56 protein-coding genes and 1 tRNA gene (1 of these 57 running past the window's edge) are annotated in these 55,241 nt (G+C 71.7%); 16 read left to right on the top strand and 41 right to left on the bottom strand.

The window, feature by feature from the left end; translation table 11 throughout:
* The 4 genes in view from LQ940_RS19125 to LQ940_RS19140 are tightly spaced (at most 32 nt apart) and all read left to right on the top strand, a layout consistent with a single transcriptional unit that may run on beyond the window.
* Positions 1-330: the end of a hypothetical protein gene (locus LQ940_RS19125; protein ID WP_231241586.1), read on the top strand. 486 nt of this gene lie to the left of the window's left edge; only the last 330 of its 816 coding nucleotides appear in the window; its start codon lies off the left edge, out of view; it ends in the stop codon at positions 328-330.
* Positions 327-1,475, top strand: coding sequence for a fumarylacetoacetase (gene fahA / locus LQ940_RS19130; protein WP_231241587.1), 1,149 nt, complete (start codon positions 327-329; stop codon positions 1,473-1,475). Before LQ940_RS19125 ends, fahA begins: the two co-directional genes overlap by 4 nt.
* A gap of 32 nt (positions 1,476-1,507) precedes the next feature.
* The gene (locus tag LQ940_RS19135; protein ID WP_231241588.1) at positions 1,508-1,990 is read left to right on the top strand and encodes a nitroreductase family deazaflavin-dependent oxidoreductase; all 483 of its coding nucleotides are present in this window, start codon (positions 1,508-1,510) and stop codon (positions 1,988-1,990) included.
* A gap of 9 nt (positions 1,991-1,999) precedes the next feature.
* Entirely contained in the window at positions 2,000-2,938 is a 939-nt protein-coding gene (locus tag LQ940_RS19140; RefSeq protein ID WP_231241589.1) for a metallophosphoesterase, read from the top strand.
* 35 nt (positions 2,939-2,973) lie between these two features.
* Here LQ940_RS19140 and LQ940_RS19145 read toward each other — a convergent pair whose 3' ends face one another.
* Together LQ940_RS19145 and LQ940_RS19150 are read right to left on the bottom strand one after the other, a co-directional pair.
* On the bottom strand, positions 2,974-3,738 hold the full coding sequence (locus tag LQ940_RS19145) for an MOSC domain-containing protein (RefSeq protein WP_231241590.1): 765 nt from the start codon (positions 3,736-3,738) through the stop codon (positions 2,974-2,976).
* A 75-nt stretch (positions 3,739-3,813) separates the two neighbouring features.
* Positions 3,814-3,896: transfer RNA gene (locus LQ940_RS19150), tRNA-Tyr, on the bottom strand.
* A gap of 103 nt (positions 3,897-3,999) precedes the next feature.
* Here LQ940_RS19150 and LQ940_RS19155 point away from each other — a divergent pair.
* On the top strand, positions 4,000-4,491 hold the full coding sequence (locus tag LQ940_RS19155; protein ID WP_231241591.1) for a YajQ family cyclic di-GMP-binding protein: 492 nt from the start codon (positions 4,000-4,002) through the stop codon (positions 4,489-4,491).
* A gap of 41 nt (positions 4,492-4,532) precedes the next feature.
* On the opposite strand, the gene LQ940_RS19160 is transcribed toward LQ940_RS19155, so the two are convergent.
* From LQ940_RS19160 to LQ940_RS19175, 4 genes are read right to left on the bottom strand one after another with little or no spacing between them, the layout of a single operon-like run.
* Positions 4,533-5,504 carry a sulfate/molybdate ABC transporter ATP-binding protein gene (locus LQ940_RS19160; protein WP_231241592.1) on the bottom strand — a complete coding sequence of 324 codons (972 nt, stop codon included), beginning with the start codon at positions 5,502-5,504 and terminating at the stop codon, positions 4,533-4,535.
* A 25-nt stretch (positions 5,505-5,529) separates the two neighbouring features.
* Positions 5,530-6,339, bottom strand: a complete 810-nt coding sequence (locus tag LQ940_RS19165; RefSeq protein ID WP_231241593.1) for a sulfate ABC transporter permease — start codon at positions 6,337-6,339, stop codon at positions 5,530-5,532.
* Positions 6,332-7,210 carry a sulfate ABC transporter permease subunit CysT gene (gene cysT, locus LQ940_RS19170; protein ID WP_231241594.1) on the bottom strand — a complete coding sequence of 293 codons (879 nt, stop codon included), beginning with the start codon at positions 7,208-7,210 and terminating at the stop codon, positions 6,332-6,334. The genes LQ940_RS19165 and cysT overlap by 8 nt, the downstream gene beginning before the upstream one ends.
* Positions 7,207-8,247, bottom strand: coding sequence for a sulfate ABC transporter substrate-binding protein (locus LQ940_RS19175; protein ID WP_231241595.1), 1,041 nt, complete (start codon positions 8,245-8,247; stop codon positions 7,207-7,209). Before LQ940_RS19175 ends, cysT begins: the two co-directional genes overlap by 4 nt.
* A gap of 244 nt (positions 8,248-8,491) precedes the next feature.
* Here LQ940_RS19175 and LQ940_RS19180 point away from each other — a divergent pair, with 244 nt between their 5' ends.
* Positions 8,492-10,489 carry a 2-oxoacid:acceptor oxidoreductase subunit alpha gene (locus tag LQ940_RS19180; RefSeq protein WP_374229500.1) on the top strand — a complete coding sequence of 666 codons (1,998 nt, stop codon included), beginning with the start codon at positions 8,492-8,494 and terminating at the stop codon, positions 10,487-10,489.
* Positions 10,486-11,580 (top strand): 2-oxoacid:ferredoxin oxidoreductase subunit beta, encoded by a 1,095-nt coding sequence (locus tag LQ940_RS19185; RefSeq protein WP_374229489.1) that lies wholly within the window; start codon positions 10,486-10,488, stop codon positions 11,578-11,580. The genes LQ940_RS19180 and LQ940_RS19185 overlap by 4 nt, the downstream gene beginning before the upstream one ends.
* A 206-nt stretch (positions 11,581-11,786) precedes the next feature.
* On the opposite strand, the gene LQ940_RS19190 is transcribed toward LQ940_RS19185, so the two are convergent.
* Positions 11,787-12,179, bottom strand: a complete 393-nt coding sequence (locus LQ940_RS19190; protein ID WP_231241597.1) for a hypothetical protein — start codon at positions 12,177-12,179, stop codon at positions 11,787-11,789.
* Positions 12,180-12,250: 71 nt separating this feature from the next.
* On the bottom strand, positions 12,251-12,430 hold the full coding sequence (locus LQ940_RS19195) for a hypothetical protein (RefSeq protein ID WP_231241598.1): 180 nt from the start codon (positions 12,428-12,430) through the stop codon (positions 12,251-12,253).
* A gap of 23 nt (positions 12,431-12,453) precedes the next feature.
* On the opposite strand from LQ940_RS19195, the gene rarD reads away from it, so the two are divergent.
* The gene (gene rarD, locus LQ940_RS19200; RefSeq protein WP_231241599.1) at positions 12,454-13,365 is read left to right on the top strand and encodes an EamA family transporter RarD; all 912 of its coding nucleotides are present in this window, start codon (positions 12,454-12,456) and stop codon (positions 13,363-13,365) included.
* A gap of 5 nt (positions 13,366-13,370) precedes the next feature.
* Here the strand turns inward: rarD and LQ940_RS19205 are convergent, their stop codons facing one another.
* The 16 genes from LQ940_RS19205 to LQ940_RS19280 all read right to left on the bottom strand — a co-directional run bounded on the left by LQ940_RS19205 (position 13,371) and on the right by LQ940_RS19280 (position 30,951).
* Positions 13,371-14,303 (bottom strand): polyprenyl synthetase family protein, encoded by a 933-nt coding sequence (locus LQ940_RS19205; protein WP_231241772.1) that lies wholly within the window; start codon positions 14,301-14,303, stop codon positions 13,371-13,373.
* Positions 14,304-14,374: 71 nt separating this feature from the next.
* Positions 14,375-15,964 (bottom strand): NADH-quinone oxidoreductase subunit NuoN, encoded by a 1,590-nt coding sequence (gene nuoN / locus LQ940_RS19210; protein ID WP_231241600.1) that lies wholly within the window; start codon positions 15,962-15,964, stop codon positions 14,375-14,377.
* A complete protein-coding gene (locus LQ940_RS19215; RefSeq protein WP_231241601.1) occupies positions 15,964-17,484 on the bottom strand; it encodes an NADH-quinone oxidoreductase subunit M in 1,521 nt (506 codons plus the stop codon). Before LQ940_RS19215 ends, nuoN begins: the two co-directional genes overlap by 1 nt.
* Positions 17,481-19,412, bottom strand: coding sequence for an NADH-quinone oxidoreductase subunit L (nuoL, locus tag LQ940_RS19220; RefSeq protein WP_231241602.1), 1,932 nt, complete (start codon positions 19,410-19,412; stop codon positions 17,481-17,483). Before nuoL ends, LQ940_RS19215 begins: the two co-directional genes overlap by 4 nt.
* Positions 19,413-19,428: 16 nt before the next feature.
* On the bottom strand, positions 19,429-19,722 hold the full coding sequence (gene nuoK / locus LQ940_RS19225) for an NADH-quinone oxidoreductase subunit NuoK (RefSeq protein WP_231241603.1): 294 nt from the start codon (positions 19,720-19,722) through the stop codon (positions 19,429-19,431).
* Positions 19,719-20,516 (bottom strand): NADH-quinone oxidoreductase subunit J, encoded by a 798-nt coding sequence (locus LQ940_RS19230; RefSeq protein WP_231241773.1) that lies wholly within the window; start codon positions 20,514-20,516, stop codon positions 19,719-19,721. Before LQ940_RS19230 ends, nuoK begins: the two co-directional genes overlap by 4 nt.
* Before the next feature lie 26 nt (positions 20,517-20,542).
* Complete coding sequence (gene nuoI, locus LQ940_RS19235) at positions 20,543-21,103, bottom strand: NADH-quinone oxidoreductase subunit NuoI (protein ID WP_231241604.1); 561 nt, start codon at positions 21,101-21,103, stop codon at positions 20,543-20,545.
* On the bottom strand, positions 21,096-22,430 hold the full coding sequence (gene nuoH / locus LQ940_RS19240; RefSeq protein ID WP_231241605.1) for an NADH-quinone oxidoreductase subunit NuoH: 1,335 nt from the start codon (positions 22,428-22,430) through the stop codon (positions 21,096-21,098). The genes nuoI and nuoH overlap by 8 nt, the downstream gene beginning before the upstream one ends.
* A complete protein-coding gene (locus LQ940_RS19245) occupies positions 22,427-24,844 on the bottom strand; it encodes an NADH-quinone oxidoreductase subunit G (protein ID WP_231241606.1) in 2,418 nt (805 codons plus the stop codon). Before LQ940_RS19245 ends, nuoH begins: the two co-directional genes overlap by 4 nt.
* A complete protein-coding gene (gene nuoF, locus LQ940_RS19250; protein ID WP_231241607.1) occupies positions 24,841-26,160 on the bottom strand; it encodes an NADH-quinone oxidoreductase subunit NuoF in 1,320 nt (439 codons plus the stop codon). The genes LQ940_RS19245 and nuoF overlap by 4 nt, the downstream gene beginning before the upstream one ends.
* Positions 26,161-26,210: 50 nt before the next feature.
* Positions 26,211-26,972, bottom strand: coding sequence for an NADH-quinone oxidoreductase subunit NuoE (gene nuoE, locus LQ940_RS19255; RefSeq protein WP_231241608.1), 762 nt, complete (start codon positions 26,970-26,972; stop codon positions 26,211-26,213).
* On the bottom strand, positions 26,969-28,303 hold the full coding sequence (locus tag LQ940_RS19260) for an NADH-quinone oxidoreductase subunit D (RefSeq protein WP_231241609.1): 1,335 nt from the start codon (positions 28,301-28,303) through the stop codon (positions 26,969-26,971). Before LQ940_RS19260 ends, nuoE begins: the two co-directional genes overlap by 4 nt.
* A complete protein-coding gene (locus tag LQ940_RS19265; RefSeq protein ID WP_374229490.1) occupies positions 28,303-29,028 on the bottom strand; it encodes an NADH-quinone oxidoreductase subunit C in 726 nt (241 codons plus the stop codon). Before LQ940_RS19265 ends, LQ940_RS19260 begins: the two co-directional genes overlap by 1 nt.
* A complete protein-coding gene (locus LQ940_RS19270) occupies positions 29,025-29,579 on the bottom strand; it encodes a NuoB/complex I 20 kDa subunit family protein (RefSeq protein ID WP_231241610.1) in 555 nt (184 codons plus the stop codon). The genes LQ940_RS19265 and LQ940_RS19270 overlap by 4 nt, the downstream gene beginning before the upstream one ends.
* A gap of 55 nt (positions 29,580-29,634) precedes the next feature.
* On the bottom strand, positions 29,635-29,994 hold the full coding sequence (locus tag LQ940_RS19275; RefSeq protein WP_231241611.1) for an NADH-quinone oxidoreductase subunit A: 360 nt from the start codon (positions 29,992-29,994) through the stop codon (positions 29,635-29,637).
* A 267-nt stretch (positions 29,995-30,261) separates the two neighbouring features.
* Complete coding sequence (locus LQ940_RS19280) at positions 30,262-30,951, bottom strand: demethylmenaquinone methyltransferase (RefSeq protein ID WP_231241612.1); 690 nt, start codon at positions 30,949-30,951, stop codon at positions 30,262-30,264.
* A gap of 146 nt (positions 30,952-31,097) precedes the next feature.
* Between LQ940_RS19280 and LQ940_RS19285 the strand changes: the two genes are divergently transcribed.
* The gene (locus tag LQ940_RS19285; protein WP_231241613.1) at positions 31,098-31,973 is read left to right on the top strand and encodes a L,D-transpeptidase family protein; all 876 of its coding nucleotides are present in this window, start codon (positions 31,098-31,100) and stop codon (positions 31,971-31,973) included.
* An 8-nt stretch (positions 31,974-31,981) separates the two neighbouring features.
* Here the strand turns inward: LQ940_RS19285 and LQ940_RS19290 are convergent, their stop codons facing one another.
* The gene (locus LQ940_RS19290) at positions 31,982-32,596 is read right to left on the bottom strand and encodes a hypothetical protein (RefSeq protein WP_231241614.1); all 615 of its coding nucleotides are present in this window, start codon (positions 32,594-32,596) and stop codon (positions 31,982-31,984) included.
* Positions 32,597-32,654: 58 nt separating this feature from the next.
* Here LQ940_RS19290 and LQ940_RS19295 point away from each other — a divergent pair, with 58 nt between their 5' ends.
* Positions 32,655-33,926 carry an isochorismate synthase gene (locus tag LQ940_RS19295; protein WP_231241615.1) on the top strand — a complete coding sequence of 424 codons (1,272 nt, stop codon included), beginning with the start codon at positions 32,655-32,657 and terminating at the stop codon, positions 33,924-33,926.
* A 30-nt stretch (positions 33,927-33,956) separates the two neighbouring features.
* Here the strand turns inward: LQ940_RS19295 and LQ940_RS19300 are convergent, their stop codons facing one another.
* Positions 33,957-34,589 carry an MBL fold metallo-hydrolase gene (locus LQ940_RS19300; RefSeq protein WP_231241616.1) on the bottom strand — a complete coding sequence of 211 codons (633 nt, stop codon included), beginning with the start codon at positions 34,587-34,589 and terminating at the stop codon, positions 33,957-33,959.
* Between the two features lie 27 nt (positions 34,590-34,616).
* Between LQ940_RS19300 and LQ940_RS19305 the strand changes: the two genes are divergently transcribed.
* Positions 34,617-35,117, top strand: a complete 501-nt coding sequence (locus tag LQ940_RS19305) for a GNAT family N-acetyltransferase (RefSeq protein ID WP_231241617.1) — start codon at positions 34,617-34,619, stop codon at positions 35,115-35,117.
* A gap of 1 nt (position 35,118) precedes the next feature.
* Here the strand turns inward: LQ940_RS19305 and LQ940_RS19310 are convergent, their stop codons facing one another.
* The 6 genes from LQ940_RS19310 to LQ940_RS19335 form a co-directional block, all read right to left on the bottom strand.
* Complete coding sequence (locus tag LQ940_RS19310; protein ID WP_231241618.1) at positions 35,119-36,996, bottom strand: Na+/H+ antiporter; 1,878 nt, start codon at positions 36,994-36,996, stop codon at positions 35,119-35,121.
* A 2-nt stretch (positions 36,997-36,998) separates the two neighbouring features.
* Positions 36,999-38,879, bottom strand: a complete 1,881-nt coding sequence (nhaA, locus tag LQ940_RS19315; protein WP_231241619.1) for a Na+/H+ antiporter NhaA — start codon at positions 38,877-38,879, stop codon at positions 36,999-37,001.
* 39 nt (positions 38,880-38,918) lie between these two features.
* The gene (locus LQ940_RS19320) at positions 38,919-39,428 is read right to left on the bottom strand and encodes a hypothetical protein (protein WP_231241620.1); all 510 of its coding nucleotides are present in this window, start codon (positions 39,426-39,428) and stop codon (positions 38,919-38,921) included.
* Positions 39,429-39,537: 109 nt separating this feature from the next.
* Positions 39,538-41,109 (bottom strand): 2-succinyl-5-enolpyruvyl-6-hydroxy-3-cyclohexene-1-carboxylic-acid synthase, encoded by a 1,572-nt coding sequence (gene menD, locus LQ940_RS19325; RefSeq protein ID WP_231241621.1) that lies wholly within the window; start codon positions 41,107-41,109, stop codon positions 39,538-39,540.
* Positions 41,106-42,065 (bottom strand): o-succinylbenzoate synthase, encoded by a 960-nt coding sequence (locus tag LQ940_RS19330; protein ID WP_231241622.1) that lies wholly within the window; start codon positions 42,063-42,065, stop codon positions 41,106-41,108. The genes menD and LQ940_RS19330 overlap by 4 nt, the downstream gene beginning before the upstream one ends.
* Positions 42,062-43,039 carry an AMP-binding protein gene (locus tag LQ940_RS19335; RefSeq protein WP_231241623.1) on the bottom strand — a complete coding sequence of 326 codons (978 nt, stop codon included), beginning with the start codon at positions 43,037-43,039 and terminating at the stop codon, positions 42,062-42,064. The genes LQ940_RS19330 and LQ940_RS19335 overlap by 4 nt, the downstream gene beginning before the upstream one ends.
* 100 nt (positions 43,040-43,139) lie before the next feature.
* On the opposite strand from LQ940_RS19335, the gene LQ940_RS19340 reads away from it, so the two are divergent.
* Positions 43,140-44,015: a 1,4-dihydroxy-2-naphthoate polyprenyltransferase gene (locus tag LQ940_RS19340; RefSeq protein ID WP_231241624.1), complete on the top strand. Its 876-nt coding sequence runs from the start codon at positions 43,140-43,142 to the stop codon at positions 44,013-44,015.
* Between the two features lie 150 nt (positions 44,016-44,165).
* Positions 44,166-44,300, top strand: a complete 135-nt coding sequence (locus tag LQ940_RS21800) for a hypothetical protein (protein WP_269211149.1) — start codon at positions 44,166-44,168, stop codon at positions 44,298-44,300.
* Positions 44,301-44,313: 13 nt separating this feature from the next.
* Here LQ940_RS21800 and LQ940_RS19345 read toward each other — a convergent pair whose 3' ends face one another.
* Positions 44,314-44,598: a DUF4229 domain-containing protein gene (locus LQ940_RS19345; RefSeq protein WP_231241625.1), complete on the bottom strand. Its 285-nt coding sequence runs from the start codon at positions 44,596-44,598 to the stop codon at positions 44,314-44,316.
* A gap of 54 nt (positions 44,599-44,652) precedes the next feature.
* Here LQ940_RS19345 and LQ940_RS19350 point away from each other — a divergent pair, with 54 nt between their 5' ends.
* Complete coding sequence (locus LQ940_RS19350; protein WP_231241626.1) at positions 44,653-44,865, top strand: hypothetical protein; 213 nt, start codon at positions 44,653-44,655, stop codon at positions 44,863-44,865.
* A gap of 98 nt (positions 44,866-44,963) precedes the next feature.
* Here LQ940_RS19350 and ccsB read toward each other — a convergent pair whose 3' ends face one another.
* From ccsB to hemL, 6 genes are read right to left on the bottom strand one after another with little or no spacing between them, the layout of a single operon-like run.
* Positions 44,964-45,947, bottom strand: coding sequence for a c-type cytochrome biogenesis protein CcsB (ccsB, locus tag LQ940_RS19355; RefSeq protein ID WP_231241627.1), 984 nt, complete (start codon positions 45,945-45,947; stop codon positions 44,964-44,966).
* Positions 45,944-47,527 carry a cytochrome c biogenesis protein ResB gene (gene resB / locus LQ940_RS19360; protein ID WP_231241628.1) on the bottom strand — a complete coding sequence of 528 codons (1,584 nt, stop codon included), beginning with the start codon at positions 47,525-47,527 and terminating at the stop codon, positions 45,944-45,946. Before resB ends, ccsB begins: the two co-directional genes overlap by 4 nt.
* Entirely contained in the window at positions 47,524-48,285 is a 762-nt protein-coding gene (locus tag LQ940_RS19365; protein ID WP_231241629.1) for a cytochrome c biogenesis CcdA family protein, read from the bottom strand. The genes resB and LQ940_RS19365 overlap by 4 nt, the downstream gene beginning before the upstream one ends.
* Positions 48,278-48,859, bottom strand: a complete 582-nt coding sequence (locus LQ940_RS19370) for a TlpA family protein disulfide reductase (RefSeq protein ID WP_231241630.1) — start codon at positions 48,857-48,859, stop codon at positions 48,278-48,280. The genes LQ940_RS19365 and LQ940_RS19370 overlap by 8 nt, the downstream gene beginning before the upstream one ends.
* A gap of 1 nt (position 48,860) precedes the next feature.
* The gene (locus LQ940_RS19375) at positions 48,861-49,541 is read right to left on the bottom strand and encodes a histidine phosphatase family protein (RefSeq protein ID WP_231241631.1); all 681 of its coding nucleotides are present in this window, start codon (positions 49,539-49,541) and stop codon (positions 48,861-48,863) included.
* The gene (gene hemL, locus LQ940_RS19380; RefSeq protein ID WP_374229494.1) at positions 49,538-50,917 is read right to left on the bottom strand and encodes a glutamate-1-semialdehyde 2,1-aminomutase; all 1,380 of its coding nucleotides are present in this window, start codon (positions 50,915-50,917) and stop codon (positions 49,538-49,540) included. Before hemL ends, LQ940_RS19375 begins: the two co-directional genes overlap by 4 nt.
* 238 nt (positions 50,918-51,155) lie before the next feature.
* Between hemL and LQ940_RS21805 the strand changes: the two genes are divergently transcribed.
* Positions 51,156-52,367: a lytic transglycosylase domain-containing protein gene (locus LQ940_RS21805; RefSeq protein WP_269214359.1), complete on the top strand. Its 1,212-nt coding sequence runs from the start codon at positions 51,156-51,158 to the stop codon at positions 52,365-52,367.
* On the opposite strand, the gene LQ940_RS19395 is transcribed toward LQ940_RS21805, so the two are convergent.
* Complete coding sequence (locus LQ940_RS19395) at positions 52,355-52,915, bottom strand: GNAT family N-acetyltransferase (RefSeq protein WP_231241633.1); 561 nt, start codon at positions 52,913-52,915, stop codon at positions 52,355-52,357. The genes LQ940_RS21805 and LQ940_RS19395 overlap by 13 nt on opposite strands.
* Before the next feature lie 40 nt (positions 52,916-52,955).
* On the opposite strand from LQ940_RS19395, the gene LQ940_RS19400 reads away from it, so the two are divergent.
* The gene (locus LQ940_RS19400) at positions 52,956-53,627 is read left to right on the top strand and encodes a PaaI family thioesterase (protein ID WP_231241634.1); all 672 of its coding nucleotides are present in this window, start codon (positions 52,956-52,958) and stop codon (positions 53,625-53,627) included.
* Positions 53,628-53,642: 15 nt separating this feature from the next.
* On the opposite strand, the gene LQ940_RS19405 is transcribed toward LQ940_RS19400, so the two are convergent.
* Positions 53,643-55,133 carry an NAD(P)/FAD-dependent oxidoreductase gene (locus LQ940_RS19405; protein WP_231241635.1) on the bottom strand — a complete coding sequence of 497 codons (1,491 nt, stop codon included), beginning with the start codon at positions 55,131-55,133 and terminating at the stop codon, positions 53,643-53,645.
* Positions 55,134-55,241: the final 108 nt, after the last annotated feature.

The following is a 55,241-nucleotide window of genomic DNA, read 5'->3' on the forward strand; positions in this document are numbered from 1 at the left end:
GTCGAGGCCCACCACGTGCCGTCCTCCGCCACGCTCGCCGCGTGGATCGACGCGGCGCTCGACCGCGAGACGCCGTTCAAGTGCACGGCCGGGCTGCACCACGCCGTGCGCCACGATGCGGGTCACGGCTTCCTCAACGTGCTGGCCGCCACCCGGCTCGCGTTCGACGGCGGGTCGCGCGAGGAGGTGGTCGCCACGCTCGAGTCGCGCGACGCCGCCGCCCTGGCCGCGCGGGACCTGACCGGCGTACGGCGGTGGTTCACGTCCTTCGGGTCCTGCTCGGTCGCCGAGCCGTGGGCCGACCTGCGCGAGCTGGGGCTGGTCGCGTGAGCACCGCATCGCCCGGAAGGACGGAGTCCTTCCACCATCTTCCGTACGGCGTGTTCTCGCCCGCGGGTGAGGCTCCGCGGGTCGGGGTCCGGCTGGGCGACCGGGTGCTCGACCTGCACGCCGCGACCGGCCGGCCGGAGCTGGCGTCCGCCTCGCTCAACGCCTTCATGGCCCTCGGCCCGGACGTGTGGGCCGAGACCCGCGCGCAGGCCCGCACGGCGGCCGAGGCCGGCGGGCCGTCGTACCCGCTCGACGAGGTGACGCTGCACCTGCCGGTCGAGGTGGCCGACTATGTCGACTTCTACGCCTCGGAGCACCACGCCACCAACGTCGGGCGGATCTTCCGTCCCGACCAGGAGCCGCTGCTGCCCAACTGGCGACACCTACCGGTCGGCTACCACGGGCGCGCCGGCACGGTCGTGCCCAGCGGCACGCCGGTGGTGCGCCCGAGCGGTCAGCGGAAGGCGGCCGGCGAGGACGGGCCGACGTTCGGGCCGAGCCGGAGGCTGGACATCGAGGCGGAGCTCGGCTTCGTGGTCGGCGCCGGCTCGACGCTCGGCACCCCGGTGGCGCACGACGACTTCGCCCGCCACGTGTTCGGCGTGGTCGGCCTCAACGACTGGTCGGCGCGCGACATCCAGGCGTGGGAGTACGTGCCGCTGGGGCCGTTCCTCGGCAAGTCGTTCGCCACCTCGATCTCCCACTGGGTGACCCCGCTGGCGGCGTTGGACGCGGCCTGGGTCGACCTGCCCGGTCAAAACCCGCGCCCGCTCGACTACCTCGCGCCCGACCGCGCCCGCGGCCTGGACATCGACGTCGAGGTCGTGATCGGCGGCGAGGTCGTGAGCCGGCCGCCCTACTCGTCGATGTACTGGTCGCCCGCGCAGATGCTGGCCCACCTCACCGCCAACGGGGCCTCGCTGCGCACCGGCGACCTCTTCGCCTCGGGCACGATCAGCGGCCCGGAGGCCGCCCAGCGCGGCTCGCTCCTCGAGCTGAGCTGGGGCGGGCGCGAGCCGTGGGGTGACGGTCGCACCTTCTTGGAGGACGGCGACGAGGTCGTGCTCCGCTACTCGGCGCCCGGGACCGAGGGTGGGCGGATCGCCCTCGGCGACGTGCGCGGGCGGATCGAGCCGGCACACTAGAACCCGTTCTGGTCCCGGCCTACCCTTCGGCCATGGGCCTGCTGACACCGCTCGCCGTGCGCATCGGCGCCATCCCCTGGATGCCGCGACTGCTGCCTCAGGTGGTGTGGGTCGACACCCGCCTGCAGCGGCTCACCCGCGGGCGGGTCACGCTCCTCGACGTCGCGGGGCTGCCCAACCTCGCCCTGACCGTGCCCGGGCGCAAGAGCGGCATCCCGCGCACCACCTCCCTCCTGTGCGTGCCGCACCGAGACGGCTGGCTGGTCGCCGGGTCCTACTTCGGCGGGCCCCGCACGCCGCTGTGGGTCGCCAACCTCCGGGCCGCCACCACCGCGACGATCCGCTTCCGGGGCGTCGAGCACGCGGTGACCTGGCGCGAGGTCGAGGGCGAGGAGCGAGCCGAGCTCTGGCAGGCGATGCTGCGCACCTGGCCCAACTTCGCCAAGTACGAGCAGCGCACCACCCGGCGGATCCCGGTCTTCCTTCTGGAGCGGACGCGGTCGTCCAGGCCCTAGGGTCGCGGCATGTACGCGCAGTTCGGGCAGCACCCCGCGCCCTCCCACGTCCTCGCCCACCTCAGCGACCCGCACCTGCTCGCCGGCGGGCAGCGGCAGTACGGCCGGGTCGACACCGAGGCCGGCCTGCGGCGTGCTTTGGAGCGGCTCGCCCACGTGGACCCCGCCCCCCAGGCGCTGGTCTTCACCGGAGACCTCGCCGACAAGGCCGAGCCGGCGGCGTACGCGCGGCTGCGCGAGATCGTCGAGCCGGCGGCGGACGCGATGGGTGCGCAGGTGGTCTGGACGATGGGCAACCACGACGAGCGGGCGGAGTACGCCGCCGGGCTCTTCGGCGAGGAGGCCACCGGACCGCAGGACCGCGTCTACGACGTGGCCGGCCTACGGGTCGTGGCGCTGGACACCAGCGTGCCGGGCTACCACCACGGCGAGCTCGAGGAGTCGCAGCTGGCCTGGCTCTCCGACGTGCTCGCCACCCCGGCCGAGCACGGGACGATCCTGGCGATGCACCACCCGCCGATCCCGCTGCCGATGCTCCGGGCCGCGGAGATCATCGAGCTCCTCGACCAGCACCGGCTCGAGGAGGTCGTCCGCGGGACCGACGTACGCGAGATCGTGGGCGGGCACTTCCACTTCTCGACGTACTCGCAGTTCGCGGGCGTGCCGGTCAGCGTCGCCTCGGCCTCCTGCTACACCTCCGACCCGGCGCCGGTGAGGCGGTTCGTCTCCGGCGTCGACGGCCACACGTCGTTCACGATGATGCACGTCTACGCCGACCGGGTGGTGCACACGGTCGTGCCGCTAGCCGAGGCCCCGGAGATCAGCGGCTTCCCCTCCGACGTCCTCGCCCAGGTCGAGGCCCTCTCCCCCGAGGAGCGCCGCGAGGCCCTCTCCCGCAAGGACTCCCCCTTCAACACCGGCTTCGAGGACCACTCACCCCGCGACTGACCCGTCGCCTACTGCGCGAAATCACCGCCGACCCGTCAGAAAGTTTCTGACGGGTCAGCGGTGGGACGGACGGCGCCGGGTCGCACGACCTCAGCGTCGACGCCGAACCAGGGCTCACCGTCGGTGGCCGGCCGGTAGCGGGACAGGGCCTTGAGGAGGGAGCCGTCCTTCTCGCCGGTCGTGGGGTCGAGGTCGATGACGCCGCAGCGGCCGACCGGCCCCCGGATGCGAACGACCGCCTCACCCACTCGGAGCTCGCGGCCGGCCCAGTCGTCCTCGGCGTACGGCTCGTCGCCGGCGTCGACGACCATCGTCATCCGGAAGCGCGCGGCGGTGTCGAGCAGGTCGCTGCGGCCGGTGCGCTCCCCGAGCTCGCGCAGCGAGGCCGTGGTCAGCAGGCTCACGGGAGCGCCATACACGACGCCGCCGCGCGGCGACGCGGCCAGCCGCACCTCCTTGCCCAGGTACGACGTCAACAGCGCGGCGTGCGGCCCGTCGGTGAGCTCGTGGGTCACCGAGCGTCCCCAGTAGTCACACGTGACCTGCTCGCCGGTGAGGACCGGCGGCGCCGAGGCGCGCCGGCCGTCGGGCAGCTCCAGGTCGAGCACCGACCCGTCCCAGGCGGCGACCACCGCGAGCAGGGCACGGTGGGTGACGGTGCGCAGGACGGTGCGCCGCTCGACGTCGACGAGGCAGAAGGCGCGGTCCCCCACCGGCCCGTGGCGGTCCAGCACGACCTGGTCGTAGGACGTGTGGCGCATGCCCTTGACCGGCGCGAACCCGACGGAGACGACCTGCACGACCTCGATCCTCGCACGGTCGTGGGCACGGCGACATGCTGAAGCGCCCCGGTCCTGGGGGCCGGGGCGCTGCGGTGGCAGGTGCAGGATTCGAACCTGCGTAGGCATAAGCCGACGGATTTACAGTCCGTTCCCATTGGCCGCTCGGGCAACCTGCCGGGGTGTGGCGCGACCGGTGTTTGGTCGGTCGGCAACGAGGCGAAACAATAGCGCAGCGACAACCGCGAACGAAAAACCGCAGACCAGGAGCAGGTGAGCCAGATGGGCGACTCGTCCTTCGACATCGTGAGCAAGTACGACCGGCAGGAGGTCGACAACGCGCTCGGGCAGACCGCCCGCGAGATCGCGACCCGGTTCGACTTCAAGGGCACCGGCGCAACCATCGAGTGGCAGGGCGACGAGGCGATCGAGATCACCGCGTCGGCCGACGACCGCGCCACCGCCGTCCTGGACGTCTTCAAGGGCAAGCTGATCAAGCGTGACGTGAGCCTGAAGGTGATCGACCCCTCCGAGCCGCGCCAGTCCGGCACCGTCTCCAAGATCGGGATCGCGCTCAAGGAGGGCATCTCCTCGGAGGACGCGAAGAAGATCTCCAAGCTGATCCGCGACGAGGGCCCGAAGGGGGTCAAGGCGCAGATCCAGGGCGACGAGCTCCGGGTGTCCTCCAAGAAGCGCGACGACCTGCAGGCCGTGCAGGCGCTCGTGAAGTCGCAGGACTACGACTTCGCCGTGCAGTTCACGAACTACCGCTGAGCGCGCAGGCGGGCGCCGCGACGGCGCCCGCCCTCAGCGCCTCAGACGGCCACCATCGCGGGGACCGAGGTGGCCCCCGAGGCGGCGGTCAGCCACACCCTCGTGCCCTCGCCCAGCTCGAGCTGGCGCGCGTGCGTGCGGGTGAGTACGACGGTCACGTCGCCGCCCGCGGTGGCGACCTGGGTCCGGACCTCGAAGCCCACGCGCAGCACCCGGGTGACCGTCCCCTCGATCGCGCCGTCCGGGCCCGGGGTGACGGCGAGCTCGATGTCGTGCGGACGCAGGCGCACGCCGCCGAGCTGGGTGACCTCGCCGAGGAAGCCCATGACGAACTCGTTCGCCGGCTCGTCGTAGAGCTGGTCGGGTGTGCCGATCTGCTCGACCCGGCCCTCGTTGATGACCACGATCTCGTCGGCGACCTCGAGGGCCTCCTCCTGGTCGTGGGTCACGAAGACCGTGGTCACGTGGACCTCGTCATGCAGGCGCCGCAGCCAGTCGCGCAGCTCCTTGCGGACCTTGGCGTCGAGAGCCCCGAAGGGCTCGTCGAGCAGCAGGACCTTGGGCTCGACCGCGAGGGCGCGGGCCAGCGCCATGCGCTGGCGCTGGCCGCCGGAGAGCTGCGAGGGGAGCCGGTGCGAGAACTGCGACAGGTGCACGAGCTCGAGGAGCTCCTCCACCCGGCGCTTGACCTCGTCCTTGGGCCGCTTGCGGATCTCCAGCCCGAACGCGACGTTCTTGGCCACGGTCATGTGCTTGAAGACCGCGTAGTGCTGGAACACGAACCCGACACCGCGCTTCTGGGCCGGCAGCCGGGTGGCGTCGGTCCCCTCGATGTCGATGGTGCCGACATCGGCGCTGTCGAGGCCGGCGATGATCCGCAGCAGGGTCGACTTGCCGCCGCCGGACGGGCCCAGCAGGGCGGTCAGCTGACCGGTGGGCAGGGACACGGAGACGTCGTCGAGGGCGACGAAGTCCCCGAACTTCTTGGTGACGTTCTTGACTTCGATACTCATGGTGGGTCCTTCGGGATCGAGCGAGTCAGTGGGTGCGCTGAGGGCGCAGGAGGGCGACGACGACCAGGCAGGCGATGCTGACGAGGATCAGCAGGAACGACGTGGCGTACGCCGTCTGCTGCTCGAACCCCTGGTACTTCGACTCCACGACGAGCGGTGCGGTCTGGGTCTCCCCGGTGATGCTGCCCGAGACGATCTTGACCGCCCCGAACTCACCGAGGCTGCGGGCCAGGCTCAGCACCACGCCGTAGACGACCGCCCACTTGATGCTGGGCAGCGTGATCCGCCAGAAGGTCTGCCGGGTGCTCGCCCCCAGGCTCCGGGCCGCCTGTTCCTGGTCGTCCCCGATCTCGTGCAGGACGGGCACCACCTCGCGGATGACCAGCGGCAGGGCCACGAAGCAGGTCGCCATGACCATGCCGGGTGAGTTGAAGATGATCTGGAGCCCGGCATCCTGGGCAGCGGGCCCGATCCACCCGTCGCGCGAGTTGTAGACCAGGAGCAGGGCCAGCCCCACGACGACGGGAGACACCGACAGCGGCAGGTCAATCAGCGCCGAGAGGACCCGCTTGCCCGGGAACTCGAAGCGCACCAGCAGCAGCGAGATGCCCACGCCGAAGACCAGGTTAATGACGACGGCCCAGAACGCGATCATCAGCGACAGCTGGAGCGCGCCGACCACCTGCTCGTCGGCCAGGGCCTCGGAGAGGTTGTCGAAGCCGGCCTCGAAGGTGCGCTGCACCACGAGCGCGACCGGCCACGCCACGAGGAAGAAGACGTAGCCGACGGCGGCCAGGCGCAGCAGCCACTTGATGGGGAGCGAGACCTCAACCACGGCGGGCCACCCTTCGCTGCACGAGGTCCAGGGCGACGATGACGACCAGGGCGACGAAGAGCATCACCGAGGCCAGCGCGGCGGCCGAGCCGGTGCTGCCGTTCTCGATGAAGGTCAGCACCCGCACCGAGACCACTTCGGTCTCGAAGGGCCGGTTGCCGCTCAGCAGGACCAGGGAGCCGTACTCCGAGATCGCGCGCGCGAACGACAGCGCGGCCCCGGCCGCGATGGCCGGCGCCAGGCTGGGCAGGATGATCCGGCGCAGGATCGTCGCGCGGTTGGCACCGAGCGAGGCGGCGGCCTCCTCGACGTCGGCCTCGAGCTCCTCGAGCACCGGCTGCACGGTCCGGACGACGAACGGCAGGGTCACGAACGCGAGCGCCAGCGTGACGGCGTTCTCGGTGAACGCCCAGTGCAGGCCGAGGGGGCTCTTGGGTCCGTACAGCGAGAGCAGCACCAGCCCGGCCACGATCGTCGGTAGCGCGAACGGCACGTCGATGACCACGTCGAGCAGCCGCTTGCCCCAGAACTGGTCGCGGACCAGCACCCAGGCGATGACCGTCCCGATCACGATGTTGATCGCCGTGACGATCCCGGCCTGGCCCACGGTGAGGGTCACCGCGGCCCAGGTCTGGTCGTCGCGAAGGACCGACAGGTAGCGGTCCCAGCCGCCCGCGCCGGCCGCGGCGATGACCGCGGAGAGGGGGATCAGGACCAGCAGGCTGAACCAGATCATCGCGATGCCGAGGCCGAGACCGGCACCGCGGGTCAAGGTGTTGCGCGGGGTCGAGCGGCGAACGCGCCGCGGCCGGCGTCCCTCAGGGGACGCCGGCCTGGCTACTTCACTCGCCCCGATGAGGGCGGAGGTCATTCCTCGCCGACCTGACCGGTCGTCTGCTGCAGCTCGGTGATGATGCCGAGCGGGTTGCCGTCCTCGCCGTCGCCGAAGAACTTGTCGGCCGCCTCGCCCCAGCCACCGAAGTCGGTGTCCAGGGTGAACAGCTTCTCCGGGGTCGGGAACGGGTCGGACGGGTCGTTGGCACCCTCGACCTCGCCGACCGTGACGCCGTCGACGACCGGACGGAAGCCGGACTGGGCGTAGTCGGCCTGCGCCTCGGGACCGGTCATGAACTCCAGGAACGCCTTGGCGGCGCTGCTGGCGTCCTTGGTGACGGCCGCGGGGTTCTCGATCAGCAGCGTGTCCGGCGGGATGACGTAGTCGATGTCGGCGCCGCTCTGCTTGGCCAGGATCGCCTCGTTCTCATAGGAGAGGAGGACGTCGCCCGAGCCGTCGGTGAAGGCGGTGGTCGCCTCGCGGCCGCTGCCCGGGAGTGCGATCGTGTTGTTGAGGAGCTTGGTGATGTACTCGCGCGCCTCGTCCTCGCTGCCGCCGTTGCCGGTCACGTGGGCCCATCCCGCGAGGATGTTCCAGCGCGCGGAGCCGGACGACCCCGGGTTGGGCGTGATGATGTCGACGCCGGGCTCGACGATGTCGTCCCAGGTCGAGATGTCGTCGGGGTTGCCCTTGCGGACCACGAAGACGACGACGGAGGAGGTCGCGATGCCCTTGGTGGCGTTGTCCTTCCAGTCCTCGGCCACCAGACCCTCGCCCACGAGGCGAGTCACATCGGTCTCGAGCGAGTAGTGGACGACGTCGGCGGGAGCGCCGGCGACGACGCCGCGGCTCTGGTCGCCCGACGCGCCGTACGAGGTGCCGAACTCGACCCCGTCGCCCTCGTCGGTCTTCTTGAAGTCATCGAAGACCGGCTTGTTCGCCGCCTCCATGACCGAGAAGGCGTTGACGCTGATCTTCTCGCCGGAATCGCTGCTACCCGAAGCAGAGCACCCGGTCAAGGCCAGCACCCCGGTGGCGGCTCCGGCCACCGCGGCCTTGATCGTCTTCTTCATCGTGTCATCCCTCTGTCGTGCCGCGGCGTCCCCCGCGGCGGTGTTAATGCACTTATGTCGAGCAGAGTAGTCGAATTAACTAAGTTCGTGTGGATGAATGCGGTGTGTCGCACCTCACTGTCCAGCGCAGGAGACGCCCACCGCGGTCTCGCATGACGGACTATCGTGAGAAGAGCGCCCAGGCCGGGAGGGTCGGACCGACCCGACCGAAACGCGATCCAGGCCTTCGCGGGCCCCGAGTACGATCGCGGGGGCAGGTGCTCCAGACGTCGAAGGTGGCAAGGTGTCCAAGCAGGTCAAGCAGCTCGATCGGGTGATCATCCGGTTCGCGGGCGACTCCGGTGATGGCATGCAGCTCACGGGGGACCGGTTCACCCAGGAGTCGGCGGTGTTCGGCAACGACCTGGTGACCCTGCCGAACTTCCCGGCCGAGATCCGCGCCCCTCAGGGCACGCTGCCGGGCGTCTCCTCGTTCCAGGTCCACTTCGCCGACCACGACATCCTGACCGCGGGCGACGCCCCGGACGTGCTGGTCGCGATGAACCCGGCCGCGCTCAAGGCCAACCTGGGCGACCTGCCCAAGGGTGCGACCATCATCGTCGACAGCCACGACTTCTCCGGCCGCAACCTGACCAAGGCCGGCTACGACTCCAACCCTCTGGACGCCCTCGAGCAGGGCGGCGCCGGTGGCGAGCTGGGCGAGTTCCACGTACACCCGGTCGACCTGACGGGCATGACGGTGGAGGCGGTCAAGGAGTTCGGGCTCTCGCGCAAGGACGCGGCGCGTGCCAAGAACATGTTCGCCCTCGGGCTGCTGTCCTGGATGTACGGGCGGCCCACTGAGTCGACCATCGCGTTCCTGACGAAGCGGTTCGCCAAGGTCCCCGACATCCGCGACGCCAACATCACCGCGTTCAAGGCCGGGTGGAACTTCGGTGAGACCACGGAGGCCTTCGCGGTCTCCTACGAGATCAAGCCGGCCCCGGTCTCGGCCGGCACCTACCGCAACATCACCGGCAACCTCGCGCTGTCCTACGGCCTCGTGGCCGCCGGGGTGCGCTCGGGGCTGCCGATCTTCCTCGGGTCCTACCCGATCACCCCGGCCTCCGACATCCTCCACGAGCTGAGCAAGCACAAGTCGTTCGGCGTGACCACGCTGCAGGCCGAGGACGAGATCGCCGGCGTCGGCGCCGCCATCGGCGCCTCCTTCGCCGGCCACCTGGGGGTCACCACCACCTCGGGTCCCGGCATCGCGCTGAAGTCGGAGGCCATCGGCCTGGCCGTGATGACCGAGCTGCCCCTGCTCGTCATCGACGTGCAGCGCGGCGGCCCGTCGACGGGACTGCCGACCAAGACCGAGCAGGCCGACCTGATGCAGGCGATGTTCGGCCGCAACGGCGAGGCGCCGGTGCCGATCATCGCCCCGCAGTCGCCCGGCGACTGCTTCACCGCCGCGGTCGAGGCCGCCCGGATCGCGATCACCTACCGGACGCCGGTGATGCTGCTCTCCGACGGCTACCTGGCCAACGGCTCGGAGCCGTGGCGCATCCCCGAGATCGACGATCTCCCCCTGATCGACCCCGCCTTCGCGACCGAGGCCAACCACGTCGTGACCCCGGCCCGCACCGCGGAGGACGGCACCGTCACCGCGGAGGAGAAGGACTTCTGGCCGTACCTGCGCGACGAGGAGACCCTGGCCCGCCCCTGGGCCGTGCCCGGCACGGCGGGGCTCGAGCACCGCATCGGCGGGCTGGAGAAGGGCGACGGGCACGGCAACATCTCCTACGACCCCGCCAACCACGACCTGATGGTGCGCACGCGCCAGGCCAAGGTCGACCGCATCGCCGCCTCGCTGCCGCCGCTCGAGATCGACGACCCGTCCGGCGAGGCCAAGGTGCTGGTGATCGGCTGGGGCTCGACCTACGGCCCGATCGGCGCCGGCTGCCGGCGCGTACGCAAGGCCGGCTACCACGTGGCTCAGGTCCACCTGCGCCACCTCAACCCGTTCCCCTCCGACCTCGGCGACATCCTGCGTCGCTACGACAAGGTCCTCGTCCCCGAGATGAACCTCGGCCAGCTCTCCACCCTGCTGCGCGCGAAGTACCTCGTCGACGCCGTCGGCTACAACCAGGTCAACGGCATGCCGATCAAGGCCGCCGTCCTCGCCGACGCGATCGGCGCCCTGGTCGCCGAGGCCGAGGGCATCGAGGTCGACCTCACGCCTGAGGAGGCACCCCAGTGACCACCGACACCACCACCGGACTGCCGTTCCCCGGGGTCCGCTCCGGGATCGAGCTCGTCCCGACCAACGACGCGCCCCAGACCGGCAAGGAGTACACCTCCGACCAGGAGGTCCGCTGGTGCCCGGGCTGCGGCGACTACGCCGTCCTGAAGGCGGTCCAGGGCTTCCTGCCCCAGCTCGGGCTGCGCCGCGAGAACATCGTCTTCGTCTCCGGCATCGGCTGCTCCAGCCGGTTCCCGTACTACCTCGACACCTTCGGCATGCACTCCATCCACGGCCGCGCGCCGTCGATCGCCACCGGCATCGCCACGGCGCGCGAGGACCTGTCGGTGTGGGTCGTCACCGGTGACGGAGATGCCCTCTCCATCGGCGGCAACCACCTGATCCACGCCCTGCGCCGCAACGTCAACATGACGATCCTGCTGTTCAACAACCGGATCTACGGCCTCACCAAGGGCCAGTACTCCCCCACGTCGGAGACCGGCAAGGTCACCAAGTCGACGCCCATGGGCTCGCTGGACCACCCCTTCAACCCGGTCTCGCTGGCGCTCGGCGCGGAGGCGTCGTTCGTGGCCCGCACGATCGACTCCGACCGCAAGCACCTCACCCACGTGCTCTCCGCGGCCGCCGCCCACCGCGGCACCTCGCTGGTCGAGATCTACCAGAACTGCCCGATCTTCAACGACGGCGCGTTCGACGCGATCAAGAACAACGACACCAAGGCCGACGCGATCATCCCGCTCGTGCACGGCGAGACGATCCGCTTCGGCGTCGAGGGCTCCAAGGGCCTGATCCGCGACAGCGTGACCGGCGGCGTCAAGGTGGCGCTCGTGGCCGAGGTCGGCGAGGACCAGCTGCTCGTCCACGACGCGCACAACCCGGACCCGTCCACCGCGTTCGCGATCAGCCGCCTCACCGACTCCGGCTACCTCAACCAGTCGCCCATCGGGATCTTCCGCCAGGTCGAGCGGCCCACCTACGACGACCAGGCGCGAGCCCAGATCGCCACCGCCAAGGCCGACGCCCCCGGAGACCCCACCGAGCGCCTCGACGCGCTCATCAACTCCGGCGACACCTGGACCGTCGTCTGAGGTCTGAGCGCGGGAGCCGAGCTTGCTCGGATCCCGATCAGCGAAGAGGTTGAGGAGGCCCGGGCAGACCCGAGCTTGCTCGGGGCTGGCCGGGCCGTCTCGAAACCCCGTGAGCCGAGAGGCGACCTCACCCCAGCGCGGCGGGACGAGACGCCACGAGGGCCCCGCCGAAACCGGCAGGGCCCTCGTGCTGTGCAGGGGTGGACTCAACGACGGACGATGCAGCCCGCCCACTTGTTGGTCGCCTTGTGGGTGGCGTTCGCGGGGACGTAGATGCGGAAGCAGTCACCGACCTTGCCGCCGAACTTGAAGTTGAAGCGGCCGGCCTTGGTGGTGCGCTGCTGCTTGAAGCTCTTGAACCCGCAGCGCTTGCAGGCCTTCTTCTGCAGCTTGACGACCTTGTTCTTGGCGGTGACGACCTGGCCCTTGACGTAGAACTTGCCGTTCTGGCCGCCTCCCGAGAGCTCCTTGAAGACGTGGAATTTGCGCGCCTTCTCCGTGGAGCGTTCGGTGGCCGAGGCCGTGCCGGTGGACAGGGTTGCGCCCAGCATGACGAGGGCGGCGATCAGGGCAGTGACGAGGCGGATGGTGGACCGCATGGTTTCTCCTAAGAATGGGGGATGACGCACCCTAGTCCTATCCACGCCGTCACCTGACTAAACCCCTGCTCTCAGCAGTTTTCTCGGGCGCAGGCGAGCCACACTCGGCCCTCGAGCCGGGGCAGGTCGCCGGCCGCCGGGGCGTAGCCGCGGTAGCGCCACACCGGACGCTTCGTGCGCGGGAACTCGATCCGGAAGACGAAGCGTCCCTCGGCGTCGGCGCGGCGCCCGACCAGACGCGGGGTCCCCATGGCGCTCACCCTATGCTCGGGCCGTGTTGGAGGCCAGGAAGGGACTGCTCCTCGGGGTGGCCGCCTACTTGATGTGGGGCGCCTTCCCGCTGTACTGGCCGCTCCTGGAGCCGGCCGGGGCCTTCGAGATCCTGGCCCACCGGGTCCTGTGGTCACTGGTCACCATGGGACTCGTCGTCGTGGCGCTGCGGCGCGGCTCGCGGGTCCGCGCGCTCGCCCGAGACCGTCGGGTGCTGGCCCTGCTCGTGGTGTCGGCGGCGAGCGTCACGGTCAACTGGGCGATGTACATCTGGGGCGTCAACAACGGTCGCGTCGTCGAGGCCTCGCTCGGCTACTTCATCAACCCGCTGGTGACGGTGCTGATGGGCGTGCTGCTGCTGGGCGAGCGGGTGCGCCGCCCACAGTGGCTGGCGCTCGGGGTGGGGCTCCTGGCGGTGCTGGTGCTCACGTGGGACTACGGGCGACTGCCGTGGCTGGCGCTGGTCCTGGCGCTCAGCTTCGGCATCTACGGGCTGGCCAAGAAGACCGCCGGGGTCGGTGCGATCGAGGGGCTCGCCGCCGAGACGCTGCTGATCGCGCCGTTCGCCGCCACCTACCTCGCCTGGCTCGGGACGCGCGGCGATGCCCACTTCGGCTCCCACGGAGCCGGGCACGCCGTGCTGCTCATGACCACCGGCATCGTCACGGCCATCCCGCTGCTGTGCTTCGGCGCCGCGGCCACCCGCATCCCCCTGGTGTCCCTGGGCCTGCTGCAATACCTCGCCCCGATCCTGCAGTTCGGGCTCGGGGTGTTCTGGTTCCACGAGGACATGCCGGCCGGCCGCTGGGCCGGGTTCGCGCTCGTCTGGCTGGCCCTCACCGTCCTCACGGTGGACGCGGTGCGCCACCGCAGCCGCCAGCTGGCGCTCGCAGCGCGGTCGGCGACAGCCGGGTAGACCTGCTACGCGGAGCGGACCGCGACGATGTCCGCGAACGCCTCGAGTGCCTCACGCACCGAGCCCTCCGGCAGCACGGTGAGCTGCGCCTTGGCCTCCTCGGCGCGGGCGACGACGTAGGCCTGCGCCTCCTGCATGGCCGGGTGCTTGCGCAGCAGGTCGAGCGCCTCGGCGTGCAGAGCGTCGTCGGTCAGGTCCGCGTCGAGGAGCTCTCGCAGCCGGGCGTCGGCCGGGTCGTTCGAAGCACGGGCCATGAGGACCGGGAGCGTGGGCACGCCCTCGCGCAGGTCGGTGCCGGGGGTCTTGCCGGACTCGGCGGACTCGGAGGCCACGTCGAGGATGTCGTCGGAGAGCTGGAAGGCCGCGCCGACGATCTCGCCGTACGCCGTCAGGGCCTCTTCGACCTCGGCGCTGGCGCCACCGAAGCGCGCGCCGTAGCGGGCCGAGGTGGCGATGAGGGAGCCGGTCTTGCCCGCGACGACGTCGAGGTAGTGCTGCAGGGGGTCGTCGCCGGGCCCCGGCGCGACGGTCTCGAGGATCTGGCCCTCGACCAGCCGCGTGAACGTCTCGGCCTGGATGCGCACGGCGTCGGCCCCCAGGCGGGCGGTCAGCTCGGAGGACTTCGCGAACAGGAAGTCCCCGGTCAGGATCGCCACGTGGTTGTCGAAGCGGGAGTTGGCCGAGTCGGCGCCGCGGCGCAGGGACGCCTCGTCCATCACGTCGTCGTGGTACAGCGACCCCACGTGGGTGATCTCCACGACGCAGGCGGCGGTGACGACCTCGTCGGCGCCCGCGCGATGGCCCGCCTCGGCCGCGAGCAGCACCAGCAGCGGGCGGAACCGCTTGCCGCCGGCGGAGAGCAGGTGGCGCGCCGCCTCGGTGACGTACGGCGCCCGGCTCTGCGCGTGCTCGAACAGCGCCGCCTCGACCACCGCCATCCGCTCGCGCAGGCGCGCCGCCAGCGCATCGTCACTGATGGGCAGCGCCAGGTCCGCGGCGGGGTTCGAGCTCACCTGATGAAGTCTCCCGCATTCGTCACGAGATCCAGCACCGGGCCCGGCACGACGCCGAGGACGAGCGTGGCGACGGCGCACACCGTGATCGTCACGGTCGTCAGCGGCGAGGCCGCGGTCACCGCGGCGACCTCCCCCTCCGGGTCGCTGAAGAACATCAGCCGGATGTGGCGGATGTAGAAGTACACCGCGATGATGCTCGCCAGGATCGCGACCAGCACGACCGGCCACGCCCCCGCCGACATCGCGACCGTGAACACCGCCCACTTGCCGACGAAGCCGGCCGTCAGCGGGATGCCGGCCATCGACAGCAGGAAGAACGCGAAGGCCCCGGCGATCCACGGCGAGCGCCGGCCCAGACCGGCCCAGCGCGGGAACGTCGTCGCCTCGCCACCGGAGTCGCGCACCACTGTGACGATGGCGAAGGCGCCGACCGTCGCGAAGCCGTAGGTCGTGAGGTAGAACAGGACCGACTCGAGCGAGGTGACCTGGCCGTCCGCGAGCTCGCCCGCCGCCTGGACACCGAGCATGCCCGTGAGCAGGAAGCCGGTGTGCGAGATGGCCGAGTAGGCCAGCATCCGCTTGACGTCGGACTGCACGATCGCCAGGACGGCGCCCACGAGCATCGTGAGGATCGCCACCGCCCACATCATCGGCTGCCACGTCCAGCGCTCGAGCCCGAAGCCGACGTAGAACAGGCGCAGCAGCGCGCCGAAGGCGGCGACCTTGGTGCCGGCCGCCATGAAGGCGGTGACCGGCGTCGGGGCGCCCTGGTAGACGTCGGGGGTCCACGAGTGGAACGGAGCCGCACCGACCTTGAACAGCAGGCCGACGGCCAGCATGCCCATGCCGATCAGCAGCAGCGTCTGGTTTCCGACGTCGTTGCGGACGGCCTCGCCGATCTCCGCGAGCTGCATCGAGCCGGCGAAGCCGTAGACCAGCGCGACGCCGTAGAGGAAGAACCCGGAGGAGAACGCGCCGAGCAGGAAGTACTTGAGCGCGGCCTCCTGGCTCAGCAGCCGGCGGCGACGCGCGAGACCGCAGAGCAGGTACAGCGGCAGCGAGAGCACCTCGAGGGCCACGAACATGGTCAGCAGGTCGTTGGTCGCCGGGAACAGCAGCATGCCGGTGACGGCGAACATCAGCAGCGGGTAGACCTCGGTGTGGTCCAGCCCGCGCGTGGACGCCTGGCGCTCCGCCTCGGTGCCGGGCAGTGCCGCGGCCTGGCCGGCGAAGGCCGACACCCCGACCTCGAGCCGGCGCTCGGCGAACAGGGCCACGCCGCCGATGGCGAACACCAGGATGAGGCCCCAGAGGTAGACGGCCGGACCGTCGACGACCAGCGTGTCGGAGGCGCCGAGCAGGCCGCGCGCGGCGCCGCCCCCACGCTCGGTCAGGTCGGTGGCGACCCAGATCGTCGCCACCAGAGCGGCGACCAGCCCGACCCCGGCCAGGGCGACCTGGACCAGGTAGCGCCGCTCGCGCGGCAGGAACGCCTCGGCGATGACCCCGAGGCAGGCCGTGGCGAAGACGATGAGCAGCGGTGACAGCTCGAAGTACTCGATGGTGGGCTTGACGAACTCCATCAGTGCTCGCCCCCTTCCTGGGAACCGGCAGGTACGTCGGGCTCGTCGTCGCTCACGCCCACGTGGACGAGGAGCGAGTCGATGGTCGGGTTGGCCACGTCGAGCAACGGCATCGGGTAGAAGCCGAAGAGCACGAGCGCCAGCATCAGGGGCACGACCGCGCCGACCTCACGCCGGTCGAGGTCGGGGGTGGTCTCCAGCTCCGGGAGGCCGGGGCCGGTGAAGACCCGCTGGTACATCCACAGCACGTAGATGGCCGCGAGCACGATGCCGGTGACCGCCACGGCACCGACGTACCAGGCGTAGTCGAAGGCCGACAGCAGCACCAGGAACTCGGAGATGAACGGGCTGAGCCCCGGCAGGCCCAGGGTCGCCAGGCCGGCGATGAGGAACAGCCCGGCGAGTACCGGGGTGGCCTTCTCCAGCGCGCCCATCTGGCTGATCAGCGTGGTGCCGCGGCGCCGGATCAGGTAGCCGGCCAGCAGGAACAGCGCGGCCGTGCCGAGGCCGTGGTTGACCATGTACAGGATCGCGCCGGAGCCGCCCTGCGTGGTCATCGTGAAGACACCGATGGTGATGAACCCGAAGTGGCTCAGCGAGGTGAGGCCGATCAGGCGCAGGATGTCGTCCTGGCCGATCGCGAGCAGCGCGCCGTAGACGATCGAGACGAGTGCCAGGACGATCACCAGCGGCGTGGCCCACTCCGAGGCCTCCGGGAAGATCCCGAGGCAGAAGCGCAGCATCCCGAAGGTGCCGATCTTGTCGAGCACGCAGACCAGCAGCACGCTGACGCCCGGGGTGGCCTTCTCGGTGGTGTCGGCCAGCCAGGTGTGGACCGGGAACAGCGGCGCCTTGATCGCGAAGGCGATGAAGAACCCGGCGAACAGCCAGCGCCCGGCCTCGGTGGAGATGTCGAGCTCGGCGAGGTCCGAGAGCAGGTAGGACGGCGTGCCCTGCTGCGCGGAGACGACGTAGAGCCCGATGACCGAGGCCAGCAGCACGAGCCCGCCGGCGAGCTGGAACATCAGGAACTTGACCGCGGCACCCCCGCGACCGGCCTTGCCGTAGCCGCCGATCAGGAAGTAGGCGGGGATCAGCGTGGCCTCGAAGACGACGTAGAAGAGGAAGACGTCCGTGGCGCAGAAGACGGCGAGGGAGAGCGCCTCGAGGGCCAGGGCCCAGGCGAAGAACGCGCGGGTGTTGCCCTCGTCCCCGTCGAACCAGCCGGCCACGAGCACGATCGGCACGAGGACGACCGTGAGCAGGACCATGAGCAGGCCCAGGCCGTCGACGCCGAGGGCGTAGTTGACGCCGAACGCCTCGATCCAGGTGTGCTGCTCCTGCAGCTGCATGCCGCCGTCGACGTCGTACTGCAGGGCGATCACGACGCCGAGCGCGAGCGTGAGCAGGGAGACCCCGACCGCGGCCACCTTGGTGACGGCGGGGGGTGCGAAGCCCACGACCAGCGCACCCACGAGGGGCACGGCGATCAGCAGGGTGAGCCAGGGGAAGTCGTTCATCCGAGGTTCACCGCCAGCAGGGCAAGCACGACGAGGAGCACGCCGGCGAGGAGGGAGAGGGCATAGGAGCGCACGAAACCGTTCTGGATCTTCCGTAGCTGTCCGCCGATGCCGGAGACCGCGAGCGCGCCCCCGGTGAAGGCACCGTCGGCGCCGTGGCGGTCGAACGTGAGCAGGCCGCTGACGAGGTGGCGGCCGGGGTTGATGACCAGGCCCTCGTTGATGGCGTCGCCGTAGAGGTCGGCGCGTGCCGCCCGGGTGGCGAAGGAGACGTCCTCGGGCGGGGTCAGGGCGATCTCGCGCTTGGCCACGAGGAACCAGGCGAGGGCGACCCCGACCGCGACGACCAGCACCACGATGCCGGTGATGGCGAGCGCCGGGAGCGGCGGCTCGTGGTGCTCGACGTGCCCGACCACCGGCGAGAGCCAGTCGACGATCCAGTCGCCGAGCAGCAGGACGCCGGCGAGGACCGACAGCGCGGCCAGCACGATCAGCGGGACGGTCATGACCGCCGGCGACTCGTGCGGGTGCACGCCCTCGCGCCAGCGCTTGTTGGTGAAGAACGTCATCAGCATCAGCCGGGTCATGTAGAAGCCGGTGATGCCGGCGCCGAGCAGGGCGGCCAGGCCGACCACGAGGTTCTCGGTGAGGGCGACCTCGATGATCTTGTCCTTGGACCAGAACCCGGAGAAGCCGGGGAAGCCGATGATGGCCAGGTAGCCCATGGCGAAGGTCAGGAAGGTGACCGGCATGGCGTGCCGCAGGGCGCCGTAGCGGCGCATGTCCACGTCGTCGTCCATGCCGTGCATGACCGAGCCGGCGCCGAGGAACATGTTGGCCTTGAAGAACCCGTGCGTGAGCAGGTGGAAGATCGCGAACGCGTAGCCGGCGGTGCCGAGACCGGCCGCCAGCATCATGTAGCCGATCTGGCTCATCGTGGAGCCGGCCAGCGCCTTCTTGATGTCGTCCTTCGCGCACCCGAGCACCGCACCCCACAGCAGCGTGACGGTGGCGACGATGACCACGGCGGTCTGGGCGGCAGGGGCCAGCTCGAACACGAAGTTGGAGCGGACGATCAGGTAGACGCCCGCGGTCACCATCGTGGCGGCGTGGATGAGCGCCGACACCGGGGTCGGGCCCTCCATGGCGTCCAGCAGCCAGGCCTGCAGCGGCACCTGGGCGGACTTGCCGCACGCCGCGAGCAGGAGCAGCAGGCCGAGCGCGTTGAGCGTGGCCTCGGAGGCGCCCGAGGACGCCTCACTGATGCCGCTGAAGCTGGTCGTGCCGAAGGTGACGAAGAACAGGAAGATCGCCAGGGCCATGCCCATGTCGCCGACCCGGTTCATCACGAAGGCCTTCTTGGCGGCGGCCGCGGCGGTGGGCTTGTGCTGCCAGAAGCCGATCAGCAGGTACGACGCCAGGCCGACGCCCTCCCAGCCGAGGAACAGGCCGACGTAGTTCTCCGCCATCACCAGCATCAGCATGGCCGCGACGAAGAGGTTGAGGTAGCCGAAGAAGCGGCGACGGCGCGGGTCGTGCGCCATATAGCCGATCGAGTAGACGTGGATCAGCGTGCCGACGCCGGTGATCAGCAGCAGGAACAGCGCCGACAGCGGGTCGTAGAGCAGGTCCATGCCGACGTCGAGACCGCCGACGTGGATCCAGTCGTAGAGGTGCTGCGAGATCTGTCGCTCGTCCTCGCCGCGGTCCATCAGGGACAGGAACATCAGCAGGCTCACGACGAAGGAGCCGGCCGCCGTGGCGGTGCCGAGCAGGTGGCCCCAGCGGTCGGTCAGCCGACCGCCCAGCAGCAGGACGACGGCGCCGGCCAGCGGCAGCGCGATCACGAGCCACATCAGGGAGAAGATCCCGTCGGCGGAGGTCGGGTCGACCACCGGGATGTGGGCAGACTCAGTCAAAAGATGCATCTCGGACGTGGCCCTCTCAGAACTTCAGCAGGCTCGCGTCGTCGACCGAGGCCGAGCGTCGCGTCCGGAAGATGGTCATGATGATCGCGAGCCCGACGACGACCTCGGCGGCGGCCACGACCATGACGAAGAACGCCGCGATCTGCCCGTCGAGGTTGCCGTGCTGCTTGGCGAACGTCACCAGCGCGAGGTTCGAGGCGTTGAGCATCAGCTCGACGCACATGAACACCACGATGGCGTTGCGCCGGGTCAGGACCCCGACGCACCCGATGGTGAAGAGGATCGCCGACAGGACGATGTACTCGTTCACGGCTGCTCCTCAGTGTGGGCGGTCGCGCCGCCCTTGCCGCTGGTCTCGGGAGTGGCGTCGGGGCGCGACTGGTCGTCGTAGCCCAGCGAGCGCTGGACCTCCTCGATGTCGTCGGCGAGGTCCGGGGCGCTGCGCACCGTGCCGCGCGCGGCGAGGACCCGCGAGACCGAGGCCTCGGACGCGGTGCCGTCGGGCAGGAGAGCCGGGGTGTCCACCGCGTTGTGGCGGGCGAAGACGCCCGGCGAGGGCAGCGGTCCGAGATGGGTGCCCTTGTCGGCGTAGTCACGCAGGCGCTGCTGGGACAGCTGGGCCTGGCCGGGCTTGGGGGTCAGGCGCTCGCGGTGGGCGAGCACCATCGCTCCGAGGGCGGCGGTGATCAGCAGGGCGCTGGTGGTCTCGAACGCGAAGACGTACCGGGAGAACAGGACGTCGGCCAGGCCCTGGATGTTGCCGCCGGCGTTGGCCCGCTCGAGGCCGACCGCGGTGCCGAGGGTCACCTGTCCGAGCCCGATGACCAGGGTCAGCCCGAGCAGCAGACCGCCCAGGATCGCGAGCACCCGCTGGCCGCGGATGGTCTCCACGACCGAGTCGGAGGCGTCGACGCCGACGATCATCATCACGAACAGGAACAGCATCAAGATGGCGCCGGTGTAGACGATGATCTGCACCGCGAACAGGAACGGCGCCTCGAGCACCGCGTAGAGCACCGCGAGGCTGACCATCACGACGGCCAGCAGCAGCGCGGCGTGGACGGCCTTGCGCACGAAGAGGATGCCGAGGGCGGCCAGCACCATCACCGGCGCCAGGATCCAGAAGGCGGTCACGACGTGGCCTCCCCACGGGCGGCGGGGGCGGGCGCGGCGAACTCGCCGCGGTAGTAGGCGCCCTCGTCGTCGCCGAGCAGCATCGCGTGCGGGGGCTGCTCCATGCCGGGCAGCAGCGGAGCCAGCAGGTCGGACTTCTCGTAGATGAGGTCGGCGCGGTTGTCGTCGGCCAGCTCGTACTCGTTGGTCATCGTGAGCGCGCGGGTCGGACAGGCCTCGATGCACAGCCCGCACAGGATGCAGCGCAGGTAGTTGATCTGGTAGACGCGGCCGTAGCGCTCCCCCGGGGAGAAGCGCCCGTCCTCGGTGTTCTGGTCACCCTCGACGTAGATGGCGTCGGCGGGGCAGGCCCAGGCGCACAGCTCGCAGCCGATGCACTTCTCGAGGCCGTCGGGGTAGCGGTTGAGCTGGTGCCGGCCGTGGAAGCGCGGAGCCGTCGGTGACTTCTCGAACGGGTACTGCTCGGTGACGACCTTGCGGAACATGGTGCGGAAGGTGACCCCGAACCCCGCGATGGGGTCCCAGAACTGCTCCTTCACGCCGCGGGACTCAGCCATCTGCGTGTGCCTCCTTGCCCGCGCCGGCGTCGGCGGAGCTCGAGATCGGGGTGTCGAAGGTGAGCGGGGCAGCGGCGCCGCGCACCGGGCCGCCCGCGGGCATCGCGGGCACCGGGAAGCCGCCCGGCGTGGGCTCGGCGACGACGGGGGTGTCGTCGATCTCCTCGCGGTCCTCGCCGAAGAGGAACAGCAGGAGGAAGAGCACCGCGAGCACGCCGATGCCGATCAGCAGGTACTGCCGGTCGATGCCGTCGTCGAGCGAGAGCGTGCGGATGGTGGCGACCGCGATGATCCAGACCAGAGCGATCGGGATGAGGCGCTTCCACCCGAACGCCATGAACTGGTCGTAGCGAAGACGCGGCAGCGTCCCGCGCAGCCAGATGAAGAGGAAGATGAAGACGAACATCTTGCCGAAGAACCAGATGACCGGCACGTAGCCCTCGTTGGCTCCCTCCCAGATCTCGTCGATCCAGAACGGGGCGTGCCAGCCGCCGAGGAACAGCGTGGTGGCGAGCGCCGAGACCGTGGCCATGTTGATGTACTCGGCCAGGAAGAACAGCGCGAACTTCAGCGAGGAGTACTCGGTGTGGAAGCCGCCGACCAGCTCGCCCTCGGCCTCGGGGAGGTCGAACGGCGCGCGGTTGGTCTCCCCCACCATCGCGATCACGTAGATCACGAACGAGGGGAACAGGATCAGCCCGAACCACAGGTCGTCCTGGGCCGCGACGATCCCGGAGGTCGACATCGAGCCGGCGTAGAGGAACACCGCGACGAGCGCGAGGCCCATCGCGACCTCGTAGGAGATCATCTGCGCGCTCGAGCGCAGGCCGCCCAGCAGCGAGTACGTCGACCCGCTGGCCCAGCCGCCGAGCACGATGCCGTAGATGCCGATCGACGCGATGGCCATCACGAACAGCACGGCCACCGGCATGTCGGTGAGCTGGAGGGGGGTGGTCCGGTCGGTCCAGGGCAGCCCGACCTCCGGGCCGAACGGGATCACGCTGAACGTCACGAACGCCGGCACGGCGGCGATGACCGGCGCCAGGACGAAGACCACCTTGTCGGCGGCCTTGGGGATGAAGTCCTCCTTCAGCGCCAGCTTCACGCCGTCGGCGAGCGACTGCAACAGCCCGAAGGGACCGTTGACGTTGGGGCCGATGCGGTGCTGCATGCGTGCCACGACCCGGCGCTCGAACCAGATGATGAAGAGCGTGAGCACCACCAGCACGACGAAGATCAGGACGGCCTTGACGATGACCAGCCACCACGGGTCGCGCCCGAAGGCGCTCAGGTCGTCGGCGGCGAGGACGATGAGGTCGGGAATCACGCGTCCGCTCCCTTCACGCTCACGCGGGAGCCGGGCGACGCCACGTCGGCGAGCACCCCGCGCCCGAAGGAGTTGGCGGGCAGCCAGACGACCTCGTCGGAGAGGTCCGGTGCCACGGCGGCGGGCAGCGTCACCGAGCCCCGGTCACCGGTGACGGTGATCGTGGGGCCGACCGCGTCGAAGACGGTCCGCGAGACGCGGGCCACGGTCGGTCGCGCCGTCGCGGCGAGGTACTTGTCGCCGTCCTGCATCGAGCCGTTGTCGAGCATCTGCTTCCAGGTCGCGAGGGCCAGGCCCGGCGCACCGCCCTGCCGGGCGTCCGCGGGCACGCTCGGTGCGCTGGGCCGCTCGCCGTCCCATGGGCCCATCTCGGCCATCCGCAGCCGGGCCTCGGCGACGGTGCGGAATCCGAGGACGCCCCCCGTGCCGAGCTCGGCGAGCTCCTCGGCGATCCCGGCGAGGACGCGCAGATCCGGGAGCGAGGAGGGGTTGGACAGGATCTCCTCGAAGGGACGGGTCCGGCCCTCCCAACTGACGAAGGTGCCGGCCTTGTCGGTCACCGGCGCCACCGGGAACACGACGTCGGCGGCACGGGTCACGTCGGTCTCGCGCAGCTCGAGGGCCACGACGAAGCGGGCCGCCTCGAGCGCGGCACGCGTGGCCGCCGGGTCGGCGGTGTCGTCGGGGTCGATCCCGCCGACGAGCACGCCACCGAGCTCTCCGGCCGTGAGCGCGGCGACGATGCCGGCGCCGTCGCGGCCCTCGGCGTGGGGCAGGGAGTCGACGCCCCATGCGGCGGCGGCGTCGACGCGGGCCGCGGCGTCGGCCACCGGCCGGCCTCCGGGCAGCAGGTTCGGCAGGCACCCGGCCTCGACGGCACCGCGGTCGCCGGCGCGCCGGGGCACCCATGCCAGCCGGGCGCCGGACTTGGCGGCCAGCGCGGCGGCGGCCGACAGGGCGCCGGGCACGGTGGCCAGGCGCTCGCCGACCAGGACGACGCTCGTGGCGTCCACGCCGTGGTCGGCGTGGCCCAGGAGGCTCTCGATCGCGGCGGGCTCCTCGCCCGGGGCGGTGGCGACCAGGTGGCCGCCGAGCTTCTCGAGACCACGCGAGGCGAACGGCGCGATCGCGACGACGCGGGTGCCGTGCTTCGTGGCCTTGCGCAGGCGCAGGAAGATCGCGCCGGCCTCGTCCTCGGGCTCCAGGCCCACCAGGACGACGGTCGCGGCGCGCTCCAGGTCGGCGTACGTCACGGCACCGCCCTCGGGCCCGGTGAGCACCACCTGCGAGGCCAGGAAGTCGGCCTCCTCGGCGGAGTGCGGCCGGGAGCGGAAGTCGATGTCGTTGGTGCCGAGCGCCACCCGCGCGAACATGCTGTAGGCGAAGGCGTCCTCGACGGTGTGCCGGCCCCCGAGCAGGACGGCGGACCGTCCGGCGTCGCGCAGCCCGCGGGCGGCGACGGCGAACGCCTCCGTCCACGAGGCGGGCCGAAGCGAGCCGTCCTCGTCACGCACCTGCGGGTAAGTGATCCGGTCGTCCTGGTCGGCGTAGTGGAACGCGAAGCGGTCCTTGTCGGTGATCCACTCCTCGTTGACCTCGGGGTCGTTGCCGGCCAGGCGGCGCATGACCTTGCCGCGCCGGTGGTCGACGCGGATGGCCGAGCCGCAGGCGTCGTGCTCGCCCACGGACGCCGACGAGACCAGATCGAAGGGACGCGAGCGGAAGCGGTACTCGGCCGAGGTCAGGGCGCCGACCGGGCAGATCTGGATCGTGTTGCCCGAGAAGTAGGACTGCAGCGGCTCCTTCTCGTAGATGCCGACCTGCTGCAGCGCGCCGCGCTCGATGAGCGCGATGAACGGGTCGCCCGCGATCTCCTCGGAGAAGCGGGTGCAGCGCGCGCACAGCACGCAGCGCTCGCGGTCGAGGAGGACCTGGGCGGAGATGTTGATCGGCTTGGGGTAGGTGCGCTTGATGCCGCCGGAGGCGGAGAAGCGGGACTCCCCGCGACCGTTGGTCATCGCCTGGTTCTGCAGGGGGCACTCGCCGCCCTTGTCGCACACGGGGCAGTCGAGCGGGTGGTTGATGAGCAGGAACTCCATGACGCCCTGCTGCGCCTTGTCGGCGACCTCGCTGGTGGCCTGGGTGTTGACGACCATGCCCTCGGCGACCGGGAGCGTGCAGGAGGCCTGCGGCTTCGGGAAGCCGCGGCCGTTGCCGGCGTCGGGGATGTCGACCAGGCACTGACGGCAGGCGCCGACCGGCTCGAGCAGCGGGTGGTCGCAGAACCGCGGGATCTGGACGCCGACCTGCTCGGCGGCCCGGATCACCAGGGTGTTCTTGGGGACGCTGACCTGGATGCCGTCGATGGTCACCGAGACCAGGTCGACGTCGGTCTTGTCGGGAGTGGTCGTCATGCGGAGGCTCCGGCGGTGGCGAAGGTGGTCGAGGCGGCCGGGTCGAACGGGCAGCCTCCGTGCTGGAGGTGGGCGAGGTACTCGTCGCGGAAGTACTGGATGGAGCTGGAGATCGGGCTGGTCGCACCGTCGCCGAGGGCGCAGAACGAGCGGCCCAGGATGTTGTCGCACTGGTCGAGCAGCAGGTCGAGGTCGGCCTCGCTGCCCTGGCCCTTCTCGAGGGCGGCCAGCGTCTGCACCAGCCACCACGTCCCCTCGCGGCACGGGGTGCACTTGCCGCAGGACTCGTGCTTGTAGAACTCCGTCCAGCGCAGCACGGCGCGGACCACGCAGGTGGTCTCGTCGAAGAGCTGCAGCGCGCGGGTGCCGAGCATGGAGCCGGCCGCGCCGACGCCCTCGAAGTCCAGTGGGACGTCGAGGTGCTCGGCGGTCAGCAGCGGGGTGCTGGAGCCGCCCGGCGTCCAGAACTTCAGCTGGTGGCCCTCGCGGATGCCGCCGGCCAGGTCGATCAGCTCGCGCAGCGTGATGCCGAGCGGGGCCTCGTACTGGCCGGGGCGGGTGACGTGGCCCGACAGCGAGAAGATCCCGAAGCCCTTGGACTTCTCGGTGCCCATGGAGGCGAACCACTCGGCGCCGTGGTCGATGATGCTCGGCACCGAGGCGATGGACTCGACGTTGTTGATGACCGTCGGGCTGGCGTAGAGCCCGGCGACGGCCGGGAACGGCGGGCGCAGGCGGGGCTGGCCGCGGCGGCCCTCGAGGCCCTCGAGGAGGGCGGTCTCCTCGCCGCAGATGTAGGCACCGGCACCGGCGTGGACCACGAGGTCGAGGTCGTAGCCCGAGCCGTGGATGTTCTTGCCGAGGTGGCCCGCGGCGTACGCCTCGGCGACGGCGGCCTGGACCCGGCGGATGACGTGGAGCACCTCGCCGCGGATGTAGATGAACGCGGTGTTGGCACGGATGGCGAAGGAGCTGATGATCACGCCCTCCACCAGCGTGTGCGGCGTCGCCATCATCAGCGGGATGTCCTTGCAGGTGCCCGGCTCGGACTCGTCGGCGTTGACGACGAGGTACTTGGGCCGGGGGTTGTCCTGCGGGATGAAGCTCCACTTCATGCCGGTCGGGAAGCCGGCGCCGCCGCGACCGCGTAGGCCGGAGTCCTTGACGGCGGTGATGATGGCGTCGGGACCTCCGAACTCGGGCGAGAGCGCCTTCTTCAGCGCGCCGTAGCCGCCCTGCTCCTCGTACGCCGCCAGCGTCCAGCTGCGCTCCGAGCCCCAGTTGTCGGTGAGGACGGGGGTCAATGTGTCAGCCACGAAGTGTCCTTTCCCGGTGGTTGAGGTGCGAGCGGAGCGAGCCTCGAAACTCAGCCATCGGCCTTCTCCTGCTCGGTCTCGGTCTCCGCGCGGGAGGTGTCGGCCTGCTCGACCGCCTCGGTCTTCGTGTCGGCGGTCTCGCCGGTGCTTCCGCTCGCGTCCGAGGACGGGGCGGTCCAGCCGCGCTCGCGCGCGATCTCGCGGCCGGCCAGGCTGGCCGGGCCGGCGGAGGGGCCCTCGTCGGCCAGGCCGTCGGGGAAGCCCGCGAGCACGCGCTCGGCCTCGCGCCAGGTGCACAGCTTGGGACCGCGCGTGGAGTGGACCTCGTTGCCCGCGCGCAGGTCGTCGACCAGCTGGGTCGCCGACTGCGGCGTCATGTTGTCCATGAACTCCCAGTTGACCATCATCACCGGCGCGTAGTCGCAGGCCGCGTTGCACTCGACGTGCTCGAGCGTGATGCTCTTCAGCCCGGGGGCGTCCTCGGTGGTCTCGTCGTTGCCGACGTCGAGGTGCTCCTTGAGCCGCTCGAAGATCAGGTCGCCGCCCATGACCGCGCACAGCGTGTTGGTGCAGACGCCGACGTGGTAGTCGCCGACCGGCTTCCGCTTGTACATCGTGTAGAACGTCGCCACGCCGCTGACCTCGGCCGCGGTGAGCTCGAGGATCTCGGCGCAGGCCTCGATGCCCTCGGGGGTCACGCGGCCCTCGACGGACTGGACGAGGTGCAGCATCGGGAGCAGCCCCGAGCGCGGCTGCGGGTAGCGGGCCGCGATGTCGCGCAGCTCGCCGTAGGTCTCCTGGGTGAGACTCATCTGTCCACGCCTCCCATGACGGGGTCGATCGAGGCGATGGCGACGATGACGTCGGCGACCATGCCGCCCTCGCTCATCACGCTCGTGCCCTGAAGGTTGGTGAAGGACGGGTCGCGGTAGTGGACCCGGAACGGGCGGGTGCCGCCGTCGGAGACGATGTGCGCGCCGAGCTCGCCGCGCGGCGACTCGATCGGCACGTAGGCCTGGCCCGGCGGGACCCGGAAGCCCTCGGTCACCAGCTTGAAGTGGTGGATGAGGGCCTCCATCGACTCGCCCATGATGTGGCGGATGTGGTCGAGGCTGTTGCCCATCCCGTCGCTGCCGATCGCGAGCTGGCTCGGCCAGGCGATCTTCTTGTCGGCGACCATGACGGGGGCGCCCTCGAGGCCGGCCAGGCGATCGGCGGCCTGCTCGATGATCTTCAGCGACTCCCACATCTCGTTGAGCCGGATGCGGAAGCGCCCGTAGGAGTCGCACGTGTCCCACGTCTGGACGTCGAAGTCGTAGTCCTCGTAGCCGCAGTAGGGCTCGGTCTTGCGCAGGTCCCAGGCGTAGCCGGTGCTGCGCAGCACCGGGCCGGTGATGCCGAGCGCGAGGACGCCCTCGAGGTCGAGGTGGCCGACGCCCTCGAGGCGGGCCTTGAAGATCGGGTTGGCGTTGCAGAGCGCGGCGTACTCGGGCAGGCGCTTCTTCATCAGGGCCACGAAGCCGCGGATCTCGTCCAGCGCGCCCGGGGGCAGGTCCTGAGCGACGCCGCCGGGGCGGATGAACGCGTGGTTCATGCGCAGGCCGGTGATCAGCTCGAACAGGTCCAGCACCAGCTCGCGCTCGCGGAACCCGATGGTCATCACCGTGAGCGCGCCGAGCTCCATGCCGCCGGTGGCGATGGCGACCAGGTGGGAGGAGAGCCGGTTGAGCTCCATGAGCAGGACCCGCATGACGCTGGCCTTCTCGGGGATCTGGTCCTCGATGTCCAGCAGCCGCTCGACGCCGAGGCAGTACGTCGCCTCGTTGTAGAACGGGCTGAGGTAGTCCATGCGCGTGACGAACGTGGTGCCCTGCACCCAGGAGCGGAACTCCATGTTCTTCTCGATGCCGGTGTGCAGGTAGCCGATGCCGCAGCGGGCCTCGGTGACCGTCTCGCCCTCGAGCTCGAGGATCAGGCGCAGCACGCCGTGCGTCGAGGGGTGCTGCGGGCCCATGTTGACGACGACCCGCTCGTCGGCGTCCTCGGCGAGCCCCTCGGCGATCTGGTCCCAGTCCTGGCCGGTGACGGTGAAGACCCGGCCCTCGCTGGTCTGGTTGGTGCCCGCGTAGATGTCCTGAGTCATTAGTTGTACGACCTCCGCTGGTCCGGCGGCGGGATGGTGCCGCCCTTGTACTCGACGGGGATGCCGCCCAGCGGGTAGTCCTTGCGCTGGGGGTGGCCCGGCCAGTCGTCGGGCATGAGGATGCGGGTGAGCGCCGGGTGGCCCTCGAACACGATCCCGAACATGTCGAAGGTCTCGCGCTCGTGCCAGTCGAGGGTCGGGTAGACCGCGACCAGCGAGGGGATCGTCGCGTCGCCGTCGGGGACGCTGACCTCGAGACGGATGCGGCGGTTGTAGGTCATCGAGAGCAGGTGGTAGACCGCGTGCAGCTCGCGACCGGTGTCGTCGGGGTAGTGCACGCCGCTCACCCCGGAGCAGAGCTCGAAGCGCAGCGCGGGGTCGTCGCGCAGCGTCTGCGCGACGTGGCGCAGCTCCTCGCGGCTCACGTGGAAGGTGATCTCGCCGCGGTGGATCACGACGTGCCCGAGGCGACCCTCCAGGACGTCGGCGACCTCGTCGAACCAGCCACCGTAGGGGCGCTGGGCGGGGCCGGGGAACACGATCGGGGCGACCAGACCGCCGTACCCGCTGGTGTCGGAGGTGCCGGCGGCGCCGAACATGCCCTTGCGCACGCCGACCGCCGTCACCTCGCCGGGGGCGGCCGGGACGTTCTCCGGGGACTGCTCGACGGCCGGCTGCTCCGGGCCCTTGGGCTCGGGTACGACGTCCTTGTGGTCCTCGCTCATCGCAGCTGGCCCCGCATCGCCGAGGTGGGCAGCGCGTTGAGCGCCTCGGTCTCGAGGGTCTCGATCTCGGCCAGCCGGTTGACACCGAGCTTGGTCGACTGGACCTGGTCGTGGAGCTTGAGGATCGCGTCGATCAGCATCTCCGGGCGCGGGGGGCAGCCGGGGAGGTACATGTCCACGGGGACGATGTGGTCGACACCCTGGACGATCGCGTAGTTGTTGAACATGCCGCCGCTGCTGGCACAGACGCCCATGGCGAGGACGTACTTGGGGTTCGGCATCTGGTCGTAGATCTGCCGCAGCACCGGGGCCATCTTCTGGCTCACCCGGCCGGCCACGATCATCAGGTCGGCCTGGCGGGGGCTGGCACGGAAGACCTCCATGCCGAAGCGGCCCAGGTCGTACTTGGGGCCACCGCTGGTCATCATCTCGATGGCGCAGCAGGCCAGGCCGAACGTGGCGGGCCAGAAGGAGGCCTTGCGCATGTAACCGGCGACGCCCTCGACCGTGGTCAGGAGCACGCCGCTCGGGAGCTTCTCCTCGATTCCCATCAGAGGCGTCCTTTCTGCGGTCGAGGCAGGTCGTGAAGTGCGGGCATCGTGACTCTCAGTCCCATTCGAGGCCGCCGCGACGCCACACGTAGGCGTAGGCCACGAAGACGGTGGCGATGAAGATGACCATCTCGACGAGACCGAACAGGCCCATCGCGTCGAAGTGCACCGCCCATGGGTAGAGGAAGATGATCTCGATGTCGAAGACGATGAACAGCATCGCGGTGATGTAGTACTTCACCGGGAACCGCCCGCCGCCGACCGGCTGCGGGGTGGGCTCGATGCCGCACTCGTAGGAGTCGAGCCGGGCGCGGTTGTAGCGCTTGGGGCCGACGAACGGGCTCATCGCCACGGAGCCGATCGCGAACAGTGCCGCGATGATGGCCAACGCCAGTACCGGCGTGTAGAGCTCCATCCGCAGTCCCTTCCCTGGTGCCTGGCGCGCCGTCGGTTGTGACTTTGTGAAGCGAATCACGAGGTGGCGCACCGCACATCTTGCCACTCGTCGGCGCGCGCGTCACACCCAGGGCTGCCGGGCCGCAAACCGGTCCTCACCTGGCCATTTAGCGCACGTGGCGCTTGCCTAATTGGGTCGACGGCCTGACCTGCGAAGAGGGCCCCGCGTCGACGTTCCTGGGCGTGCTTGGTGCCCTACTTCACGCGCGTTTCGCGCGCCGAGCGACTACCGGGTGGCGCGGTGCAGGGCGACGATGCCGCCGGAGAGGTTGCGCCATTCGGGAGCCTGCCAGCCGGCGGCGGTGACCAGCTCGGCGAGGCGCTGCTGGTCGGGCCAGGCGCGGATGGACTCGGCGAGGTAGACGTAGGCGTCGGGCGAGGACGAGACCGCGCGCGCGATCGGCGGCAGCGCCTTCATCAGGTACTCGATGTAGACGGTGCGGAAAGGCGCCCAGGTGGGGTGGCTGAACTCGCAGACGACCAGGCGGCCGCCCGGCCTCGTGACCCGCAGGAGCTCGGCGAGACCGGCGGCGGGGTCGACGATGTTGCGCAGGCCGAAGGAGATCGTCACGGCGTCGAACGTCGCGTCCGCGAACGGCAGCCGGGTCCCGTCGCCCGCAGTGAACGGCAGGTGCGGGCGCGCGCGCTTGCCGACCTGGAGCATGCCCAGGGAGAAGTCGCAGGGGACGACCGCCGCGCCGCGGTCGGCGAACGGCTGGCTCGAGGTCCCGGTCCCGGCCGCGAGGTCGAGGATCCGCTCGCCGGGCTGCGGGTCGACGGCGGCGATCACGTCGCGGCGCCAGCGCCGGTCCTGCCCCAGGGACAGGACGTCGTTGGTCACGTCGTAGCGGCGCGCGACGGCATCGAACATCCGGCGTACGTCGGTGGGTTGCTTGTCGAGCTCAGCGCGGGCCACCCGCAGAGCGTACGGGGGGACCGCCGTCGGGCCGCAGGCGGTAACGGGTTGGTCACAACCGGCGATTCTCGGCCGCGCCTGGCAACCAGTGCGGCCGGAGAGGCGTCCCCTGAGTACCAACCCCACCAGATCGCAAAGGTCCCGCCATGTTGTTCGCCCGCCGCCTCGTGATGATCGTCGTCGCCGCCGCGCTGCTGTCCGGTGCTGCCCTCGGCGTGGGGTGGGCGAGCCGCTCCGCCGAGGCGCCACGCTCGGCTCCTCGGCTGGAGCGACCGGTCGAGACGCCCCTCGAGCCGGCACGCCGCGACCCGACGCCGTCACCGCAGGCGCCGGCCCCCTCCCCCCAACCCGAGGTCACACCCGAGCCGCCCGCGCTCCGGCCCGGGCCGCGGCTGCTGGGCAGCGGCGACGAGGGCGACCGGGTGCGCGACCTGCAGGCCCGGCTGCGGCAGATCGACTGGTTCGAGGGCGACGTGACCGGCTTCTACGGCGACGTCACGGTGGCCGCCGTACGCGGCTTCCAGGCCAAGCGCGAGATCCCGGTGACCGGCGAGGTGGACCGCCGCACGCTGGGTCGCCTGCACGGCATGACCACCTCGCCGACGGCGGCCGAGCTCGCCAACCAGCTCGGCGGCAACACCCCCGGCGCGCTGGACCGGCGCTGCCTGACCGGCCGGGTGCTCTGCATCGACAAGACCAGCAGCACGCTGCGCTGGGTCGTCGACGGCCGGGTGCTCAAGACGATGGACGCACGGTTCGGCGGCGCGGCGACCCCCACCCGCGAGGGGCTCTTCCAGGTCACCTACAAGAGCCGCGACCACGTCTCGAGCCTGTACGAGACCTCGATGCCGTTCGCCATGTTCTTCTCGCGCGGGCAGGCCGTGCACTACTCACCGGACTTCGCCGCCGTGGGCTACGACGGCGCCTCCCACGGATGCGTCAACATCCGTGACCACGACGGGGTGGCGTGGCTCTACGACCAGGTGCGTGTCGGCGACGAGGTCGTCGTCTACCGGTCCTGACCCGCGGCTCAGTCGGCGAGGCCGTCCAGGAGCTCGACGGCCTCGTCGGCGTCCAGGCCGCGGCCGTAGAGCTGGTACGTCGCGTTGCCGGAGCCCACCTGGCACTGGATCGCCGCCGGCGACTCGCCGTCGGGGATCTCCTGGCCCTCCGGGACCGGCTGCTCGTAGTAGCGCGCACAGACGCCGTCGCCGGCGCTCACCAGGTCGGTGATGTTGCGCTCGAAGTTGACGTAGGACGGGTCGAACGGCGGGCCGTTGGGCAGGAACGGGCCGGCGGGCTGCTCCACCACCGTGATCGTGACCTGGGTCTCGAGGCTCTCGTCCTGGTAGGTGCGGATCTGCGCGGGTGCGTCGAACAGCTCCTCCAGCAGCTCGGCGCCCGACTCGTTGATGCCGCGCTGGCGCTCGGCGAGGTCCGCGGCCGCGTCGGCGTTCTCGCCCGTCACGTCGTCGGCCTCCAGCTCGACGGCGCGCAGTCCCCCGGGCAGCGTGTCGGGCAGGTCCACCGGACCCGCGGTCGCCTTCGGCAGCAGCACCGCGAACGCCACGAGGAGCGCCAGGATCACCAGGCCGACGAGGGAGCCCACGACGAAGGGACGGGCGGTGCGGGGGGATGCGGTCACCCGGTGACGTTACCCACGTGGTGCCCGCTCCGGCCAGCCGCTGGGTAGTCTCGACCGCGTGACAAGCCCTGCTGCCCCGACGGGTCCCGCACCGTCGCTGGTCGCGCGCACGGTGCCCCTCGACCTGTCCTCGGCGACCTCCCTTGCCTCCCTGCTGCCCGCCGACCACCCGGTGGCCTGGCTGCGGCGCGGGGACGGGCTCGTCGGCTGGGGCCAGGCCGCGGTGGTGCGCTCGAGCGGACCGACCCGCTTCTCCGACGCCGACAAGTGGTGGAGCGAGACCATCGCGCGCGCCGACGTCGTCGACGACGTCGGGGAGCCCGGGACCGGTCCGGTGTGCTTCGGGTCCTTCGCGTTCGACGACGTGCCCGGCGACTCGGTGCTCGTCGCCCCGCGGGTGGTCGTCGGCCGTCGCGGCGACCGCGCGTGGCTCACCACGATCTCCACGACCGGCGCACCCGCCACCGTCCCCCCCGTGGGGCCGGCCGAGCCGCCCCTGCCGCCGACCGCCGTCTCCTTCGCCGACGGCGCGCTCAACGGCGAGGAGTGGATGTCGGTCGTCGCCGACGCGGTCGCCCGGATCAACGCCGGCGACCTGGAGAAGGTGGTGCTCGCCCGTGATCTCGTCGTGCGCGCGGACGGGCCGATCGACGTGCGCTGGCCGGTGCACCGGCTGACCGAGTCCTACCCCATGTGCTGGACCTTCCACGTCGACGGCATGTTCGGCGCCACCCCGGAGATGCTGGTGCGCCGCGAGCGGGGCCTGGTCACCTCCCGGGTCCTGGCCGGCACCATCCGGCGCACCGGCGACGACGAGCGCGACCTCGCGCTCGCCGCCACCTTGGCCCGGTCTTCGAAGGACCTCGAGGAGCACGAGTACGCCGTCCGCTCCGTCGCCGACGCGCTGGAGCCGCACTGCTCGTCGATGAACGTCCCCGAGGCGCCGTTCGTGCTGCACCTGCCGAACGTCATGCACCTGGCGACCGACGTCAACGGCGTGGTCCACGACGCCGCGACCGTCTCGTCGCTGCAGCTCGCCGAGTCGCTGCACCCCTCGGCGGCGGTGGGCGGCACGCCCACGAGCGTCGCCACCGACCTCATCGACGAGATCGAGGGCATGGCCCGTGGGCGCTACGCCGGCCCGGTGGGCTGGATGGATGCCAACGGCGACGGCGAGTGGGGCATCGCCCTGCGCTCCGCCGAGGTCGTCGGCGACACCGTCCGGCTCTTCGCCGGCTGCGGCATCGTCGCCGACTCCGACCCCGCCGCCGAGCTCGCCGAGGCCCAGGCCAAGTTCGTGCCCGTCCGCGACGCGCTCGCCGGGGGCTGACGGACGACTCCCGGCTCCCCCGGGCCGGCGCTACAGGTCGGCGCCGTCGGCGAGCCGGAGGAACTCCTGGCCGTCGCCGAGCAGGTTGCCCATGTGCTGCTCGACCATCCCGAGGCCGACCTCGGAGTAGACCCGGTCGTGGATGGCCAGGCTGCGCGGGGCGCCGACGGCGCGGACGAAGTCGACGGCCTCGCTCAGCTTGAGCCACGGCGCGGAGGCGGGGGCCAGCAGCAGGTCGACGGCACCGTCGGGCACGGTCAGGGCGTCGCCGGGGTGGTAGACGGTCGTCTCGCCCACGCTGAGCAGGTAGCCGCTGTTGTGGATGCGCGGGTAGTCCTCGTGAATCACCGCGTGCAGCTCCCCCACGGCGCGCACCGGCAGCCCGGCGTCGAAGGCCTCCCCGGGCGCGACGACCGTGAGCCGCTCGGCCAGGTCCGGGGCGTCCTCACGCAGCCGCGCCGCGACCGCCTCGATCGTGAAGACGGGCGCGTCGCCGGCCCGCAGATGGTCGGGGAAGTAGTGGTCGGGGTGCTCATGGGTGATGAGGATGGCGCTCGCCCCGTCGACGGCCTCGGCGTCGGTGAACACGCCGGGGTCCAGCACGACGACCGCGCCCTCGTGCTCGATCCGCACGCAGGCATGCCCGAACTTCGTGATCCGCATGGGCCGACTCTATCTAGGCTGGGTCTCGTGCCCTTGCCCTCCGACGTCGTCGTCCGCCCCGCCACCCCGTCCGACGCACCGGCCCTCGCGCACCTGCACCTCGATGTCTGGGACGACGCCTACACCGGCCTCATGCCGCAGCCGATCCTCGACGAGCGGCGTACGACACTCGACGAGCGGGTGGCCCGGTGGCGCGCGATCCTCGAGGAGGGCGGGCCGACGCCCACGCTCCTCGCCGTCGGGCCCGACGGGCTGATCGGCTTCGTCTCCGCCGGACCGGGCCGCGACAACGACGTGGACATCGAGCTCGAGCTGAAGGCGCTGTACGTGCGCAAGGAGTGGTGGGGCACCGGCGTCGGGTACGTGCTGTTCGAGGAGGCGGTCGGCGACCGAGCGGCGTACCTGTGGGTGCTCGCCGGCAACACCCGGGCCATCGCGTTCTACGAGCGACAGGGCTTCCGGCTCGACGGGACCGAGGACGAGCACGACGAGGGGCGACACGTGCGGATGGTGCGCGCGGGCACCTGACCTACGCCGTGAGGTGGTGCACGTAGCACCACCGCCAGTCCTCGCCGGGCTCGGCGGACTGCATCACCGGGTGCGAGGTCTCGTGGAAGTGCTCGGTGGCGTGCTGCCCGGGCGAGGAGTCGCAGCAGCCGACCGTGCCGCAGGTGAGGCACTGGCGCAGGGCCACCCAGCGGGTGCCGTCCTCCAGGCAGCGCGCGCACTCGGGGTCGGCCGGCGTCGGCACCACCGACGTCGAGCGCAGGTGCTCGCACTGCTCGCCCATCCGGCGGCCCGCCGTGGCGCGGATGTTCTCCCGCTCCTGAGTGGCGTTGTCGAGCATCGACTCCTCGACGTCGAGCAGCGCGAGCACGTCGGCGACGATGTCGGAGGCGACCGTGCCGGAGGAGCGGATCTCCAGGACCCGGCGGCGCTCGGCCTCGATCATGTCGAGGCGGATGCGCGCGTACAGGTCGCTCGGGCTCTCCTGGTCCGCGGTGGTGCCGAGCCGCTCCCAGGCCGCGAAGTTGCGCTGGTCGATGCGCTGGCGGATGAGATCCACGACGTGGTGCGGGTCGTCGTACTCCAGCTGCTGGAGCTGCTCGAAGCCCGCCTTGGAAGCCTGCTGGAGCAGGGTGGCCCTGGCGAGCGCGTCGTCGGTCGGGTCCGGCGCGGGCACCTCGAGCCACCGGGCCAGCCAGGGCAGCGAGAGCCCCTGGACGAACAGCGTGCCGGCCACCACGGTGAACGCGATGAGCAGCAGGACCTCGCGGTGCTCGGTCTCCGGAGGGATGAGGAACGCCGCGGCCAGGGTGACGACACCGCGCATGCCGGCCCAGCCGAGGACGACCGTGAACGACCAGGGCGGCACCCTGCCGGTGACCAGGTCCGGCCCCGGCCGGACCAGGAGGTAGCGGGTGACGAAGACCCACACCATGCGCAGGACGATGACCCCGACCAGGGTCGCGGCGCAGACCGCCACGATCCGCTCCGGCGACAGGTCGCTGCGCCCCACGTCGCGCAGGAGCCACTCCGCCTGCAGGCCGATCAGCAGGAACACCGCGTTCTCCAGCAGGAACGCGATCGTGCGCCAGTTGACGCTCTCGGCGATGCGCGACTGGGCGGTCTGCACGATCGGCGCCTTGTGGCCGAGCAGGAGACCCGCGACGACCACCGCGATCACGCCGGAGGCGTGGACCCGCTCCGAGACCACGAACGCCGCGAACGGCACCACCAGGGAGATCGCGGTGTCGAGAATCGGGTCGGTGATCCGCTTGCGCAGGCCGGCGACGACCAGGAAGAAGCCGACCCCGATGGCGACGCCACCGCCGGCGGCCACGGCGAAGTCGGCGGCCACCCCCCAGGTGGTGATGCCCTCGTGGTGCGACGCCCCCAGGCCGCCGGCCGCTATCGCCGTGCGCAGAGCCACGAGCGCGGTGGCGTCGTTGAGCAGGGACTCGCCCTCCAAGATGGTGACGATGCGTCGCGGCAGCCCGATCCGGCGAGCGATCGCGGTGGCCGCCACCGCGTCTGGCGGCGCGACGACGGCGCCGATGGCGAACGCCGCCGGCCACCCGATGCCCGGGATCAGGGAGTGCACCACGGCTCCGATGCCGGCGGTCGTGAACACCACCAGGCCCACCGACAGCAAGAGGATCGTGCGGCGGTTGGCGTTGAAGTCGACCAGAGACGTCTGGATGGCGGTGGCGTAGAGCAGCGGCGGCAGCAGCCCCAGCAGGACCACCTCGGCCCCCAGGTGGACCTCCGGCATGCCGGGCACGTACGACGCCGCGACACCGACGGCGATCAGGGCCAGCGGCGGCGGCAGGTCGACCCGCTCGGACAGGGCCGTCACCGCCAGCACCGTCACGGCGAGGGCGACCAGGAAGAAGGCGATCTCCATGGTCAGCGGTCCGCGCGCGCCGGGTCGGTCGGGTGCCGGCCCAGGCCCTCGAGCTCCTGGATCAGCGATCGGGCGTCGTGCGGGCCGAGGACCCGCAGGTCGCCGACGAAGAAGGTGGGCGTGCCCCGGACCCCGCTGGCGTCCGCGCTGGCCACGTCGCGGCGGATGTGCTCGGCCAGCCGCTCCGACTCCAGGTCACGCACGAACCGCTCGACGTCGAGGCCCAGGTCGGCGGCGTAGCCGATGAGGTCCTGGAGCTCGAGCTCGTCCTGCCGCCGGAAGAGCAGGTCGTGCATGTCCCAGTAGCGGCCCTGGGCGCCCGCGGCCTCGGCGGCCATGGCCGCCAGCTCGGCGTGGGGGTGCACGACCAGGGGCAGGTGGCGGGCGACGTAGCGCAGCCGGTCGCCGAAGTGCCGGCGCACCTCCTCGGCGGCCCCCGTGGCCTTGGCGCAGAACGAGCACTCGAAGTCGAGGTACTCCACCAGCGTGAGGTCGGCGTCCACCGGGCCGCGGATGTGGTCGTGGCCGGGGTCGACCGGGTCGCTCAGGACCCGGGGCAGCGCGGCGTCGTGCTGGCCGAGGAACCGCGCGGCGAAGCGGAAGAGCAGCCAGCCAGCGGCGCTCGCGAGCACCGCCGCCAGCAGCACCCCCACCGTCGCCTGGGCCCGCAGCGCCTCGGTGTCGAGCGCGAGACCGACGATCAGCAGCGAGACGGTGAACCCGATCCCCGACAGCGCGCCACCCGCGATGACGTGACCGGTGCCCACCCCCTGGGGCAGCCGCCCGAGCCCGAGCCGCACCGACCCGAGCGCGCCCAGGCCGATGCCGACGGTCTTGCCGACGACGAGGCCGACGACGACGCCCCACGTCAGCGAGGACCGCAGCGCCTCGCCCAGGACGCCGTCGCGGAGGTCTACCCCGGCGTTGGCGAGCGCGAAGACCGGGACGACGACGTAGCTGGTGAAGCCGTGCAGGCCCTCCTGCAGCCGCTCGTTGACCGAGATCACCCGGGTCAGGCCCTGGCGCGCGAGGCGCTGCACCTCGGGCATCGGCGACTGCCGGAAGGCGCGGAACTGCGACGCGGCGGTGTCGACCAGTCCGCGCGAGGGCTCCAGCGCGGGGATCAGCAGGCCGGCCAGCATGCCGGCGATGGAGGCGTGCAGCCCGGACTCGAGGGTGGCCAGCCACAGCACGAGCACCACGACGACGTACGGCGCGGAGCGCCACTCTCCGACGCGCGCGAGCACCGCGAGCAGGACCAGGCAGACCGCCGCCACCGTGAGCGGCACGGTGTCGAGGGAATCGGAGTAGACCAGGCCGATCACGCTGACGGCGACGATGTCGTCGATGACGGTCAGCGTCAGCAGGAAGATCCGGAGCTGGGTCGAGACCGCCGGACCCACCAGGGCGAGGACCCCCAGCAGGAACGCCGTGTCGGTCCCGATCACGATCCCCCAGCCGCGGGCGGCCTCGCCGGAGGGGTTCAGTGCCAGGAAGAGCGCGGCAGGGACCAGCATGCCGATGACGCCCGCCACGAGCGGCACGGTCACGCGGCGTCGGTCGGTGAGCTCGCCGAGCGAGAGCTCGCGGCGCACCTCGAGGCCGATGACGAAGAAGAAGACCACCATGAGGCCGTCGTTGACCCAGTGATGCAGGTCCATGGAGATCCCGCTGGACCCGAAGGCCACCGACACCGTCTTGTGCCAGAGCGCCTCGTAGGAGCCCGACCACGGAGAGTTGGCCCAGACCAGGGCGACGAGGGCGGCGACCACGAGGATCCCGGCGCTGCCCGACTCGGTGCGGATGAAGGCCCGCAACGGGTGAGCGACCTGACGCTCCTCCTCCAGGTCCCCGTCGCTGCAGGGAGTCTGCGAGGCGGCCACGCCGCCAGCCTATCGGCACCCGCCGGCCCCGCCGAGGGCTCAGAGTGCGTCGGCCACGGCCTCGTAGGCGACGACGTAGTCCTGGAACGGCAGCATCTCCACGATCCGGGCCGCCTTCGCGCCCGTCCGCGCGCGGGGCACCTCCTCGAGCATCGCCACGAACTCCGCGTCCAGCCGCAGCAGCCGGTCCACCAACGGCCGTACGGCGCTCAGGTCCAGCCCCCGGACCTCCGCGTCGAAGTCGGCGATCGCCCCGCCCAGCCCCTGGGCGGCCTTCACGACCGCGGCGTGGTCGTTCGCCCCGAGCGCGGTCGAGTACGCCGCCGTGAACTGGTCGAGGTCGGCGTCCAGCTGCTCGAGCGCCGCCCGATAGGCCGCGACGTCCTGCGCCGGTGCACTCGGCGCGGCCTTCGGCGCGGTCAGCGCCGCCGCCGCGCCCGACGCCGGGTTCGGCCCGGCGGCGCCGTCGTCGCCACCCCCGCCGCCGCAGCCGGCGAGCAGGAGCAGGGCCACCGCCGCGACGGCCGGCCGAGTCAGGCGAGTGGGCATGGAGGGCACCAGATCCTCTGGACGAGCGGCTGGGAACCCGAGAACCTCCACAGTAGCGAGGGCGGGCGCTCTGCGGCAGGGGGCTCGGGAGGAGACCGGAAGAGCACCCTCAGGCGGTGAGTGCTCGGATCCGGGCGTCGAGGTCGCGGCGGTTGTCGCGTCGCACGCGCACCTCGACCACCTCGATCCCGCCGTTCGGCGAGGCCAGGGCCTGCTCGAGCTCCGGCAGACTGTCGACGCGCAGGTACGGCGTGCGGCTGGCGGCGCACAGGGCCGCGAGATCGACGCCGTGCGGGGTGCCGAACAGCCGCTCGAAGCCGGCCGCGTGCTCCGGCGCCCCCTGCTCGAGCATCGAGAAGATCGAGCCACCGTCGTCGTTGACGACCACGATCGTCAGGTCCGGGCGGGGCTCCTGGGGGCCGAGGACCAGCCCGTTGCTGTCGTGCAGGAACGTCACGTCGCCCATCAGCGCGAAGGTCGGGGCGTCGGAGTCGCGGCCCAGCGCCGCGCCGATCGCCGTCGACACCACGCCGTCGATGCCCGAGAGCCCGCGGTTGGCGATCGTCTTGCGCCGGCTGCCGACCGGGTAGGGGCGCACCATCAGGTCCAGGTCGCGGATCGGGCTCGACGCACCGACGACGAGCTGCCCTCCGGGCGGCAGCGCCCGGCTGACCGCCCCCGCCACCTCGTACGGCGTGAGGTCCGGCTCGGCGGCCAGCAGGGCGTCGAGCCGGCGGGACACGTCGCGGTCGGCGGCCCGCCACTCCTCGAGCCAGCCCGTGGCGTCCGGGCCGGGGACCGTGAACGCGGCGGCGGTGTGCGCCACGTCGTAGGGCCGCTCGGCCCAGGCCCCCCGCGCCGGCACCGAGCACACCTCGACGTCCTCGCGGCCCAGGAGCCGGGTGACCGGGCGCGAGAGGGTGGGGCGGCCGAAGACGACGACCCGCTCGATGCGGCGCCCCAGGTCGGTGTCGAGCAGCAGCCGGTAGCAGCGCAGGGCGTGCTCGCCGGTGCGGGAGCCGCTGGTCGGCTCGGCCAGCAGCGGCCAGCCGGCCGCCTCGGCGAGCTGGCGGGCCGCCTGGGCCGCGTCGTCCCCGGCCACCACCACGGTGCGGGGGCCGAGCGGCAGCGAGCTCGCTTCCGCGCCGGGCGACGACCTCTGCCGCCCGGGGCTCGCCGGCGCCCAGGCGTCGTCCTCGGGGATGAGCGGGTCGTCGAGCTGGACGTTGAGGTGGGTGGGACCGTCGTCGTGGAGCACGACGTCGCCCGCGTCCGTGACGTCGAGCGTCGACACCAGGCGCCCGAAGACCCCGACCTGGTCGGTCGTCTGGTTGGCGTCGGTGCCCCGCAGCCGGGCCGGCCGGTCGGCCGTGACGAATACGACGGGCAGCCCGGCGTGGGCCGCCTCGAGCACGGCTGGGTGCAGGTTCGCGACGGCGGTGCCCGAGGTGCAGATCACGGCCGCGCGCGCGTGGCTGCGGGTCAGGCCGACGGCCAGGAAGCCGGCGCTGCGCTCGTCGATCCGGGTGTGCAGCCGCACCATCCCACCGTCGGCCGCGGCGAGCGCGGCGAACGACAGCGGCGCGTTGCGAGAGCCGGGCGCGACGACGATCTCTTTGACCCCGGCCGCCAGCAGCGCCGTCACGACGCCGCGGGCGAGCTCGGTCGACGGGTTGGTCACGAGCGACGATCCTGCCGCAGCGCCCGGACCTCGGCCAGCCGGGCCTCCCAGTGCGCCACCCGGTCCGGCGCCGCGGCGACGGCCGCCAGCAGCGCCTCGTCGACGGGCGGCACCCCGACCCGGAGCGCACCCTGGACCGGCAGCAGCGAGTCGGCCACCACGTCGCGCGTGAACATCTGCACGGTCGCGAGCCCGCACGCGTAGGGCAGCTCGGGCAGCGCAGCAGCGAGCGCCACGCCCGCGGCGATGCCGACCGAGGTCTCCAGGGCGGACGACACCACGACGGGCAGCCCGATGTCCTCGGCGATCCGCAGGCAGGCGCGCACCCCGCCGAGCGGCTGCACCTTGAGCACGGCGATGTCCGCGGCCTCGAGGTCGCGCACGCGGTAGGGGTCGGCGGCCCGGCGGATCGACTCGTCCGCGGCGACGGGCACGCCCACGCGGCGGCGTACGGCGGCCAGGTCCTCGACGCTCGCGACCGGCTGCTCGACGTACTCCAGCCCACCCGCGGCCCGGTCCAGCGCCGCGACCGCGGCGACCGCGTCGTCGACCGACCAGCCGCCGTTGGCATCGACGCGCACGGCGCCACCGGCTCCCAGGGCGTCGCGCACCGCCTCGACCCGCGCCTGGTCGTCGGCCAGGGACTGGCCCGGCTCGGCGACCTTGACCTTCGCGGTCGCGCACCCGCCCGCGCGCACGATCGCGTGGGCCTGCTCGGGCCCGACGGCCGGGACGGTCACGTTGACCGGGACCCGGTCGCGCACCGGAGCCGGCCAGTCCCCGGCCGCGGCCTCCTCGGCGCAGCGCAGCCACGGCTCGGCCACCTCGGCGTCGTACTCCAGGAACGGGCTCCACTCCCCCCACCCGGCGGCGCCGCGCAGCAGCAGCCCCTCCCGGACGGTGATCCCGCGAAAGCGGGTCCGCATCGGGATGCTGAAGACCTCGACGGCGCTCATGCGAGGTCCTGCAGCGCCAGCCGGTCGGGCTTGCCGTTGGCCAGCAGCGGCAGCGCGTCGAGGACGACGAGCTGGCGCGGCGCCCACGAGCGCGGGTGCCGCTCGGCCACGAAGTCGCGCGCCTCCTGCAGCGACAGGGAGCCGGCCACGAAGGCCACCACCCGGGTCCCCCACTCCTCGTCGGGGACGCCGAGCACCTCGGCGGCGGCGACGTCGGGGTGCTCGCGCAGGCGCGCGGCGACGGCGGCCGCGGGCACGTTGACGCCGCCGCTGACCAGCATGTCGTCGAGCCGGCCGAGCACCTGCAGGCGCCCGTCCTCGTCGAGGCGGCCGGCGTCGTTGGTGAGGTACCAGCCGTCGACGAGCGTCTGCTCGGTCAGCTCGGGGTCGCCCTCGTAGCCGTCGAAGAGCGTGGGGCCGCCGATCCGGATCCGGCCGCCCTCGCCGAGCGCCACCGCCACCCCGTCCAGGGGCAGCCCGTCGTAGACGCAGCCGCCGGCGGTCTCCGCGGCACCGTAGGTCGCGACCAGGTGCACGCCCTCGCCCTCGGCCCGGCGGCGCAGCGCCGGGTCGATCGGGCCGCCGCCGAGCAGGACCGTGTGGCAGGTGCGCAGCGCGGCGACCTGGTCGGGATCGTCCAGCGCCCGGTGCAGCTGGGTGGGCACCATCGAGGTGAACCACGTCCCCTCGCGCGGCCAGTCCGCGCCCAGCACCGGCTCGTGACCGGCGACGAGCGAGCGGCAGACGACCTGGAGACCCGCGACGTACGTCGGCGGCAGGGTCAGCACCCAGCGGCCGGTGGCGCCCACGCGGCGCGCGCTCGCGTCGACGGAGGCCAGCACCGCGCGCCGCGACAGCAGCACCCGCTTGGGCCGCCCGGTCGACCCGGAGGTCTCGACGACCCAGGGATCCGGCTCGCCCGGAGCCTCCAGCCAGCGGCGGAGCGCGGCGAAGCCTGACCCACCGTTGTCCATGTGCCCGACGGTAGTCGGGTGTGATCCGGCACCCGCAGCCACGTCGGCCTCCCACTCCCGCCGCGGCGGCCCGGCGCGCCCTGAGGTTGAATCACTGCTCGTGGCAACTCCCGCTCAGTGGCTCGCCGGCGCGCGGCCCCGCACCCTGCCCGCTGCCGTCTCTCCCGTCCTGGCCGGCACCGGCGTGGCGGCGTACGACGACGCGCTGGTGTGGTGGAAGGCGCTGCTCGCCCTGGTGGTGAGCCTCGCGCTGCAGGTGGCGGTCAACTACGCCAACGACTACTCCGACGGCATCCGCGGCACCGACGACGACCGGGTCGGCCCGATGCGGCTGGTCGGCTCCGGCGCGGCCTCCCCCGGCGCCGTGAAGCGTGCCGCCTTCCTCGCCTTCGGCGTGGCCGGAGCCGCCGGCCTGGCGCTCGCCGCGACCACCGCCTGGTGGCTGGTCGCCGTGGGCGCCGTCGCCGTCCTGGCCGCCTGGTACTACACCGGCGGCAAGACCCCCTACGGCTACCTCGGTCTCGGCGAGGTCATGGTCTTCGTGTTCTTCGGGCTGGTCGCCGTGGTCGGGACGACGTACGTCCAGACCGAGGGCTGGCACTGGGCCGCGCTCTACGCCGGCGTGGGCGTCGGGGCGCTCGCCTGCGCGATCCTGGTCGTCAACAACCTGCGCGACATCCCGACCGACACCGTGGCCGGCAAGCGCACGCTCGCCGTACGTCTCGGTGCGGCCCGCACCCGCGGCCTCTTCGCGCTGCTCGTCCTCGCCGCCGCGGCCGCCGTCGTCGCCGTCGCCGCCGCCACCACCTGGTGGGCCCTGGTCGGCCTGGCCTTCCTGGCCATCGTCCTGCCCGCCCTGCGCACCGTCCTCGCCGGCGCCGAAGGCCCCGCCCTCATCCCCGCCATCCAGCAGGTCGGCCTCTCCGAGCTCCTCTGGGCCGCCCTCGTCGCCGCCGCGCTCGTCGTGGGTGGGTGAGCAGGGTTATCAGCAGATGCTGATAACCCTGCCGTTCTGGGCGGCTATTTCGCCCCAGAAGGGCAGGGAACTGCCCGGAAGCTCCACGTGCCTGCTGGCGCGTCGAGCGGTGAGGACAACCAAGCGTCGGGTGCGGCGTACGCTTCAGGCATGTGGTTCCTGATCCTGGTCGCCCTGATCGTCGTCGGCGTCGTGGCCTACCGGATGCGCGTGCCGCTGCTGGCGCGGATCCTGGGCCAGTCCGAGGGCCGGGTCAACCGGCAGCTCAACCGCCGCAAGCGCTGACCGCTCGCCCGACCTAGGGCTGGTCGGAGGAGGTCGCGTCGTCGGCGTCCTCCTTGGTGCGCATCTCATCGAACCGCGCGCTGGCCGCGTTGGCGCGCGTCTCGACCCGGCGGGCGAACGCCTCGCGTGGCACGCTGAGGAGGAAGTAGGACCCGACGCCGCTGATGATGAACGCCATGACGACGGCCCAGACGATGGGAACCTCGTCGGAGACCGCGAACCAGATGCCGAAGACCAAGGCGAACGATCCGAGGAACAGGGCGAGCCGCAGACCGGTGTAGACCAGGAATTCCTTCACGTCTCCAGGGTAGTTCGTGGCCCTGCGTGACCAGGCGGGGCCTACTCTTGAAGCGTGCTCAAGTTCCTGCTCGTCGTGGCGATCTTCGCTGTGGCGGTCTACCTCGTCACCCGGCTCGCCCAGCAACGCGGCGCGGGCACCCGGCCGACGCTGCCGCGTCGCCGGCCGCCGGCCGCGCCCCCTCGGGTGATCGGACCCGACGACGACGAGGACTTCCTGCGCGATCTCGACCGCAAGCGACGCCACCCGGAGGACCCGGACGCCTGACGGCGCCGCAGCTACTGGGCCTTTCCCTGACGTTCTGGGCCGCAATTTCACCCCAGAACGTCAGGCTTATCAGCATCTGCTGATAACCCTGCCCAGCCTCAGGGCCGCGCCACCACCGTGACGATCTCGGCGTACGAATGCTGGCTGGTGGTGGAGAAGAAGTTGATCCCGATGAAGTTGAACCACAAGGTGGCGACGCCGACGAGGGCGAGGATCGCGGCGTTGCGGCCCTTCCAGCCCGCGGTGGAGCGGGCGTGCAGGTAGGCGGCGTAGACGACCCAGGTGATGAACGCCCAGACCTCCTTGGGGTCCCAGTTCCAGTACGACGACCACGCCTCGTGGGCCCAGATGGGCCCGGTGATCAGGACCGCGAAGGTCCACACCGGGAACGCGAAGGCGTGGATCCGGTACGACACCCGGTCCAGCGTCGGCAGCGACGGCACCCGCGCGAGCGGGCCGGAGGTGGCCTCGCCGCGCCGGTCCTTGACCAGGTACGCCGCCGACAGGATGCCGCCGAGGGTGAACGCCCCGGTGGCGATCACGGCCGAGACGACGTGGATCACCAGCCAGTAGGAGTTCAGCGCCTCGGTCAGCGGGGTGACCTCGCTGTGCAGCCAGATCACCGAGACCATCAGCGTGCTGAGGACGAACGCGGTCACGATCGGCGCCATCCACGCGAGGGAGAAGCGGCGGTAGAGCACCAGGTACATCACCGTCACCACGAAGGTGCCGGACACCGTGAACTCGTACATGTTGCCCCACGGGACCCGGTTGGGGTCGGCCGCGAGGCCGCGGGCCAGCAGCGCCACGAAGTGCACGGCGCCCGCCAGCCCCGTGAGCAGCAGCCCCAGGCGGCCGAACATCGCGACCCGGCGCTCCCGGCCGGCGGCGCGGTCCGGCCCGGTCTCGACGGCGACGGCACCCTCAGACGCGGCACCTGCAGCACCTGCGGACGCGCGCGCCGGCGCGGGCTCGCGCAGCGACGCCCACTCCACCAGGTGCGCCAGCAGGGCCAGGAAGTAGACGATCCCGGCTACCGCGACGGCCTGGTCGCTGAGGTTCTCCCACGCTGCGTCGGTCATGTGTCGGCCTTCTCCTCGTCGTGCGGTACGGCGGTCTGCAGGTCCGCGACCAGCTCCTCGAGCACCGGGACCACGTCCCCGCCACCGGAGCGGTCGAGCGCCGCGACCTCCACCATCGTGACACCCTCCTCGCGACGGGCGCGAACCCAGACCCGACGCGGGCGGATGAACAGCGACCCGAGCAGCCCGACCAGTGCCAGGACGACGCCGGCGAGCGCGACCTCCTTGCCCGGGCTCTGGCTGAACTGGATGCGCGTCCAGGGCCGCACCTCGTCGAAGGTCACGGTCCCGAGCCCGTCGGGCAGGGTCGCGGTCTCACCGAGCCCGAGGTCGAGCCGCAGCGGCTTGCCCTCGTCGTTCAGGACCTGCTCGGCGGCGTCCTTGTCGAGGTCGTAGACCGACTGCGGGCCGGAGTCCAGACCCAGGTCGCCGGTGTAGACCTGCATCGAGATCAGCGGGTTGGCGTCGTTGGGGTAGATCGTCGCGGGGTTGCCGTCGATCAGCTGGAAGGTGGGGTAGAACAGCCCCTCCAGCCCGACCTGCCCGGTCGGGGAGTCGGGGACCTTCACCACGCCGAACGACAGGAACGACTGGTCCTGCGGCAGGAACGGCACCGGCCCGCTGAACACCTCGTCGCCGTTGCCGTCCTTGACGGTGATGACCGGCGCGTACCCGTGACCGATCAGGAAGACGTCGGTGTCGCCGACGCTGAGCGGGTGGTTGACCCGCAGGTCGTAGGTCTTCTCCTCGGCCGTCGGCGACTCGCGGTAGGTCAGGCCCGCCTTGAACGCCCGCGCCAGCACGCCGCGCCGCGGGGTGTTCTGCCACTCGACGTCGAAGTCGTCGAAGGTGAAGACGAACGGGTCCATCTGGTCGGCCGAGAACAGCTGTCCGGGCTCGAAGTCGTCGTACTGGGTGAGCGTGTTGGTGAACGTCGAGCCCTCGACGATGATCGCGCCGCCGCGGAAGCCGAACAGCGAGCCCGCCGCGAACGCGACCAGCACGACCACCACCGACAGGTGGAAGAGCAGGTTGCCGACCTCGCGGAGGTAGCCGCGCTCGGCGCTGACCGCGTCGGTCCCCGGCTCGGCCGGGCGGAGCCGGTAGCCGCGCTTCTTCAGCACCGCGCGCGCGGCGTCCAGGACGTCGCCCGCCGGCGCGTCGCTCTCGTACGACGTGTGGTCGGGCAGGCGGGCCAGGTTGCGCGGCGCCGCGGGCGGGGCCGCCCGGATCGCGCGCAGGTAGACGAAGGTGCGCGGGATGATGCAGCCCACGAGGGAGACCATGAGCAGCAGGTAGATGGCCGAGAACCACGCGGAGTCGTAGACCGAGAACAGCTGGAGCCGCTCGTAGATGGGCGTGAGCGTCGGGTGCTCGTCCTGCCAGCGCGCCGTCTTCGAGGAGTCGACGCCCTCCTGCGGGATGATCGAGCCCGGCACCGCCGCCAGGGCCAGCAGCAGGAGCAGGATGAGCGCCGTCCGCATGGAGGTGAGCTGACGCCACAGCCAGCGGCCGAGCTCGCGGGGGGTGAGCTCGCCGGAGCGCCGCTCGGGCGCCTCCGGGGGCAGGGTCGCGGTCACACGCTCACCTCGAAGTCGCTGACCAGCTCGCTCTGGACCCACGTGACCGCGGTGTCCCACCAGCCGGTCACCAGCAGGACGCCGACCGCGACCAGCATCAGCCCGCCGACGCGGGTCACCCAGGCCTGGTGGCGGCGGACGAACGCGATCGCGCCCAGCGCCCGGCTGTAGAGCAGCCCCACCACGACGAAGGGGATGCCGAGGCCGAGCGCGTAGACGCCCGAGAGCAGCGCGCCCCGCCCGGCCGTGGCCTCGTTGAACGACAGCGCGCTGATGGCCCCGAGCGTCGGACCGATGCAGGGCGTCCAGCCGAGGCCGAACAGCACGCCGAGCAGCGGGGCCGCCGCCAGTCCGACGGCCGGCACCTTGTGGACGCGCCACTCGCGCTGCAGGAAGGGGACCAGCCCGGCGAAGGCCAGGCCGAAGAGGATGGTGAGGACCCCGAGGCCGATCGTGATCTCGTCCTGCCAGGTCCGCAGCCAGTAGCCGACCGACCCGATCGCCGTGCCGATCGCCACGAACACCGCGGCGAACCCGAGCACGAACAGCACCGAGCCGAGCACCATCCGCCCGCGGCGCGAGTCGCCCTCACCCGAGGCGAGGTCCGCGCCGGACAGGCCCGTGGCATAGGAGAGGTAGCCGGGCAGCAGCGGGATCACGCAGGGAGAGAAGAAGGAGACCAACCCGGCCACCAGGGCGACCGGCAGGGCGAGAGCGAGCGAGCCGCCGGCGGCCTGCTCCTGGAACCAGTCACCCATCGGCGGCCGCGGCCCCCTCGACCAGGGCTTCGAGCGTGGTCCGTGACGGGATGGGCCCGCTGATGAGCGACGCCACGCGGCCCTCGCGGTCCAGCACGACGGTGCTGGGCATCGAGCGCGGGAAGTACCGGGCCCCGAAGGCGAGCAGGGTCTCGCTGCCGGGGTCGTAGATGGAGGGGTAGGTGACGCCGTACTTGGTCTCGAACGTCCGCGCCTCCGCCTCGCTGATGTTGCGGATGTTGATGCCGACGAACGTCGCGTCCAGCTCCTCGGCCGCCTCGACCAGCATCGGCATCTCGGTGCGGCACGGACCGCACTGCGACCACCAGACGTTGACCACGACGACCTCGCCGCGCAGGTCCTCGAGGTCGAGCTCCTCGCCGTCGAGGGTCGTGCCGGACAGCTCGATCGGCGCCTCCCGGTCCTCGGCGGCCACCTCGGCCACGTTGTTGCCCTTGGTCCCGGGCACGTAGCCGCCCTCGCCGGTCCCCTGCAGTCCCGAGCAGCCGGTGGTCAGCCCCGCCGTCAGCAGGGCGACGAGGAGCGGTGCGGCGATACGGCGAAGCGAGGACATGTCAGGGCCGGTGCTCCTCGGGGGCGCCGCCGGCCGAGAACGGCGCCTTCTTGTCCGCGGTCGGGATCAGGTCGCCGGCCGGCTCGCTGTAGGAGACCTGGGTGAGCCGGTCGCCGACGAAGTGCAGCGACGTGAGCGAGGCCAGCGTGCACTGCCGCGAGCGCGGGTCGTGGAGGAACGAGCGCTTCTCGGCGTGCAGACGGGTGATCCAGATCGGCAGCTGATGCGACACCAGGACCGCCTCGTGCCCGGCCGCCGCCTCCCGGGCGTCACGGACCGCGGACATCATCCGGGCGACGACCTCGCGGTAGGGCTCCCCCCACGAGGGCTTCCAGGGGTTCCACAGGTAGCGCCAGTTCTTGGGGTTCTTCAGGGTGCCGTCGCCCTGCCCGAAGCGCTTGCCCTCGAAGACGTTGGTGGACTCGATGATCCGCTCGTCGGTGACGATGTCCAGGCCGCGCACCACCGCCAGCGGCTGCGCCGTCTCCTGGGCCCGCTCGAGCGGCGAGACCCGCAGGTGCACGATGTCGCGCCCCTTGATCGAGTCGGCGACCTTCTCCGCCATCTGCTTGCCCAGCTCGGAGAGGTGGAAGCCGTCGCGCCGGCCGTAGAGGACGCCGTCGGGGTTGTGGACCTCCCCGTGGCGCATGAGGTGGACGATCGTGTCGGGGGTCTGGCTCATCGGGCTCCTCGGGAGGCGGCGGCCGCTTCGGCCGCGGCGGGCAGGGCGTCGAGCACGGTCTGGACGGCGCGATCGTCGTGGGCGGAGGAGAGGAACCACGTCTCGTACGCCGACGGCGGCAGGTAGACCTGGCGGTCGAGCATCGCGTGGAAGAACGCGGCGTACGCCACCGTGTCGGTGCGCGAGGCGTCCGCGAAGTCGCGCACGGGGCCGTCGGCGGGGTCGGTGAAGAACACGGAGAACATGGTGCCCGTGCTCTGCACGACGTGCGGCACGCCGGCCGCGGTGAGCGCCTCGGCGACGCCCTCCTTGACGGTCTGCGCGGCGGCGCCGATCTGGGTGTACACCTCGTCGGTGGCCAGGCGCAGCGTGGTGAGCCCCGCGGTGGTCGCGATCGGGTTGCCCGAGAGCGTCCCGGCCTGGTAGACCGGCCCGTCGGGCGAGAGCTGGGACATGACGTCGGCGCGACCGCCGAACGCCGCGGCGGGGAAGCCGCCGCCCATCACCTTGCCGAACGTCACCAGGTCGGGGCGCCAGCCCTCGACCGCGCCGTCCAGACCCCACTGGCCCTGACGCGAGGCGCGGAACCCGGTCATGACCTCGTCGCTCACGAACAGCGCGCCGTGGCGCGTGCACGTCTCGGCGAGGAAGCGGTTGAAGCCGGGCTCGGGCGGCACGATGCCCATGTTGCCGGGGGCGGCCTCGGTGACCAGGCAGGCGATGCGGTCGCCGTGCTCGGCGAAGGCCCTCGTGACGGCGTCCCGGTCGTTGTAGGGCAGCACCAGGGTCAGCGCGGTGGACGACTCGGGCACACCTGGCGTCCCCGGCGTCGCGAACGCGACTCCCGAGGAGTCGGGGGACGAGGCGTCGCGACGAAGGGTGGCCAGGCCGGAGCCGGCGGAGGCCAGGAGGGAGTCGACGTGCCCGTGGTAGCAGCCGGCGAACTTCACGACGACGTCGCGGCCGGTGAACCCGCGCGCGAGCCGGATGGCCGACATGGTGGCCTCGGTGCCGGAGGAGACGAACCGCACCCGCTCGACCGGCGCCCGCGCGACGATCTCCTCGGCCAGCAGCACCTCGGGCTCGGTGGGGGTGCCGTACGACGTGCCCCGGCCGACCGCCGCCAGCACCGCGGCCTGGACCTCCGGGTGGGCGTGCCCCAGGAGCATCGGCCCCCACGAGCAGATCAGGTCGACGTACTCGTGGCCGTCGACGTCGGTGAGCCAGGCTCCGGCAGCGGAGCGGATGAAGCGCGGCGTGCCTCCGACGGCGTTGAACGCCCGCACCGGGGAGTTGACGCCCCCGGGCGTGACCGCACGCGCCCGCGCGAAGAGCGCGGCGGACTCGGGTGCTGGGGTGATGCTCACGCCTGCCATTGTCGCCGAGAGGGCCAACGAACGGGCATCGCCGCCCGCTCGCCCCCGGGGGCGACGTGATGCATTCCACTCCACCCGGTGTACGTCGTCACGGAACGGGCGCATACTCGGTTCATGCTCGGCGGCGTCGCCGCCACCGTGCGAAGCACGCCTCGCGAGGCGTAACTGCGTGTCACAACATTCGTTGGATTGGAACAGCCTGCGGGTGGGAAGCATGGCTGCAACCAAGGGGAGAGAAATGTCCGCCAAGCGATTCGGCCGCCTGCAGAAGGCCACGGCGATCCTGCCGCTCGCCCTGCTCTCGGCCGCCTGGACCGCCAGCCTCGCCGGCATCGGCCCGACCACCGTCTCGGCCACGACGTCCCAGGAGGGCGAGTCGCTGCCCGACGGGACCAGCGTCCCGACCGACGCGATCGAGGCCCCCGCCTCCGTGACGGCCGGCAGCGGCCTCGGCGGCGCGGTCGACGGCAACGCGGCGCAGATCATCGCCAGCTCCTCCACCAACGGCATCCCCTCGGCGGCCCTGGCCGCCTACATGCGCGCCGAGACCGTCATCAACTCCGCCGACAAGGCCTGCCGGCTGCCCTGGCAGCTGGTCGCCGCGATCGGCCGCGTGGAGTCCAACCACGGCCGCTACGGCGGCAACACGCTCACGGACGACGGCGTCGCGACCCCCGGCATCTTCGGCGTGGCCCTCGACGGCAAGAAGAACACGGCGGTCATCCGCGACACCGACGCCGGCCTCTACGACCAGGACCAGGCCTTCGACCGGGCCATCGGCCCCATGCAGTTCATCCCCTCGACCTGGTCGGTGGTCGGCGTGGACGCCGACGGCGACGGCCAGCGCAACCCCCAGGACATCGACGACGCCGCCCTGGCCTCGGCCGTCTACCTCTGCTCGGGCAACGACGACCTCGGCACCCTCGGCGGCCAGCGGGCCTCGGTCTACCGCTACAACCACTCGACGGCGTACGTCGACCTGGTGCTGTCGATCATGGACGCCTACCTGTCCGGCGACTACACCTCGGTCCCCAACTCCACCTCCTCGGCCGGCCACATCGTCCCCGACCCCGGCTACTCCGGCGGCGGCGGCAGCTCCGGCGGCGGGCAGGGCGGCAAGCTGGACAACGGCGGCGGCAACTCCGGCGGCACGACGCCGAACAACCCGACCCCGAGCGAGCCGGCCGCGCCCGAGCCCACGGACAACGGCGGCGGCGGTGGCAACGGCGGCGGCGGCGGCGGTGGCAACGGCGGCGGCGGCCTCCCGACGCAGGTGCCGAGCCCCTCACTGCCCTCGGTGACCCTCCCGCCGCTGCCCTCGACCTCAGTGCCGCCCGTGGACCAGGTCCTGACCTACACGCAGGCGGTGCTGCAGTGCACCCTCGACGGTCTCAACCAGGCGCTCAACCCCGAGGCGTTCAAACAGTGCGTGAAGGACTACACCACCTGACCCGGCCCCGGCCCTGAACGCGGGGACGCGTCGATCCAGAAGCGCAGCTTGCGGCCGCGGGTGTCCTCGTAGACGCCCCCGTTGACCTCGATGGTGCGGCGCGAGGCCTCGTTGTCGTCGTCGCACGTGACCAGGACCCGGTCCAGACCCAGCTCGCCCGCCCGCCGTACGGCGAGTGCCAGCGCACGTGAGGCGTGACCCTCGCGCCGCCGCGACGGCCGCACCGAGTAGCCGATGTGCCCGCCCTGCTCGAGCAGCCAGTCGTTGAGCCGGTGCCTCAGCGCCAGGAAGCCGACGAGGGTCTCCGGGTCGCCGTCGGTGATCCAGTAGTAGTCGCTCGGCACCAGCCCCCCGGGCAGGGGCTCGACCGGCTCGGCGGCCTGGCGCAGCCAGTCCACCACCGCCTGGCACCCGCTCTCGCGCAGGTCGCGCCAGCCGCCCGGGAAGTGCCAGTCGCCCGAGCCGTGCATCGTCTCGGCCCCGAACTCGCGCACGGTCTCCGCCCAGCTCGCGCACAGGCGGACGTCGGGGACGATGAGAGCCGTCATGGGCCCATCGTAGAAGTGGAACGTGTTCTAGACTCCGCCGGTGACCGGATACGTGAGGGACGACCTGGAGCCGGCCGAGATCGAGCGTCAGCGCCGGCTCTACGAGCCGTTCACGCAGAGCGTGCGCGAGCTCCTCGACGCCGCGATCCGGACCACCGTCGACGACGACGAGATCCGCCGCGCCCAGGCCGACATCGAGGCGGTGGTCGCCCGGCTCCGCACCAGCCAGCTCGACGGACCGTACGGCGTGCGGTTCGGCGCCGAGGGCCGCGGGCGCCCCTGGGGCAACACGGTCGTGGGCGTGCGCAATGCGGCCGCGCCGCCGCTGCTGATCGACCACGACGACGAGGGCAGAGCCTGGTCCGACTTCCACCTCGGCGCCGCCTACGAGGGTCCTCCCGGACTGGTGCACGGGGGCGTCTCGGCGATGGTCCTGGACCAGATGCTCGGCGAGGCCGCCGGCGCCGGCGGCAAGCCGGGCATGACCGCCACCCTCACCCTGAGCTACCGCCGCGCCACCCCGCTGGGCGACCTGCGCGCGGAGTCCTGGATCGAGCGCAGCGAGGGCCACAAGACCTGGGCCAAGGGCCATCTGCTCGGCCCCGAGGGCGTCACCGTCGAGGCCGAGGGCCTCTTCGTCCTCCCCCGCTGGGCCCGCGAGGCGATCGCCAGGCAGGACCCCGACCGGCCCACCCCGCAGTACTTCGAGTAGCCGTGCCCGGTGGCGTCAGACCCGGTCGCCGGTCTTGACCCCACGCTCGCCGGAGTCGCTGAGTCGCGACTCCTCGAGGGCCTGCTGCTCGAGCTCGTGGCGGCGGCTGTCGTCCAGCAGCTCGCGCGCGGCGTCGTAGGCACCCGGGGCGGAGACCAGGTCGGTGGCGCCGTGGCGGAGCCGGCCGAGCGCCGCGCGGGCGAAGATCTGCTGCTCGGTGGTGGTGCGTTCCGAGCGGCCCCGGCCCAGGAACGACACGAACCAGTGCAGGACGGCCGTGACGCGGTTCTTGAACCCGGTGATGTAGACGAGGTGCACGGCGAGCCACATGAGCCAGGCCAGGATGCCGGTGAGCCGGAGCTTGCCGACCATCGCGACGGCACGGAAGCGGCTGATGATCGCCATGGAGCCCTTGTCGCGGTACTTGAACGGCGGCTGCGCCGGCTTGCCCTTGAGCCGGCCGTCGATCTCCTTGGCGGCGTACTTCGCGCCCTGGATCGCCACCTGGGCGACGCCGGGGAGGTTGTCGAGCGAGATCATGTCGCCCACGACGAAGACCTCCGGGTGCCCCGGAAGCGTCAGGTCGGGGTTGACCCCGATGCGCCCGGCGCGGTCGAGCGGGGCCCCGCTCTGCTCGGCGAGGGTCCTGCCGAGGGGGCTGGCCTGGACGCCGGCGGCCCAGATCTTGGTGACGGTGTTGATGCGCTCGACGCGCCCGTCCTTGTACTTGACCTCCAGCCCGCGCTCGTCGACGTCGGTGACCATGGCTCCGAGCTGCACCTCGACGCCGAGCTTCTCGAGCTCGCGGGAGGTCCAGGCCCCCAGCTTGGCGCCGAACGGCGGCAGCACCTGCGGCGCCGCGTCCAGGAGTACCACCCGGGCGGTGCGGGTGTTGATGGCGCGGAAGTCGCGCTTGAGCGTGCGGTGGGCCAGCTCGGCGATCTGACCGGCCATCTCGACGCCCGTAGGGCCCGCGCCGACCACCACGAACGTCAGCAGGTGGTCGACGTTGTCGCCGCGCTTGGCACCCAGCTCGGCCATCTCGAACGCGCCGAAGATCCGCCCGCGCAGCTCGAGGGCGTCGTCGATGCTCTTCATGCCGGGGGCGTACTCGGCGAACTGGTCGTTGCCGAAGTAGGACTGGCCGGCGCCGGCGGCGACGATCAGCGAGTCGTAGGGCAGCGTGATGTCGCGGCCCAGGACCTGCGAGGTGACCTCCTGGCGCTCGAGGTCGATGGCGGTGACCTCCCCGAGGAGGACCTGGACGTTCTGCTGCCCGCTCAGCACCTCACGCGTCGGGGGCGCGATCTCCCCTTGGGACAGGATTCCGGTGGCGACCTGGTACAGCAGCGGCTGGAACAGGTGGTGGGAGGTCTTGGCCACCATCGTGATGTCCACGTCGGCCCGGCGCAGCGCCTTGGTGCCGAACAGCCCACCGAACCCCGAGCCGACGACCACGACCCGGTGTCGCTGGGGCGTGCTGCCCTGCGTCGTTGTGGTCTCCATCTGGCCCATCCCCTTCGCTCGCTTCTCTGCCACCATTGTCCTGCGGTCCGGTCGGTGGTGACGAATCCCGAGGCGATCCGACACCTCCCCCCGACACCTCCAGTGTGC

The organism is Nocardioides sp. cx-173, assembly GCF_021117365.1.
Classification (GTDB): Bacteria; Actinomycetota; Actinomycetes; order Propionibacteriales; family Nocardioidaceae; genus Nocardioides.

Bases quoted from the DNA above. Each gene is read 5' to 3' on its own strand.
- LQ940_RS19135 (WP_231241588.1), top strand. From the start codon at position 1,508: ATGGGCCTGCTGACACCGCTCGCCGTGCGCATCGGCGCCATCCCCTGG.
- LQ940_RS19140 (WP_231241589.1), top strand. From the start codon at position 2,000: ATGTACGCGCAGTTCGGGCAGCACCCCGCGCCCTCCCACGTCCTCGCC.
- LQ940_RS19155 (WP_231241591.1), top strand. From the start codon at position 4,000: ATGGGCGACTCGTCCTTCGACATCGTGAGCAAGTACGACCGGCAGGAG.
- LQ940_RS19160 (WP_231241592.1), bottom strand. From the start codon at position 5,504: ATGAGTATCGAAGTCAAGAACGTCACCAAGAAGTTCGGGGACTTCGTC.
- cysT (WP_231241594.1), bottom strand. From the start codon at position 7,210: ATGACCTCCGCCCTCATCGGGGCGAGTGAAGTAGCCAGGCCGGCGTCC.
- LQ940_RS19175 (WP_231241595.1), bottom strand. From the start codon at position 8,247: ATGAAGAAGACGATCAAGGCCGCGGTGGCCGGAGCCGCCACCGGGGTG.
- LQ940_RS19190 (WP_231241597.1), bottom strand. From the start codon at position 12,179: ATGCGGTCCACCATCCGCCTCGTCACTGCCCTGATCGCCGCCCTCGTC.
- LQ940_RS19195 (WP_231241598.1), bottom strand. From the start codon at position 12,430: ATGGGGACCCCGCGTCTGGTCGGGCGCCGCGCCGACGCCGAGGGACGC.
- LQ940_RS19205 (WP_231241772.1), bottom strand. From the start codon at position 14,303: ATGGCGGTGGTCGAGGCGGCGCTGTTCGAGCACGCGCAGAGCCGGGCG.
- nuoN (WP_231241600.1), bottom strand. From the start codon at position 15,964: ATGGAGTTCGTCAAGCCCACCATCGAGTACTTCGAGCTGTCACCGCTG.
- LQ940_RS19215 (WP_231241601.1), bottom strand. From the start codon at position 17,484: ATGAACGACTTCCCCTGGCTCACCCTGCTGATCGCCGTGCCCCTCGTG.
- nuoL (WP_231241602.1), bottom strand. From the start codon at position 19,412: ATGCATCTTTTGACTGAGTCTGCCCACATCCCGGTGGTCGACCCGACC.
- LQ940_RS19230 (WP_231241773.1), bottom strand. From the start codon at position 20,516: ATGGTGCTGGCCGCCCTCGGCATCCTCTTCGTGCGCAAGGCCGTCCAC.
- nuoI (WP_231241604.1), bottom strand. From the start codon at position 21,103: ATGGCTGAGTCCCGCGGCGTGAAGGAGCAGTTCTGGGACCCCATCGCG.
- LQ940_RS19245 (WP_231241606.1), bottom strand. From the start codon at position 24,844: ATGACGACCACTCCCGACAAGACCGACGTCGACCTGGTCTCGGTGACC.
- nuoE (WP_231241608.1), bottom strand. From the start codon at position 26,972: ATGAGTCTCACCCAGGAGACCTACGGCGAGCTGCGCGACATCGCGGCC.
- LQ940_RS19260 (WP_231241609.1), bottom strand. From the start codon at position 28,303: ATGACTCAGGACATCTACGCGGGCACCAACCAGACCAGCGAGGGCCGG.
- LQ940_RS19265 (WP_374229490.1), bottom strand. From the start codon at position 29,028: ATGAGCGAGGACCACAAGGACGTCGTACCCGAGCCCAAGGGCCCGGAG.
- LQ940_RS19270 (WP_231241610.1), bottom strand. From the start codon at position 29,579: ATGGGAATCGAGGAGAAGCTCCCGAGCGGCGTGCTCCTGACCACGGTC.
- LQ940_RS19275 (WP_231241611.1), bottom strand. From the start codon at position 29,994: ATGGAGCTCTACACGCCGGTACTGGCGTTGGCCATCATCGCGGCACTG.
- LQ940_RS19285 (WP_231241613.1), top strand. From the start codon at position 31,098: ATGTTGTTCGCCCGCCGCCTCGTGATGATCGTCGTCGCCGCCGCGCTG.
- LQ940_RS19300 (WP_231241616.1), bottom strand. From the start codon at position 34,589: ATGCGGATCACGAAGTTCGGGCATGCCTGCGTGCGGATCGAGCACGAG.
- LQ940_RS19310 (WP_231241618.1), bottom strand. From the start codon at position 36,996: ATGGAGATCGCCTTCTTCCTGGTCGCCCTCGCCGTGACGGTGCTGGCG.
- LQ940_RS19320 (WP_231241620.1), bottom strand. From the start codon at position 39,428: ATGCCCACTCGCCTGACTCGGCCGGCCGTCGCGGCGGTGGCCCTGCTC.
- LQ940_RS19330 (WP_231241622.1), bottom strand. From the start codon at position 42,065: ATGAGCGCCGTCGAGGTCTTCAGCATCCCGATGCGGACCCGCTTTCGC.
- LQ940_RS19335 (WP_231241623.1), bottom strand. From the start codon at position 43,039: ATGGACAACGGTGGGTCAGGCTTCGCCGCGCTCCGCCGCTGGCTGGAG.
- LQ940_RS21800 (WP_269211149.1), top strand. From the start codon at position 44,166: ATGTGGTTCCTGATCCTGGTCGCCCTGATCGTCGTCGGCGTCGTGGCC.
- ccsB (WP_231241627.1), bottom strand. From the start codon at position 45,947: ATGACCGACGCAGCGTGGGAGAACCTCAGCGACCAGGCCGTCGCGGTA.
- LQ940_RS19365 (WP_231241629.1), bottom strand. From the start codon at position 48,285: ATGGGTGACTGGTTCCAGGAGCAGGCCGCCGGCGGCTCGCTCGCTCTC.
- LQ940_RS19370 (WP_231241630.1), bottom strand. From the start codon at position 48,859: ATGTCCTCGCTTCGCCGTATCGCCGCACCGCTCCTCGTCGCCCTGCTG.
- LQ940_RS19375 (WP_231241631.1), bottom strand. From the start codon at position 49,541: ATGAGCCAGACCCCCGACACGATCGTCCACCTCATGCGCCACGGGGAG.
- hemL (WP_374229494.1), bottom strand. From the start codon at position 50,917: ATGGCAGGCGTGAGCATCACCCCAGCACCCGAGTCCGCCGCGCTCTTC.
- LQ940_RS21805 (WP_269214359.1), top strand. From the start codon at position 51,156: ATGTCCGCCAAGCGATTCGGCCGCCTGCAGAAGGCCACGGCGATCCTG.
- LQ940_RS19395 (WP_231241633.1), bottom strand. From the start codon at position 52,915: ATGACGGCTCTCATCGTCCCCGACGTCCGCCTGTGCGCGAGCTGGGCG.
- LQ940_RS19405 (WP_231241635.1), bottom strand. From the start codon at position 55,133: ATGGAGACCACAACGACGCAGGGCAGCACGCCCCAGCGACACCGGGTC.